The 55,548-nt window shown below is 62.5% G+C and carries 54 protein-coding genes and 1 tRNA gene (2 of these 55 only partly in view); 29 read left to right on the plus strand and 26 right to left on the minus strand.

Annotation, left to right across the window (positions count from 1 at the left end; genetic code table 11):
- From AC0L2V_RS08990 to AC0L2V_RS09000, 3 genes are all read right to left on the minus strand, one after another.
- Positions 1 to 142: the start of a FadR/GntR family transcriptional regulator gene (locus AC0L2V_RS08990; RefSeq protein WP_473509830.1), read on the minus strand. It extends 611 nt beyond the left edge of the window; only the first 142 of its 753 coding nucleotides appear in the window; its start codon is at positions 140 to 142; the stop codon falls past the left edge of the window.
- 196 nt (positions 143 to 338) lie between these two features.
- A complete protein-coding gene (gene trxC, locus AC0L2V_RS08995) occupies positions 339 to 785 on the minus strand; it encodes a thioredoxin TrxC (RefSeq protein WP_473509832.1) in 447 nt (148 codons plus the stop codon).
- A gap of 38 nt (positions 786 to 823) precedes the next feature.
- Entirely contained in the window at positions 824 to 2,386 is a 1,563-nt protein-coding gene (locus AC0L2V_RS09000) for a bifunctional aminoglycoside phosphotransferase/ATP-binding protein (protein ID WP_473509834.1), read from the minus strand.
- 326 nt (positions 2,387 to 2,712) lie between these two features.
- Between AC0L2V_RS09000 and AC0L2V_RS09005 the strand changes: the two genes are divergently transcribed.
- The gene (locus tag AC0L2V_RS09005; protein ID WP_473509835.1) at positions 2,713 to 3,549 is read left to right on the plus strand and encodes a universal stress protein; all 837 of its coding nucleotides are present in this window, start codon (positions 2,713 to 2,715) and stop codon (positions 3,547 to 3,549) included.
- 134 nt (positions 3,550 to 3,683) lie between these two features.
- Positions 3,684 to 3,917 carry a hypothetical protein gene (locus AC0L2V_RS09010; RefSeq protein WP_023801385.1) on the plus strand — a complete coding sequence of 78 codons (234 nt, stop codon included), beginning with the start codon at positions 3,684 to 3,686 and terminating at the stop codon, positions 3,915 to 3,917.
- Positions 3,918 to 4,081: 164 nt separating this feature from the next.
- Here the strand turns inward: AC0L2V_RS09010 and AC0L2V_RS09015 are convergent, their stop codons facing one another.
- Entirely contained in the window at positions 4,082 to 5,218 is a 1,137-nt protein-coding gene (locus AC0L2V_RS09015; RefSeq protein WP_473519948.1) for an aminopeptidase, read from the minus strand.
- A gap of 937 nt (positions 5,219 to 6,155) precedes the next feature.
- Here AC0L2V_RS09015 and AC0L2V_RS09020 point away from each other — a divergent pair.
- The 3 genes from AC0L2V_RS09020 to AC0L2V_RS09030 all read left to right on the plus strand — a co-directional run bounded on the left by AC0L2V_RS09020 (position 6,156) and on the right by AC0L2V_RS09030 (position 9,537).
- Positions 6,156 to 6,602: an SRPBCC family protein gene (locus tag AC0L2V_RS09020; RefSeq protein ID WP_287325734.1), complete on the plus strand. Its 447-nt coding sequence runs from the start codon at positions 6,156 to 6,158 to the stop codon at positions 6,600 to 6,602.
- Between the two features lie 268 nt (positions 6,603 to 6,870).
- Complete coding sequence (locus AC0L2V_RS09025) at positions 6,871 to 7,929, plus strand: adenylate/guanylate cyclase domain-containing protein (protein ID WP_473509839.1); 1,059 nt, start codon at positions 6,871 to 6,873, stop codon at positions 7,927 to 7,929.
- A gap of 519 nt (positions 7,930 to 8,448) precedes the next feature.
- Entirely contained in the window at positions 8,449 to 9,537 is a 1,089-nt protein-coding gene (locus tag AC0L2V_RS09030) for a hypothetical protein (RefSeq protein ID WP_473509840.1), read from the plus strand.
- 447 nt (positions 9,538 to 9,984) lie between these two features.
- Here AC0L2V_RS09030 and AC0L2V_RS09035 read toward each other — a convergent pair.
- Positions 9,985 to 10,061 (minus strand) — tRNA-Pro (locus AC0L2V_RS09035).
- Positions 10,062 to 10,264: 203 nt separating this feature from the next.
- Between AC0L2V_RS09035 and AC0L2V_RS09040 the strand changes: the two genes are divergently transcribed.
- Positions 10,265 to 11,785 (plus strand): phosphomannomutase/phosphoglucomutase, encoded by a 1,521-nt coding sequence (locus AC0L2V_RS09040; protein WP_473519949.1) that lies wholly within the window; start codon positions 10,265 to 10,267, stop codon positions 11,783 to 11,785.
- 41 nt (positions 11,786 to 11,826) lie between these two features.
- On the opposite strand, the gene betB is transcribed toward AC0L2V_RS09040, so the two are convergent.
- From betB to betI, 4 genes are all read right to left on the minus strand, one after another.
- Entirely contained in the window at positions 11,827 to 13,290 is a 1,464-nt protein-coding gene (gene betB, locus AC0L2V_RS09045; protein ID WP_473509846.1) for a betaine-aldehyde dehydrogenase, read from the minus strand.
- A 162-nt stretch (positions 13,291 to 13,452) separates the two neighbouring features.
- Positions 13,453 to 15,114 carry a choline dehydrogenase gene (gene betA, locus AC0L2V_RS09050; RefSeq protein ID WP_473509848.1) on the minus strand — a complete coding sequence of 554 codons (1,662 nt, stop codon included), beginning with the start codon at positions 15,112 to 15,114 and terminating at the stop codon, positions 13,453 to 13,455.
- The gene (gene betC, locus AC0L2V_RS09055; protein WP_091590336.1) at positions 15,114 to 16,643 is read right to left on the minus strand and encodes a choline-sulfatase; all 1,530 of its coding nucleotides are present in this window, start codon (positions 16,641 to 16,643) and stop codon (positions 15,114 to 15,116) included. The genes betA and betC overlap by 1 nt, the downstream gene beginning before the upstream one ends.
- Positions 16,640 to 17,230, minus strand: coding sequence for a choline-binding transcriptional repressor BetI (gene betI, locus AC0L2V_RS09060; protein ID WP_091590338.1), 591 nt, complete (start codon positions 17,228 to 17,230; stop codon positions 16,640 to 16,642). The genes betC and betI overlap by 4 nt, the downstream gene beginning before the upstream one ends.
- 225 nt (positions 17,231 to 17,455) lie before the next feature.
- On the opposite strand from betI, the gene AC0L2V_RS09065 reads away from it, so the two are divergent.
- The 3 genes from AC0L2V_RS09065 (at position 17,456) to AC0L2V_RS09075 (ending at position 20,398) form a co-directional block, all read left to right on the plus strand.
- Positions 17,456 to 18,622, plus strand: coding sequence for an acetyl-CoA acetyltransferase (locus AC0L2V_RS09065; protein ID WP_091590838.1), 1,167 nt, complete (start codon positions 17,456 to 17,458; stop codon positions 18,620 to 18,622).
- A 129-nt stretch (positions 18,623 to 18,751) separates the two neighbouring features.
- Positions 18,752 to 19,756 (plus strand): asparaginase, encoded by a 1,005-nt coding sequence (locus AC0L2V_RS09070; RefSeq protein ID WP_473519950.1) that lies wholly within the window; start codon positions 18,752 to 18,754, stop codon positions 19,754 to 19,756.
- Positions 19,757 to 19,924: 168 nt separating this feature from the next.
- Positions 19,925 to 20,398, plus strand: a complete 474-nt coding sequence (locus AC0L2V_RS09075) for a GreA/GreB family elongation factor (RefSeq protein ID WP_473509856.1) — start codon at positions 19,925 to 19,927, stop codon at positions 20,396 to 20,398.
- A 122-nt stretch (positions 20,399 to 20,520) separates the two neighbouring features.
- Here AC0L2V_RS09075 and AC0L2V_RS09080 read toward each other — a convergent pair whose 3' ends face one another.
- From AC0L2V_RS09080 to AC0L2V_RS09095, 4 genes are all read right to left on the minus strand, one after another.
- Entirely contained in the window at positions 20,521 to 20,910 is a 390-nt protein-coding gene (locus AC0L2V_RS09080) for a type II toxin-antitoxin system death-on-curing family toxin (RefSeq protein ID WP_473519951.1), read from the minus strand.
- Positions 20,907 to 21,128: an AbrB/MazE/SpoVT family DNA-binding domain-containing protein gene (locus AC0L2V_RS09085; protein ID WP_023800850.1), complete on the minus strand. Its 222-nt coding sequence runs from the start codon at positions 21,126 to 21,128 to the stop codon at positions 20,907 to 20,909. Before AC0L2V_RS09085 ends, AC0L2V_RS09080 begins: the two co-directional genes overlap by 4 nt.
- A 71-nt stretch (positions 21,129 to 21,199) precedes the next feature.
- Complete coding sequence (gene scpA, locus AC0L2V_RS09090) at positions 21,200 to 23,323, minus strand: methylmalonyl-CoA mutase (protein WP_473509860.1); 2,124 nt, start codon at positions 23,321 to 23,323, stop codon at positions 21,200 to 21,202.
- On the minus strand, positions 23,320 to 24,759 hold the full coding sequence (locus tag AC0L2V_RS09095; protein WP_473519952.1) for a methylmalonyl-CoA mutase subunit beta: 1,440 nt from the start codon (positions 24,757 to 24,759) through the stop codon (positions 23,320 to 23,322). The genes scpA and AC0L2V_RS09095 overlap by 4 nt, the downstream gene beginning before the upstream one ends.
- Positions 24,760 to 25,016: 257 nt before the next feature.
- Between AC0L2V_RS09095 and AC0L2V_RS09100 the strand changes: the two genes are divergently transcribed.
- A complete protein-coding gene (locus AC0L2V_RS09100; RefSeq protein WP_473519953.1) occupies positions 25,017 to 26,564 on the plus strand; it encodes a helicase HerA-like C-terminal domain-containing protein in 1,548 nt (515 codons plus the stop codon).
- Positions 26,565 to 26,683: 119 nt separating this feature from the next.
- Here the strand turns inward: AC0L2V_RS09100 and AC0L2V_RS09105 are convergent, their stop codons facing one another.
- Positions 26,684 to 27,508: a L,D-transpeptidase gene (locus AC0L2V_RS09105; RefSeq protein ID WP_473509866.1), complete on the minus strand. Its 825-nt coding sequence runs from the start codon at positions 27,506 to 27,508 to the stop codon at positions 26,684 to 26,686.
- Between the two features lie 263 nt (positions 27,509 to 27,771).
- Positions 27,772 to 28,434, minus strand: a complete 663-nt coding sequence (locus AC0L2V_RS09110; RefSeq protein WP_023800845.1) for a haloacid dehalogenase type II — start codon at positions 28,432 to 28,434, stop codon at positions 27,772 to 27,774.
- 157 nt (positions 28,435 to 28,591) lie between these two features.
- Between AC0L2V_RS09110 and AC0L2V_RS09115 the strand changes: the two genes are divergently transcribed.
- The 4 genes from AC0L2V_RS09115 (at position 28,592) to AC0L2V_RS09130 (ending at position 31,773) form a co-directional block, all read left to right on the plus strand.
- The gene (locus AC0L2V_RS09115; protein ID WP_091590841.1) at positions 28,592 to 29,470 is read left to right on the plus strand and encodes a branched-chain amino acid aminotransferase; all 879 of its coding nucleotides are present in this window, start codon (positions 28,592 to 28,594) and stop codon (positions 29,468 to 29,470) included.
- Between the two features lie 107 nt (positions 29,471 to 29,577).
- On the plus strand, positions 29,578 to 30,174 hold the full coding sequence (locus AC0L2V_RS09120; RefSeq protein WP_292545469.1) for a superoxide dismutase: 597 nt from the start codon (positions 29,578 to 29,580) through the stop codon (positions 30,172 to 30,174).
- 198 nt (positions 30,175 to 30,372) lie between these two features.
- Positions 30,373 to 30,816, plus strand: a complete 444-nt coding sequence (locus AC0L2V_RS09125; RefSeq protein ID WP_091590353.1) for a c-type cytochrome — start codon at positions 30,373 to 30,375, stop codon at positions 30,814 to 30,816.
- A gap of 9 nt (positions 30,817 to 30,825) precedes the next feature.
- On the plus strand, positions 30,826 to 31,773 hold the full coding sequence (locus AC0L2V_RS09130) for a cytochrome c (RefSeq protein ID WP_473509870.1): 948 nt from the start codon (positions 30,826 to 30,828) through the stop codon (positions 31,771 to 31,773).
- Positions 31,774 to 31,783: 10 nt separating this feature from the next.
- Here the strand turns inward: AC0L2V_RS09130 and AC0L2V_RS09135 are convergent, their stop codons facing one another.
- The 3 genes from AC0L2V_RS09135 to AC0L2V_RS09145 all read right to left on the minus strand — a co-directional run bounded on the left by AC0L2V_RS09135 (position 31,784) and on the right by AC0L2V_RS09145 (position 35,513).
- A complete protein-coding gene (locus AC0L2V_RS09135; protein ID WP_473509871.1) occupies positions 31,784 to 32,632 on the minus strand; it encodes an LON peptidase substrate-binding domain-containing protein in 849 nt (282 codons plus the stop codon).
- A 204-nt stretch (positions 32,633 to 32,836) separates the two neighbouring features.
- The gene (locus AC0L2V_RS09140; RefSeq protein ID WP_091590843.1) at positions 32,837 to 33,226 is read right to left on the minus strand and encodes an SET domain-containing protein; all 390 of its coding nucleotides are present in this window, start codon (positions 33,224 to 33,226) and stop codon (positions 32,837 to 32,839) included.
- A gap of 136 nt (positions 33,227 to 33,362) precedes the next feature.
- Positions 33,363 to 35,513: a S9 family peptidase gene (locus AC0L2V_RS09145; RefSeq protein ID WP_473519954.1), complete on the minus strand. Its 2,151-nt coding sequence runs from the start codon at positions 35,511 to 35,513 to the stop codon at positions 33,363 to 33,365.
- Between the two features lie 118 nt (positions 35,514 to 35,631).
- Between AC0L2V_RS09145 and AC0L2V_RS09150 the strand changes: the two genes are divergently transcribed.
- Both AC0L2V_RS09150 and AC0L2V_RS09155 read left to right on the plus strand, forming a co-directional pair.
- Positions 35,632 to 36,000, plus strand: a complete 369-nt coding sequence (locus AC0L2V_RS09150; protein ID WP_473494121.1) for an SH3 domain-containing protein — start codon at positions 35,632 to 35,634, stop codon at positions 35,998 to 36,000.
- Between the two features lie 425 nt (positions 36,001 to 36,425).
- Positions 36,426 to 36,851: a Ros/MucR family transcriptional regulator gene (locus AC0L2V_RS09155; RefSeq protein ID WP_023800837.1), complete on the plus strand. Its 426-nt coding sequence runs from the start codon at positions 36,426 to 36,428 to the stop codon at positions 36,849 to 36,851.
- Between the two features lie 144 nt (positions 36,852 to 36,995).
- Here the strand turns inward: AC0L2V_RS09155 and AC0L2V_RS09160 are convergent, their stop codons facing one another.
- Together AC0L2V_RS09160 and AC0L2V_RS09165 are read right to left on the minus strand one after the other, a co-directional pair.
- The gene (locus AC0L2V_RS09160) at positions 36,996 to 37,424 is read right to left on the minus strand and encodes a SufE family protein (RefSeq protein ID WP_473509878.1); all 429 of its coding nucleotides are present in this window, start codon (positions 37,422 to 37,424) and stop codon (positions 36,996 to 36,998) included.
- Between the two features lie 99 nt (positions 37,425 to 37,523).
- Positions 37,524 to 37,874 (minus strand): DUF5330 domain-containing protein, encoded by a 351-nt coding sequence (locus AC0L2V_RS09165; RefSeq protein WP_473509879.1) that lies wholly within the window; start codon positions 37,872 to 37,874, stop codon positions 37,524 to 37,526.
- A 532-nt stretch (positions 37,875 to 38,406) separates the two neighbouring features.
- Here AC0L2V_RS09165 and AC0L2V_RS09170 point away from each other — a divergent pair.
- The 3 genes from AC0L2V_RS09170 to AC0L2V_RS09180 all read left to right on the plus strand — a co-directional run bounded on the left by AC0L2V_RS09170 (position 38,407) and on the right by AC0L2V_RS09180 (position 41,312).
- A complete protein-coding gene (locus tag AC0L2V_RS09170; RefSeq protein WP_473509880.1) occupies positions 38,407 to 40,146 on the plus strand; it encodes a PAS domain-containing sensor histidine kinase in 1,740 nt (579 codons plus the stop codon).
- The gene (locus AC0L2V_RS09175; RefSeq protein ID WP_473509882.1) at positions 40,121 to 40,885 is read left to right on the plus strand and encodes a peptidoglycan-binding domain-containing protein; all 765 of its coding nucleotides are present in this window, start codon (positions 40,121 to 40,123) and stop codon (positions 40,883 to 40,885) included. Before AC0L2V_RS09170 ends, AC0L2V_RS09175 begins: the two co-directional genes overlap by 26 nt.
- 79 nt (positions 40,886 to 40,964) lie before the next feature.
- Positions 40,965 to 41,312 (plus strand): DUF1491 family protein, encoded by a 348-nt coding sequence (locus tag AC0L2V_RS09180; protein ID WP_473519955.1) that lies wholly within the window; start codon positions 40,965 to 40,967, stop codon positions 41,310 to 41,312.
- Positions 41,313 to 41,372: 60 nt separating this feature from the next.
- On the opposite strand, the gene AC0L2V_RS09185 is transcribed toward AC0L2V_RS09180, so the two are convergent.
- The 5 genes from AC0L2V_RS09185 to AC0L2V_RS09205 all read right to left on the minus strand — a co-directional run bounded on the left by AC0L2V_RS09185 (position 41,373) and on the right by AC0L2V_RS09205 (position 47,110).
- On the minus strand, positions 41,373 to 42,380 hold the full coding sequence (locus AC0L2V_RS09185; RefSeq protein ID WP_473519956.1) for a hypothetical protein: 1,008 nt from the start codon (positions 42,378 to 42,380) through the stop codon (positions 41,373 to 41,375).
- Between the two features lie 533 nt (positions 42,381 to 42,913).
- The gene (locus AC0L2V_RS09190; RefSeq protein ID WP_473519957.1) at positions 42,914 to 43,462 is read right to left on the minus strand and encodes a DUF1254 domain-containing protein; all 549 of its coding nucleotides are present in this window, start codon (positions 43,460 to 43,462) and stop codon (positions 42,914 to 42,916) included.
- Positions 43,455 to 44,039: a DUF1214 domain-containing protein gene (locus tag AC0L2V_RS09195; protein WP_128172665.1), complete on the minus strand. Its 585-nt coding sequence runs from the start codon at positions 44,037 to 44,039 to the stop codon at positions 43,455 to 43,457. The genes AC0L2V_RS09190 and AC0L2V_RS09195 overlap by 8 nt, the downstream gene beginning before the upstream one ends.
- 115 nt (positions 44,040 to 44,154) lie before the next feature.
- Positions 44,155 to 46,314 (minus strand): transglycosylase domain-containing protein, encoded by a 2,160-nt coding sequence (locus AC0L2V_RS09200; RefSeq protein ID WP_473519958.1) that lies wholly within the window; start codon positions 46,312 to 46,314, stop codon positions 44,155 to 44,157.
- Between the two features lie 157 nt (positions 46,315 to 46,471).
- A complete protein-coding gene (locus tag AC0L2V_RS09205; RefSeq protein WP_473519959.1) occupies positions 46,472 to 47,110 on the minus strand; it encodes a TetR/AcrR family transcriptional regulator in 639 nt (212 codons plus the stop codon).
- 171 nt (positions 47,111 to 47,281) lie between these two features.
- Between AC0L2V_RS09205 and AC0L2V_RS09210 the strand changes: the two genes are divergently transcribed.
- Positions 47,282 to 48,835, plus strand: coding sequence for a trimethylamine methyltransferase family protein (locus AC0L2V_RS09210; RefSeq protein ID WP_473519960.1), 1,554 nt, complete (start codon positions 47,282 to 47,284; stop codon positions 48,833 to 48,835).
- 131 nt (positions 48,836 to 48,966) lie between these two features.
- Here AC0L2V_RS09210 and AC0L2V_RS09215 read toward each other — a convergent pair whose 3' ends face one another.
- Positions 48,967 to 49,545: a cupin domain-containing protein gene (locus tag AC0L2V_RS09215; protein WP_473519961.1), complete on the minus strand. Its 579-nt coding sequence runs from the start codon at positions 49,543 to 49,545 to the stop codon at positions 48,967 to 48,969.
- A 19-nt stretch (positions 49,546 to 49,564) separates the two neighbouring features.
- Here AC0L2V_RS09215 and AC0L2V_RS09220 point away from each other — a divergent pair, with 19 nt between their 5' ends.
- The 9 genes from AC0L2V_RS09220 to ccmI form a co-directional block, all read left to right on the plus strand.
- Positions 49,565 to 50,275 carry a TetR/AcrR family transcriptional regulator gene (locus AC0L2V_RS09220; RefSeq protein WP_473519962.1) on the plus strand — a complete coding sequence of 237 codons (711 nt, stop codon included), beginning with the start codon at positions 49,565 to 49,567 and terminating at the stop codon, positions 50,273 to 50,275.
- 234 nt (positions 50,276 to 50,509) lie between these two features.
- Positions 50,510 to 50,758: a hypothetical protein gene (locus tag AC0L2V_RS09225; RefSeq protein WP_023800824.1), complete on the plus strand. Its 249-nt coding sequence runs from the start codon at positions 50,510 to 50,512 to the stop codon at positions 50,756 to 50,758.
- Positions 50,759 to 50,770: 12 nt separating this feature from the next.
- On the plus strand, positions 50,771 to 51,037 hold the full coding sequence (locus AC0L2V_RS09230; RefSeq protein WP_023800823.1) for a DUF1488 family protein: 267 nt from the start codon (positions 50,771 to 50,773) through the stop codon (positions 51,035 to 51,037).
- A 131-nt stretch (positions 51,038 to 51,168) separates the two neighbouring features.
- A complete protein-coding gene (locus AC0L2V_RS09235) occupies positions 51,169 to 51,579 on the plus strand; it encodes a DUF3168 domain-containing protein (RefSeq protein WP_027152773.1) in 411 nt (136 codons plus the stop codon).
- A gap of 168 nt (positions 51,580 to 51,747) precedes the next feature.
- Entirely contained in the window at positions 51,748 to 52,020 is a 273-nt protein-coding gene (locus AC0L2V_RS09240) for a hypothetical protein (RefSeq protein WP_473519963.1), read from the plus strand.
- A 105-nt stretch (positions 52,021 to 52,125) separates the two neighbouring features.
- Positions 52,126 to 52,791 carry a response regulator transcription factor gene (locus AC0L2V_RS09245; RefSeq protein WP_023800820.1) on the plus strand — a complete coding sequence of 222 codons (666 nt, stop codon included), beginning with the start codon at positions 52,126 to 52,128 and terminating at the stop codon, positions 52,789 to 52,791.
- On the plus strand, positions 52,775 to 54,226 hold the full coding sequence (locus tag AC0L2V_RS09250; RefSeq protein WP_473519964.1) for an ATP-binding protein: 1,452 nt from the start codon (positions 52,775 to 52,777) through the stop codon (positions 54,224 to 54,226). The genes AC0L2V_RS09245 and AC0L2V_RS09250 overlap by 17 nt, the downstream gene beginning before the upstream one ends.
- Before the next feature lie 177 nt (positions 54,227 to 54,403).
- Entirely contained in the window at positions 54,404 to 54,844 is a 441-nt protein-coding gene (locus AC0L2V_RS09255) for a hypothetical protein (protein WP_473519965.1), read from the plus strand.
- Positions 54,845 to 55,143: 299 nt separating this feature from the next.
- Positions 55,144 to 55,548: the beginning of a c-type cytochrome biogenesis protein CcmI gene (ccmI, locus tag AC0L2V_RS09260; protein ID WP_473519966.1), read on the plus strand. The gene runs 729 nt beyond the window's last position; only the first 405 of its 1,134 coding nucleotides appear in the window; the start codon lies at positions 55,144 to 55,146; its stop codon lies beyond the right edge, outside the window.

The following is a 55,548-nucleotide window of genomic DNA, read 5'->3' on the forward strand; positions in this document are numbered from 1 at the left end:
ACCCGAACCGGTCGATCAGCGCGGGTTCTGTCGGCAATTTATCGCCAGGCGCATAAAAGCCGGCTTCGATCTGGCCGCGCAGGGCGTCGGCAACCTGAGAGACGAACGACCGCCGGGACGTTCGATGTTCGGCCTGCTGCATGGGTCCTCCCAACTTTGCCGGATCTGAGGATCCATACTCCCAGTGCGGGCCAAAAGCGAGGTCATCATATGAAAATTCGCCGTTCGATGTCTCGAACTTCTTAATGTCATCATATGGCTTCTGTGCTCAGTGTCGGCCATCAGTTCGCCCGTCGTGCTGGGCACGGCGATCAGCGAAATCCACGCAGTAGCAGCTTTCAGGCTGCGGCCGGCAGGTGATCGCGGACCCACCTGACGATCTGTCCCGCCGTCATTGCGCCGGATGCGCGCGCAACCTCCCGTCCGCCGTGGAAGATGATCATGGTCGGGATGCCGCGGATGCCGAGCCTGGCTGCAACGGCCTGCTCATTGTCGGAATTGAGCTTGATCAGTCGAACATGCGGCTCCAGTTCGTTGGCTGCCGCTTCATAGGCCGGCGCCATCATCTTGCACGGACCGCACCATGGTGCCCAGATGTCGACGACGACGGGGAGGCTGCTTCGCGTGACCTGGCGATCGAAACTCTGTGCATCGACGTCTGCCGGGTGACCCGAGAACAGCCTGGAGCCGCACTTTCCGCATTTCGCGTCCCCGGCATCGCGTGCCGGCGGCAGGCGATTGACCCCGCCGCATTTGCCGCAAACCACCAGTTTCTCCTGCGTCATTCCCATTTACTCGTCTTTATGCGCGCCGCTCGTCGCCGTCACGATGCGGTCTTGAGTGGAGGATTCTGCGCAAAAGCGACTGCGTCCGAAACCTTGGCCAATTCTGCGGCGATATCGGCGAGCTTTCGATCGGCGTCGACCTTGCGCCAGTTGGACGGGGTAGCCTTTCGCTGCAATTGCCGCGACAAGATATCGACTGTGGCGTCAGAAGGACCGCCACTGCGCTCGCTCACCCGCTGCCAAAGAACGAGCGGATCCGCCTCCAGCCAAAATCCGGCGAAAGCAATGTCTCTGCCGTTTGCAGCTTTCTCGATGCGGTCGCGATCGGCCGGCCGGTCAAAGACGGCATCGGCGACCACCGAACCGCCTTCGGCAAGGATCAAGTCGGCGCGCCATGCCATTTCGCGGTAGACGCGGTCCGACACATCAGGTCGATAAGCCCTGTCCGGCAGCTTCGTCTCGGCTGGCACCCCATGCAGGGCTTTGCGGATGCGGTCGCTTTCGACAATGCGTGCGCCGGGCGGCGCGCCAACATGTGCGGCGAGTGCCTCGGCAACGGCCGTCTTGCCGGAACCGCTCAAGCCGCCGATGGCGATCAGCCGAGGCGGCTTTTCCTCGAGAAGTGTTCGGGCAAGCTCGAAATAGGATCTGGCCTCGGCAAGCAGCCCGCTGGAATCGTCACCGCTTTCCTCGATCTGGGTTGCGGTGACATGCGCGCGCACCGCGGCCCGCACTGCCATGAAAAACGGCAGGAGGATGAAGCCGTCCTCGTCGTCTGCTTCGTCGAGATAGCGGTTCGTCACCAGGTTGGCGAGTTCCGGAAAGCCGCGATGCCAGAGGTCCATCAGCAGGAAAGCCAGGTCGTAAAGCACATCGATGCTGGCGATCTGGTCGTTGAATTCGATGCAATCGAAGAGGCGGGGCTCGCCGTCGAAGAGACAGATGTTGCGCAGATGCAGGTCGCCGTGGCATCGTTGGATCTTGCCTGCCGTCTCCCGCCGGTCGAGCAACTCGCAATGACGGGCGAGGGCGGTGCGAAAAATCCCGGTGAATGCCTTTATCTCGGCTTGCTCGAAAACATGGCTGGTGGCAAAGGCGGCTTCGTTGATGGCGAGCACGCCTGCCAGGTTCGAGGATCCGCTGCCCTTGTGGACCTCCGGCGCGCCACGATGATAGCGCACGATCACGCGCGCGACATCCGTCATCAGCGCAGGCGTCAGTTCGCCACCGACTGCCATTCGGTCGAGCAGCTTCGACTGGTCGAAGCGGACCATCTCGATCGCCGCATCGACCAGTTTGCCGCTTCCGTCGAAGGCCAGCTCGCCGCCGGCCTCGCGGGTGACGCGCCGCACCCCCAGATAGAGGCCGGGGGCAGTCCTGGAGTTGAGATCGACCTCCTTCTCGCAGGCGGCGAGCCGCAGCGCCGGGGTCGAGAAGTCGACATAGGGCAGCTTGACCGCTCGCTTGATCTTGTAGGCGCGCTGGCCAACCAGGAAGATACGCGAGATATGGGTCTCGATCGTCTCGACCGGTCCGCTCTCGCCATATGCGGCAGGGTCCGTCAACATCGCGGCCACGGATTGCTGATCCTCGACGATCATCGGATGCCTCTTTGTTTTGTATCCAACCTGTGGAAGCACGAGCGTGGTCGCTGAAATTCCGCGCCATCGGGCCCTTGCTGCCACAGCGCCTGGATATAACCAGCCAGGTCACGAATGCGTTCCGTGATGCTGCTGCTCCGGTGTTCGGCGCGTATTCTTGGCGTCCTCCAGCGGCCTGAAACCTATTGGCGTCGGCACGTGGGCATGTTGATACGGATCAAATGATGACCGGCGGCGTTCTTGACTCAGCGCTAGCAGCGCGCCGAGCCGTCTCGCTGTTGTTGCAACGACGATTGGGCTTTGGGGCAAAATCGGGAGCAGCCGCCATGGCTTTCAGGACGATACTTGCCGTTACGGGACCGCACGAGGGAGACGGTGATCTCAAGCCTGCCGCCGACCTGTGCAACGAGATCGGCGCCCATCTTGCTGTTCTGGTCGTTGCCGTAGCTGCGCCGCCACCAGTCGGGGAGTATGCCGCGGTCGTTTCAGAAGCCTGGCTCGACGAGCGTCGGGCCGTCGAGGATCTGTTGAAGAAGCGGACTGCTGACCTGTCGGCTTTTCTCGCCGGCAGCGTGCTTTCGGCCGATGTCTCCAGCGAATATCCGGAAGCCGGCTGGGCCGACGACACCATCGGCCGCCGTGCCCGCTATGCCGACATTACGGTCATTGGACCGGAGCTGCTCGCCAACAAAACGCTGAAAAGCAAAGCGATCGAAGGCGCATTGTTTTCTTCGGGAAAGCCCTTGCTGCTCATCCCCGCGGGGGCGCAGTCGACCCTGAAGCCGAAACGCGTGCTGATTGCATGGGACGCCCGTCTGGAGGCATCGCGTGCCGTCCGCGAATCCCTCGGCCTGCTGCCAGGCGCCGATGAGGTGCACCTCGTCATGGTCGATCCGGTGGAGGACGAGTACCGCCACGGGGCCGAACCCGGAGCCGACGCCGCCGCCTATCTCGCGCGGCATGGCGTGAATGTCACGGTCGACCGGCTGCCCAGCCTGGACCATTCAGTCGTCGACGTGCTTCGCCGGCACGCGCTCGACATCGCCGCCGACCTGATGGTGATGGGCGCTTACGGTCATTCCCGGCTGCGCGAGCGCATCTTCGGTGGCGTCACCGTCTCGATGCTTGAAGACCCGTCGATGCCGATCCTTATGGCGCGTTAGCCGCCGGCGCCCGTCATTGGCATCCCTTTTAAGTCCCAAGGGACACTGTTGCCGCCCATCTAGCGTCTCATCGGTATCGGCGGAGCCGCGAATCTGTGGTAAGTCGCCGCTCAACCAACCAAAGGACGACACCTGTGAGCGAACCGACCGTGGCCGAGGCGACCGAAAGTATCTATGCATCGCTGCGGGCGGACAATGCCGACATCGACGCGCATATCGCGACGCTTAAGGCGGCGATGACACGAGAAGGGATAAAACAGGCGGTGTTCGATCCGACCAGGCTGGCGCAGAACAACCGTTCGGGCCGCAAGCTGATGCAGGCTTATTTTCGGCAGCGCGGCGTGAGCGTGAGGTTTTCGGCCTCGTAGGGCGCACGCTGAGGCGCCACGGCCCGCCGGCAACCATTGTGGTCCAGGATCCGCCGGGGGGCTCAGGCAAGTCCGCTTTTGGCTTCTGTAGGCCGCGACATGCGGCTTCCGGCCCCGCCGACGTGAAAGTTCCTAGGAAATCGGCCGACAAATGGTCAATTCAATCACCTGCGCCGGCTGCCGAGCACATCGGCGACCGACTCGCCGCTTCTGGCCTTCGGATTTGACCGGCTATCGCATGAATCTGCTGCTTTGAGCGCTTCGGCGCGGTAAGCCTTGTCTAACGCTCCGATCCGTCGAACCGACGCGAAGAACCGTGGATAGTCGCCCGAACACAAATCGAACAAGCGGAGAAACGTCGCCACCTGATCGTCGTAGACGGAAGTCGCGGCGAGCTTCGCGTTGTTAATCGGAGAATCGAACCAGACATCGTATCCCTGGTATCCACGCCAGCGACTGTCGCGCATCTCTCGGTAGCGCATCCGCAGCCGTTCGATCGCGGCCATCTTCGCGGCCCGCTTCTGCTCAGAGGTAGCGCTGCCGTCATAGACATGGCTTAGCTCGTCCCGGGTCTGCGACACCAGCGCAAGAAATTGAGCTCTGCGCCTCCGGTCGGCGTTGTAACGGCGCAACTCGCCGGTATCACCAGCCGCGCGCAGCCATTTTCTCACGCCGGTTGTTTCGACGGCGACAGCGAATGCCTCGTTGAATGCGGAATCGTCCTTCACATAGACGCGTTGGTGGGCCAGCTCATGGAAAACCAGCCCCGCAAGATACGTTTCATCTTGGCTGAGCATCGTGCTTAGCAGCGGGTCACTTGACCAGCCAAGCGTGGAATATGCAGTGATGCCCGTCACATAGACGTCCAGGCCCTGTCTCTGAAGTTCGACAGCGGTTTCAATCGCAGACCTTTTGGAGAAGTATCCTCGGTACGGAACGCATCCGAACACCGGAAAGCACCATGTTCGTGGCGTCAGCGAGAATTCCGGCGCGGCGAAGATGGCCCATGTCACCGCGTCCCGACCAACGTTAACATAGCTGCGGTAGCTATTGTTGTCCGGCAGCGCTAGTTCATCTATCGCAAACTGTCGGATGGCGCTCGCCGATTCCATTCGAGCGCGTAGTGTCCCAGGGATCGAAGGATCGTCGATCAGCTCTTCGACATCCTGGCGCGCCGCCATGATCTCCACGTGACCCTTCAAGGATTGTGCGTAGTAAGAAATGCTGGTGCAACCGGCCACGCCGGACATCACGATCGTCGCAGCAACCGAACGAAAAAATGCACGCATCACGTTGCCCACGGCATTTGCTCACACGTCCGGATAGGGCAAACGTCGCAACTACGCCCGGTCCCAAACAGTGGCTCCAATTCGGTTGATATCCTGGGATGAGGGTTTAGGTTAGACGTTCGTCTTCGGCAAGATTGTCACAATGTGATCATTCGCTGCCAAATTGCCGAACGTCCGCTATAAGCCGGACACGGCGGCATGCGAACTATCCGCCTAGCAGGTCTTTTTCTCCCGGAGCTTCCGGTCGCATCCGGCCCACCGCTGTTGGTCCGCAATGCGCCGATGTCAGCCGTAGAGATGAACTTGTCTCTGCCTGGAAGCAGACATCGCCGGCGACGGCACCGGAGGTCACGGTTGAGCCAGCAGCGGACATATGCTCTGGACGCAGCGAAAGTCGCAATCCGGACCCCTTGCGGACCTACGGGAAGCTGCTCCGAGAGCGAGGCGTCCCAGACCATAAACAAGGCTTTCGGACCGCCTCGAGCGCTTCTGAAGCCAGCAGATCCGCTACCGCCGAATGTATGGGCGCGGGAAGATCGACCTGCTTCAGGCCCGACTGATAGGTGCCTTCTGATGGCAAACTGCACCACAATTGCGTCAGATCCAACATTGCAGGCGATCTCACACCTCCAGATGCGCCTGCCCGAAGGGACCTCGTGGCGCAGGAGGCCAGCGTCAAACCCACAATGCCGATTGAAGCGCTTAAACGTGGGAGATGCGTCGGAGTGATCTCCAATGCGACTGACTTAGGCGACAATCAGGTCGTGTCGATCAGGAATCGCTCAAGCCGGGTGCGGATTTCTTCTCGCCAAGCTGCTTGGGCGGTACCTTGTTGAGGGCGATCTTCCGCCTACATGCTGTCAGAAAAGACCTCCCACACTAGGACAGAAGGCGCCCGTCCATCCTCCGCCTCAGGCGGAGCAGGTCATCGCAACCGTAGGAGAGACCGATGCAAGAGTCCCTCGTCGTCCGCCGCGAGACGCACATCCCGGCGCCGCCCGCCGCGGTGTTCGCCCTCCTGACCGATCCGGAGAAGATCCTGCGCTGGATGGGAACGGAGGCTGAGGTCGAGCCGCAGCCTGGCGGGCTCTATCTCGTCAATGTCACTGGGGCTCGCTGCGCTCGCGGCTCCTTCCGCGAGGTGGTGCCGGTGCACCGCCTGGCCTACAGCTTTGGCTGGGAAGGCAGCGAGGTGGTGCCGCCGGGGTCGAGCCTGATCGAGGTCGACCTGATCGAGCAGCCGGACGGAACGCTGCTGCGCCTGACCCACACCGGCCTGCCTAACGCCGAGCAATGCGCCGGCCATGCGGAAGGCTGGGCCCATTACCTCGGCCGGCTGGCCGAGGTTGCGGCCGGGCGTGAACCGGGGCCGGACCCCTGGCATGGCAGGGACTGACTCTTTCCGCTCGTCGCTCGCAGGGGTGTCGAAGGCTGCCTCATCGAGGATTGGACCGTGAGTCTGGAGGATGGCGTCTATGTAAAGGAGTAGTTGTGCCGGCGGCAGCCCATGGCCTCGCCCTGAATGTCACCTCTCCCTTAAGTACGCCCTTAACGACGTCCCGTCCGGTCCCGTTGAGGGCGTCCTCACGTGACAACATGACAGGCAGAAGCGTCATCCCGCGGCGCGGATGACAGGCTAGTGGCCGCGGTGCCATAATCGCGGCATGGATCTGCCCGCGCCCCTCGCCTGGTTGTTGGACGAGGCCGGCTCTTCGCCCGGCTCTGACTGGTTCCTGGCCGAGCTCGGCGGCCGGCTGCTGGCCGACGGCCTGCCGTTGGCCGGGGGCGCTCTGACGGTCGCGGTGCCGCATCCGATCATCGCCCGCCGCACCTGGCTGTGGCAGGCGGAGACCGGGGCGGTGATCGAGGCGCTGGGCTTCGCCGGCGGCCCGCTCAACCAAGCCGGGCGCGACTGGCTGGCCGAGCTTGGCCCTGTGCAGGAGGACACGATCGGCCCGGAGCCGGACAGTCCGGTGCTGGGCTGGGCAGGGACCCGGCCATTCGGCCCCGCCGAGGCCGGCCGGCTGCGCCAGGCCGCGCGCTTCGCCGCAGCGCCCTTAGCCGCCCTGACCGCGCGGGCGGCGCTGGCAGCGCTGCTCGAGGCCTATCTTGGCAGGCGCAGTGCCGCCCGGGTGCAGGCCGGCGCGCTGCGCCGCGGCACCGGGGAGACCATCCGCGCCGCGCTGCTCTGTGCCGATCTGCGTGACTTCACCGCCCTGTCCGAGGCGACGGAGCCCGCAGCGATGATCACCGCCCTCGACGCTTGGTTCGACCGCGTCGCCGGGGCGGTGCATGCTTTCGGGGGCGAGGTGCTGAAGTTCATCGGCGACGGTGTGCTGGCGATTTTCCCGGTCACGGGCGCCCCGGCCGAGGCCTGCGAGGCGGCGCTGCGGGCTGTTGTCGCCGCCCGCGCCGGCATGGCCCATCTCGATGCGGTGCGGCAGACGGAGGGGCTGTCGCCGCTGCCCTTCGGCGCGGCACTGCATCTCGGTGAGATGCTGTGGGGCAATATCGGCGCGGCCGACCGGCTGGACTTCACTGCCATCGGCCCTGCGGTCAACCTGGTCAGCCGGCTCGAAGGGCTATGCAGGCCCCTTGGTCGCAGCGTGCTCATCTCGGGCGCGGTCGCGGCGGAGACGACAACGGCTTTGATCCCTTTGGGCGAGCACTTATTGCGCGGTATCGCTGATCCCTGCGCGGTCTTCACCCTGCCGGAGGATTGAGCCCCGCGGGCCGGGGTCCGGGCAAGGGTACCAGATGCGTGACTATTACAAGCGGGAGCCGGTACGTCTGTGCAGGCAATCGGCTTTGCAGCCACGAGCGGCGACGGACTGAGCTGATCATGTCGCCTCATGTGCTCCGGCCAATAGCAGCACGTAGGTTGCCTTTTCAAGCTTCCTTACCGCTCGCTCAGAGTTGTCTATCTGACAACAAACGTCAGCTGTCATACATTCCGGACGTTCGCTGCGATGCCACGAACGTCCGCAGGGGTCACGTCACGGCGTTACTCGCACCGACGTGAAGGTAGCTATTGAAGATCCGAGGGCCAAAGCTGCCAGTCCGCTTGCGGCCCCAAAATGACCATGAACGCCGAAGTTTGGTGGAAAACGGAACGTCCGCTGTCGGCCACCCTTCAGCAAATTTCCACCACATCCCAGAACTAACGATCGCTTCATCGGGATTGGCTGATAGCTTCGGCACGTCTTGGCATGACATGACTGCGGGAGGATGCCCCCTTGAGAATGAGATATCTGCTAGCAGCCTCACTCGTTGTGGCGATCGTCCTGACGCTCAGATGGGAATGGCTGGAGCCCCATCACTTCGAAGATGAGGTCATGCGAGCCGCGCTGGCGGAGGAAGTTCGCCGGGACGACACCCGCTGCCCGCTCAGCAGTAAAGCTGTGGAGCAGGCTCGGCCATGGGTTCTTGCAGCCTGCGCGGCAGGCGGGCTCGGCTGGCATGAGGCAGCGGCGAAATATGGCGACGATGCAGCCAGAGTGTTCCTCGTCTATGGCGAGGATGCGGATTTCGTGGAGGTTTTCGACCGTCTCGGCCATCCGGTCGTGCCGGTGATTGCTTACTTCGTGAAGAATGGATCGTCGCAGTACTTGTTGCAGGAAACCATCGGTCAGGGCCTCTCGAGCCTGTGGGACGACCGGCAGGTGGGATTCGGCCTCGCCGAGATTTCGCCGGAGCAGTATGGGCTTATTGCCATTCGCGAGCTCAAGGATCGCGGGCATGAGATGCTGTCGGAGTTCGAGATCGTTGACGGAACAGCAGTCCGCAGACAGTTCACCCGCACGCTGCTTGGTGCGAAGAACATAGTCCTGGGCGGCGTTTCCGACCTGGAAGGGGTGATCACCCGCGGCGAGCGGCTTCCGACCTGGGACGAGATGGGTTGGGCGGCCTTCGATGCGGCAATAGTCGTCGGGGGCATGGGCGCCGCAGCCAAGGCATTGCAGGTTGCGAGGGCACCGGTGGCCGCAGCTGGTCGCGGAACTGTGCGGATAGTACATCTGAGGGCTGCAGGCAAAGGTGCGTTCCAATCGCTTTCCGCCGTCGGTACCGCAGCCGGTGTCGCCGCCGTCGTCGCACTTCCTTATGTGGCGATCACGCGACCTCACCTTCTGACAAACGCAGCCGGTTGGATAGCCGAACAAGCAGGTCTCCCGGCTTGGCTCGGCGCCTTTGCAGCCTACTTCATACTCTGTCTTGTCCTGGCTTCTCTGCTGAGGATGGTTCTGGCGCCGCTGGCCTGGACGCTGCGAACGCTGAGCAAGATCGTTGGACGACTCGCCGGTGCCGGCGGTGTCCGATCCGCGGCAGCCTAAATCCCGCGCACAGCGCCAATGGCAGGTTACAAATGGTGGAATGTTAACGCTTCAGTCATTGAAGTCGCGATGTTGAATGCCTTCAGGTTTTAGGGGAGATTAAGCCGATGATAAAAGCGGATACTCCATTCGCCCTTATGCTGGAGATGCACGCCGTGGTCTTAGGCGTTCCAGGGCTTATTCTGCTGGCATCAGCCGCAATCGTTGCATTGATACGCCCTTGGCGCTTTCGCCCCGAGTGAAGTCATTCGACAACTATCGCCGATTGAACACGTTTGGCGCGAAGCAGACATAGTTTAGATGGCGCGGCCTCAGATTCTGCAAAATCGCGAGTGGTTTGGTATGCGTCTGCCAGTTCCATCGAGCGGCCTAGAAGCTTTTCCATCTTTTCAGTGGGGATATCTGTGGGGCAGGCAGAATTCGGGATGCCTAACCCATTGTTTTTTCTGGTCGGAGTGGCAGGATTTGAACCTGCGACCCCATCGTCCCGAACGATGTGCGCTACCAGGCTGCGCTACACTCCGTGACCAGACCGCGGGCTTATAGCCGCCGTACTTCGTTCCTGCAAGCACCAATGGCAGCGCTTCTGTCGCATTTCTTGCCGTTTCGCTCTAACGTCATACAGGTTTCAGTTCCCTGCGGGATAAACACCGCTTAACGGCTCGTGTTATAGGCATGGCCACCTGCGTTGAAACCACTCTGAATCCAGCCGCTTGGAGTTGCTGTCTTGTCCCTGAAGATCGTTAGTGAAGCCCTTCCCAACACCTTCGAGTTTGAAACCTCGGCGCTGATCAAGGCGTCCGGCTTTCGTGAGTATGATGCGCGCTGGTGGTTCGGCCATCCGGGCTCTGCCGAGCCGCCGGAGCTCAACCTGATCGGTGTCCAGGCGCTTGGCATGGGGCTCGGCACGCTGATCCGGCGCCTGGGCGCCGGACCGGATATCGTGACTGGGCATGATTTCCGTTCCTATTCGCTGGCGATCAAGCTGGCGCTGGTTTCCGGGCTGATGGCCGCCGGCGCGCGGGTTAGGGATATCGGGTTGGCGCTATCGCCGATGGCTTATTTCGCCCAGTTCGCGCTCGACACGCCGTCTGTCGCCATGGTCACCGCCTCGCATAACGAGAATGGCTGGAGCGGCGTCAAGATGGGGGCGGCGCGGCCCTTGACCTTCGGTCCGGAGGAAATGAGCGCATTGAAGACGATCGTGCTTGCCGGCGACTTCGACCTGGTCGGCGGCGGCGCCTATGACTTCGTTGCGGATTTCCGCAAGATCTATCTCGACGACCTGACCCGCGACAAGCGCATAGCGAGAAAGCTCAAGGTGGTCGCCGCCTGCGGCAACGGCACTGCCGGCGCTTTTGCACCTGAAGCGCTGGAACGGATCGGCTGCGAGGTGATCCCGCTCGATGTCGAGCTCGATCATAGGTTTCCGAATTACAACCCCAATCCCGAAGACATGAAGATGCTGCACGCTATCCGCGACAAGGTGCTGGAGACAGGAGCAGATGTCGGGCTTGGCTTCGACGGCGATGGCGACCGCTGCGGCGTGGTCGACAATGAAGGCAACGAGATCTTCGCCGACAAGGTCGGCGTCATGCTCGCGCGCGACATTGCGCGCCTGCATCCAGGCTCGACCTTCGTCGTCGACGTCAAGTCGACCGGATTGTTCAATACCGACGCCGCGCTGCGCGCCGATGGCGCCGTCACCGATTATTGGAAGACCGGCCACTCCTACATAAAGCGGCGCGTCGCCGAGCTTGGCGCTATCGCCGGTTTCGAGAAATCCGGTCATTTCTTCTTCAACCCGCCGATCGGGCGCGGCTATGACGATGGTCTGATCACAGCCATCGCCATCTGCGAGATGCTGGATCGCAGCCCGACAAGCAGCATGGCCGATCTCTATCGCGACATGCCGCTGACCTTCGGCACGCCGACCATGTCGCCGCACTGCGCCGACGAGCTTAAATATGGCGTGGTCGAGCGGGTCGTTTCCGACTTTCAGGCCATGAAGCACGACGGCGCCATCTTCGCTGGCCAGAAGATCGCCGAGCTGATCACCGTCAATGGCGTTCGCGTCGTTGCCGAGGATGGCACCTGGGGCCTGGTGCGGGCGTCGTCGAACAAGCCGGAGCTTGTCGTCGTGGTGGAGAGCCCGGTGTCGTCGGAGCGGCGCCGGCAGATGTTCGAAGCCGTCGATGCGGTGCTGCGCCGCAGCCCCGAAGTCGGCGCCTACAACCAGACGTTCTAAGTTCTCTGGCTAAGGTCTCTGGTCGGCGGCGCCGGTGAGCCTCAATAGGGGCTCGCGACGTCGCCGGTCTCGACATAGACCGACTTCAACTGCGAATAGAGTGCCAACGCGGCAAGTGAGTTTTCTCGCCCGATTCCCGACTGCTTGAAGCCGCCGAAGGGAATTTCGACGGGCGTCAGGTTGTAGGCGTTGATCCAGCAGGTGCCGGCCTGCAGCTCGGCGATGACGCGGTGGGCGCGCGGCAGGTCGCGCGTGAACACGCCGGCGGCAAGGCCAAATTCGGTATCATTGGCGCGGTCGATCACCTCGTCCTCACCGTCGAATTTCAGCACGCTCATGACAGGCCCGAAAATCTCCTCGCGCGCGATGCGCATGGTGTCGGTGACGCCGGTGAAGACCGTCGGCTCGACGAAGAAGCCACCCTGGAAACCTTGCAGCGAAGGTACATTGCCGCCGCAGGCGAGCACAGCGCCATCCTGCTTGCCGGCCTCGATATAGCCGATGACCTTTTCATGCTGCGCCTTGGAGACCAGCGGTCCCATCTGCGTTTCCTGGTCGAGCGGATCGCCGATACGGATTTTCTTGGTCCGTTCGACCAGTCGTTCGACGAAACGGTCGTGGATGCCCTTCTGCACGAAGACCCGCGTGCCGTTGGAGCAGATCTGGCCGGTCGAATAGAAATTGCCGAGCATGGCGCCGCCGATGGCATTTTCGAGATCGGCATCGTCGAAGATGATCAGCGGCGACTTGCCGCCAAGCTCCATGGTGGCATGCTTCATCTTCGAGCCGGCGAGCGACAGCACCTTGCGACCGGTCGGCACCGAGCCGGTCACCGAGACCTTGGCGACGACATCGTGCCCGACGAGGCCGGCGCCGACATCGCCATAGCCCTGCACGACGTTGAACAGCCCGTCGGGCAGGCCGGCCTCGGTGTAGATTTCGGCGAGCGCCAGCGCCGACAGCGGCGTGTTCTCCGACGGCTTGAACACCATGGCGTTGCCCATGGCGAGTGCCGGCGCCGATTTCCAGCCGGCGATCTGGATCGGGTAGTTCCAGGCGCCGATGCCGACGCAGACGCCCAGCGCCTCGCGCCTTGTGTAGGCAAAGGCGCCGCCGAGATCGACGGACTCGCCATTATAGGCAGCGACCGCGCCGCCGAAATATTCGAGGCAGTCGGCTGCCGATGGCGCGTCCGCCACCAGCGTCTCCTGGATCGCCTTGCCGGTATCCAGCGTCTCGATGCGTGCCAGGTCGGCGTTGCGCACGCGCAATATGTCGGCGGCGCGGCGCAGGATGCGCCCGCGCTCGACCGGCTTCAGCCGCGCCCAGGCCGGTTGTGCTGCACGCGCTGCTTCGATCGCCAGTTCAAGCACGTTCGGCGTCGCCGAACGCAGCATCGCGATGGTCTCGCCGGTTGCTGGATAGATGACCGGCAGCGGCGCACCTTGCTCATCGTCGATGTAGCGTCCGTTGACATAGTGCGATGCCTTTGGCTGGGCGCGCATGGGACCTTCTCCAAACTGTCTTTCGATGGGACCGGCGGGCGGGCACCGCCGGATCATGGCTTATCGCATCGGCTCGAAAATCGGAATCGATTTTCGGAAAGCACGATGCGAGGACTAAAAAAGCGATAGAGTGCTTGTGCGTCCGAATGGACGCACGTCGCTCTATCGATCCGACACCTGCCAGCGCGGATTGATCCATGGTTCCTGGTTGGACGGCGCCAGCGGCGTGCGGCCGAGAATGTGGTCGGCGGCCTTTTCGCCGGTCATGATCGACGGCGCGTTCAGATTGCCGTTGGTGACGCGCGGGAAGATCGAAGAATCGGCGATCCGCAGCCCTTCGACGCCGATGACATGGCATTCCGGATCGACGACGCTCATCCGATCATCCTTGCGGCCCATCTTGCAAGTGCCGCAGGGGTGGTAGGCGCTTTCGGCGTGATCGCGGATGAAGGCATCGAGATCGTCGTCCGACTGCACGTGCGAGCCCGGCGAGATCTCCTTGCCGCGATAGGGGTCGAAGGCCGACTGGCCGAAGATCTCGCGCGTCAGCCGGATGCAATGGCGGAACTCGATCCAGTCGTCCGGATGCGACATGTAGTTGAAGCGGATCACCGGCTTCGATCCGGGATCGGGCGAGCGCAGCGTGACCGAACCGCGCGACTTCGATCGCATCGGCCCGACATGCGCCTGGAAACCGTGCGCTTTCGCGGCCGCCTTGCCGTCATAGCGGACCGCCGCCGGGATGAAATGATACTGGATGTCGGGATAGTCGACGCCGGCGCGCGAGCGCACGAAGGCGGCCGCCTCGAAATGGTTGGTTGCGCCGAGGCCCGATTTGAAGAACAGCCATTGCGCGCCGATCAGCGCCTTGGAGAACGGGTTCAGCACCGAATTCAGCGTGATCGGCTGCGTCGATTCCTGCTGGATGTAGAGTTCCATATGGTCCTGCAGGTTGCGGCCGACGCCGGGCCGGTCGGCGATCACCGGAATGCCGTATTCCCTCAGATGTTGGGCCGGGCCGATGCCGGACAGCATCAGGATCTTGGGCGAATTGATCGAGGAGGCGGCAACGATCACTTCTCGTCGCGCCTTGATCACCTGAATCCGTCTGCGCACTTCGATCTCAACACCGGTGGCGCGTTGATTCTCGATGATCACCCGTCGGGCGAAGCCCTTGACCAGGCTTACATTTTTCCGCCTCAGCGCCGGCCTGAGATAGGCACTCGCCGCCGACCAGCGGCGGCCGCCGCGAATGGTCTGCTCCATCGGACCAAAGCCTTCCTGCTTCGCGCCGTTGTAGTCGTCGGTCAGCTCGAAGCCGGCCTGACGGCCTGCCTCGACGAAGGCGCCGTAGAGTGGATTCGTCCTTGAGCCGCGCTGCACGGTCAGCGGGCCGCCGTGGCCGCGCCAGCCATTCTCGCCGCCGTTTGCGTCCTCCATGCGCTTGAAGTAGGGGAGCACGTCGGCAAACCCCCAGCCAGCCGCGCCCTGTTCTGCCCAATGGTCGAAATCGCGGGCGTGACCGCGTACATAGACCATGCCGTTGATCGAGGACGAGCCGCCGATGACCTTGCCGCGCGGCGTCGCCAGCACACGGCCGCCGAGATGCGGCTCCGGCTCGCTGGCAAAACCCCAGTCGTAGAGGCTCATATTGAGCGGGATCGACAGCGCCGACGGCATCTGGATCAGCGGCCCGATGTCGCTGCCGCCAAATTCGATGACGATCACCGAATATTTGCCATCCTCCGACAGCCGGTAGGCCATGGCCGAGCCGGCCGAGCCGGCGCCGATGATGACGAAATCCGCCTCAAGACCGTCTGTCATCATTCGCCTCGTGGAAAGCGCTTCTGCTCTTCGAGCAGGTCGAGGTTCATGTGGTTGCGCATGTAACGTTCCGAGGCCTTCTGCAGCGGCTGGAATTCCCAGGGGTAATGTGTGCCGTTGCGCAGCGCCGGATAGACCACCCAGCGGCGCGCCTGGCTGGCGCGCACGGCGGCATCGAAGGCAGCCATGTCCCAGCGCGCCTGGACCTTGCCGGTGAAAGAAGCCACCAAAGCCGCGTGCGCCGGGTCAGCGGCGAGGTTGGTCAATTCCCGCGGATCCGATTCAAGATCAAACAGTTGCGGCGGATCGATCTCGCAATGGATGAATTTGTAGCGGCCCTCGCGGATCGCCACCATCGGCGCGTTGGAGCCTTCGGCCGCATATTCCATCAGCACAGGTTCAGCGCGCGTCTTGCCGTCGAGCAGCGGCAGCAGCGACTGGCCGTCGGTCCATGGCGCAATCGCGCTCATGTCGATGCCGGCGAGGTCGCAAAGCGTCGGCACGACGTCGAGATTGGAAACCGGCGCGTCGATCAGGATGGCCGAAATATCTTTTCCGGCGATCATCAGCGGCACCCGCGCCGAGCCCTCGAAGAAGCACATCTTGAACCACAGGCCGCGCTCGCCGAGCATGTCGCCGTGATCGGAGCAGAACAGGATGATCGTGTCGTCGAGCATTCGCGTGCGCTCGAGCACCGACAGCAGTTCGCCGACCTTGTCGTCGAGATAGGAGATGCTGGCGAAATAGCCGCGCCGCGCGCGGCGGATCTGCTCGCCGGTGATGTCGAAACTGTCATAGTCGCTGGCGCGGTAAAGCCGCTGCGAATGCGGATCCTGTTCGTCATAGGGGATGAAGCCGACTTCCGGCTCGAGCGCCGGGCAATCCTCGTAGAGATCCCAGTAGCGCCGGCGCGCGACATAGGGGTCGTGCGGATGGGTGAAGGAGACGGTCAGGCACCACGGCCGGCGCGCGGCATCGTCCGAGACGCGGGCGAAATCATAAAGCTTCTGCACCGCGTGAAAAGCGACTTCGTCGTCATATTCCATCTGGTTGGTGATCTCGGCGACACCGGCGCCGGCCACCGAACCGAGATTGTGATACCACCAGTCGATCCGCTCGCCGGGCTTGCGATAATCCGGCGTCCAACCGAAATCGGCCGGATAAATGTCAGTGGTCAGCCGCTCCTCGAAGCCATGCAACTGATCCGGCCCGACGAAATGCATCTTCCCGGACAGGCAGGTGTGGTAGCCGGCGGTACGCAGATGATGCGCATAGGTCGGGATCGACGAGGCGAATTCGGCGGCATTGTCATAGACCTCGGTGCGCGACGGCAACTGGCCGCTCATGAACGCCGCACGGCCCGGCGCGCAGAGCGGCGAGGCGGTGTAATTGTTCTTGAAGCGCGCCGAACGAGCCGCCAGCGCCTTCAGATGCGGCGCATGCAGGAAGTCCGCCGGCCCATCCGGGAACAATGTGCCGTTGAGTTGATCGACCATGACGATCAGAAAATTGGGTCGCTTCGACGTCACTGCGCGCTCCGCTGGCCGAGTTTCGTTTCGAGATAGTCCTCGATCAGCGCGATCGCGGTCGCGGCATTGGGCACGCCGTCCTTCAGCGCGCGCCTGATGTAGAGCCCGTCGATCAGCGCCGCTGTCGCCTCGGCGACACGGTCGGCTTCGCTTCTCGGCAGGATGCCAGTCAGCCCGCTCAACAGATTGGAATGCAGGCGTCGCGCATAGACCTTGAGCAGCCGGCGCAGCGCTGGCGATTTCTGCGCCTCGACATAGAAGGCGAGCCAGGCGGCTATCGTTTCCGGCTGGAACTGGGCGTCGGAGAAATTGACCGCGACCACCGCCGAAACGCGCTGGCGTGGCGTGCTGGCCGATCGAAGCGCGCGCCGCATGTCGGCGGTCAACTCGGCCAGGATGTGCCGCATCGTCGCCAGCAAAAGTTCGTCCTTGGCGCCGAAATAGTGATGGGCGAGCGCCGAGGACACCCCGGCGCGCCCGGCGATTTCCGACATCGTCACATCAAGCGAACCGCGCTCGCCGATCGCCGAGATCGTCGCGTCGATCAGCGCCCTGCGGCGCAGCGGCTCCATTCCGATTTTCGGCATCTTTGCTCCGGTCCGTTGCGGCAAGATTATTTTTTATTGACGGATCAATCAACAAAAATCCGACGCGATTGTGTGGCAAATGTCAGCTGCCGTGACCAGATATCAAGATCAAGTCGTTGTGTGGTTCTGGCCCCTTTACGAAGTCGCTGGGACGGTTCATTCTTGAACAATGTTGATAGCGCGCCGCGACATCGCGTAGCCCGGCCCGCAGGGATGGAGATAACCATGACAGCATGCATCGTCGGCTGGGCGCATTCGCGCTTCGGCAAGCTCGAAGGCGAGACGCTGGAGGGCCTGATCACCAAGGTGGCTAGCGGGGCGCTCGATCATGCCGGCATCGGTCCGGACGAGGTCGACGAGATCGTGCTCGGCCACTTCAATGCCGGCTTTTCCGCACAGGATTTCACCGCAAGCCTGGTCCTGCAGGCCGACGACCGGCTGCGCTTCAAGCCGGCGACGCGCGTCGAGAACGCCTGCGCCACCGGCTCGGCGGCGGTCAGGCAAGGCATCCGCGCCATCGACGCCAATGCGGCGCGTATCGTGCTGGTGGTCGGCGCCGAGCAGATGACGACGACATCAGGTCCAGAAATCGGCAAGAATCTTCTCAAGGCCTCGTATCTGCCCGAGGAGGGCGACACGCCGGCAGGCTTCGCCGGCGTTTTCGGCCAGATCGCGCAAGCCTATTTCCAACGCTATGGCGACCAGTCGGACGCGCTGGCGATGATTGCCGCCAAGAACCACAGGAACGGCGTCGACAATCCCTACGCGCAGATGCGCAAGGATTTCGGCTATGAGTTCTGCCGGCACGAGAGCGAGAAGAACCCCTTCGTCGCCGGTCCCCTGAAGCGTACCGACTGCTCGCTGGTGTCGGACGGCGCCGCCGCGCTGGTGCTTGCCGACACGGCGACGGCATTGAAGATGCGCCGCGCCGTCGCTTTCCGCGCCAATGAGCACGTGCAGGATTTTCTGCCGATGTCGAAGCGTGACATCCTGGCATTCGAGGGTTGCGAGCAGGCCTGGAATCAGGCGCTGAACAAGGCTGGCGTGACGCTCGACGACCTGTCCTTCGTCGAGACGCATGACTGCTTCACCATCGCCGAGCTGATCGAATATGAGGCGATGGGCCTGGCCAAACCGGGCGAGGGCGCAAAACTGGCGCTGGACGGCGAGACGGCGAAGGACGGCCGGCTGCCGGTCAATCCGTCAGGCGGGCTGAAGGCCAAGGGCCATCCGATCGGCGCCACCGGCGTGTCGATGCATGTGCTGAGCGCCATGCAGCTCGTCGGCGAGGCCGGCGGCATCCAGGTGCCGGGAGCAAAGCTCGGCGGCATCTTCAATATGGGCGGTGCCGCGGTCGCCAACTATGTTTCCATTCTCGATCGGATCAGATAAAAACCGCTCGCATTACAGCGCCGCGCGCCCTTCCGGGCGCGCAAAGGACGCTGTAACACTTTGATTTTACGCAGGATCCTTTTCGAAAATCGAATCCGATTTTCGAGGTCGTGCGTTAGCGGGGAATTCATGACAAATCCGGTTCTGGTCGAAGTTTTGCGCGGCACCGTGGTCGAGAGCGCGCATCGTGGCGCCATTGCGGTCTTCGATGCCGATGGCAAGCCGGTCTGGGAAATCGGCGATACGGCTCGCCCGGTGTTCCCGCGCTCGGCGGTCAAGGCGATCCAGGCGCTGCCGCTGGTCGAAAGCGGCGCCGCCGATGCGTACGGTTTCGGCGACCGCGAACTGGCGCTGGCCTGCGCTTCGCATTCCGGCGAGCCGGCGCATGTCGAACTGGCGCGGGCGATGCTGGCCAAGGCCGGGCTGGACGTGGCGGCACTGGAATGCGGCGCGCATTGGCCGTCCAGCCATCACGCGACCGTTGCGCTGGCCAGCAACGGCAATTTGCCAAACGCGCTGCACAACAATTGTTCCGGCAAGCATGCGGGCTTCCTCTGCACCTGCGTCCACGCCGGCGTCGCCCATCGCGGCTACGTCAAATCCGGCCATGCCTCGCAGGAGATGGTGCGCGATGCGATGCAAGCGGTGACCGGTGCCGCCCATGATGTCGATCATTGCGGCACCGACGGCTGCTCGATCCCGACCTATGCCGTGCCGCTGCGCAGCTTCGCCCTCGGCTTTGCCCGCATGGCGACCGGTGCCGGCTTTGAACCCGTGCGCGCCAAGGCCGCAAAGCGGCTGCTTTCCGCCTGCATGGCCGAGCCATTTCTGGTCGCCGGCACGGGCAGGGCTGATGTTGCGCTGATGCAGGCCGCGTCAGGCCGGATTTTTGTGAAGGGAGGGGCCGAAGGCGTCTATTGCGCGGCACTTCCCGAGCTTGGCCTTGGCATTGCGCTGAAATGCGACGATGGCGCCGGCCGCGCCGCTGAAGTCGCGGTCGCGGCCGTGCTGGCCAGGTTTTTGCACGCCGACAAGGCGCTGGCGGCGATACTGACCGAAGAGGCACATCCGCCCATAGAAAGCCGGATCGGCGCCAAGGTCGGCTCACTCCGCCCTACTGCTGCGCTGGACTGAGAACGGGCATTCAGCTCGCATGATTGCGTCCGACGGTCAGTTGCGCAAAGCCACACAAATTCCCAGCGTCCTGCCGTCGCGCCGCAGGAATCGTGTCACGCCGGATCGGCAGATCCGGTTTTCCGGCAATAGCTTGTGGAGTCGCCACGCGAGGCATAAGCTCGACTGATGAGCAGAGCCTTCACGCGCGAAGAAGATAGCGAAAATGCCATCGCTGGCATCGGCGAGCGGCCGATCAGCCACCTTCGCAATCTGGTGACGCAACGCGGCCTGGCGCTGATCGACGCCGAACTGGCTGCCCTGCGCGACGATCTGGGCAGAGCGGAAAAGAGGGCCGACCGCGAGCGCATCGCGCTCATCTCGCGCGACCTGCGCTACTGGACCGCGCGGCGTGAAAGCGCCGAGCTTTCCGTGCCGGAACCGGGCAGCGACCTGGTTCGCTTCGGCATGGGCGTCACGCTGGAAGGCGATGACGGCAGGAAGGTGCACTGGAGGATTGTCGGCGAGGATGAGGCCGATCCGGCCAAGGGGACGATTTCCCATGTTTCACCGATGGCCTTGGCCTTGTTCGGCAAGAAGGTCGGCGAAATTGCCGTGGTGAACGGCAGGGAGTGGGAGATTGTGAAGCTCTCCGACAGCTAATGCATGTCGCCCCAAAAGCATGCGGGCCTGACCCGAGGGTGCGCAGCGGTTTTGCGATAGCGACTGCATAAAAACGAGAACTTAAAGCGCGTCGCGGGAATCCATCCCGAACGCGACGCACATTAGCCCTCGACCTTGACGACATGGTCGCGGAAGAACGCCGCAGCACCCGCCTCGTCGATTTCGCCGGCGGCAACGCCCATGACGAACTCATAGATCGTGCCGTTGTCGGCCATCAGCACATAGCCGTTGACAATCAGGAACGCGCCGGCGGCGACGATGGCCGTGCGCTTGTTGCCGTCGACAAAGGCGTGATTTCTGGCGATGCCGAAGATATAGGCCGCGGCCAGATCCTCGATCGATGGATCACCATAGTTGGCCTTGTTCTCGGCTCGGGCGAGCGCCGGTTCGAGGGCATTCTCATCTCTCAAACCGTGCGCGCCGCCGTGCCGACGCAACTGCTCGGCGTGCATGGCTTCGACCGCACGCCGGCTCAGGAACTCCCAGCTCATTCGGCGAGCTTCTGAAGCGCGACTTTGTATTTGTCCATGACTTGGCGAGCGGCTTCCATCTGCCGCTCGAAGCTGTCGTCCACTGGCCGAAGGGCGATGCCCTTGCTCGTTTCGACGATCTCAAGCTGATCGCCGGCCTTCAGATTCAGGTGATCGAGAATTTCCTTGGGCAGGATCACGCCTTCGGAATTGCCGATTTTGCGAATGGTCGTGTTCATGGATTCAACCCTTGTTGCAACGCCAATTATAACTCAAATTGTCGGTCGTTGCAACATGGATTATAACAAGTTCAGCCGGCCTGCAGCAGCCTATCCATCAGCCGCTCCGCCGCTTCCGGGATGACGGTGCCTGGCGGGAAGATTTCCACAGCACCCGCCTGCCGTACCGCCTCATGATCTTGCGGCGGGATGACGCCGCCGGCGACGATCAGCATATCGTCGCGGCCAAGCTTCTTCAGCGCGTCCCTGAGTTCGGGAATGAGCGTCAAATGACCCGCGGCCAGCGACGAGGCGCCAATGATATGCACGTCGTGCTCGACGCCAAGCCTGGCGATCTCGTCCGGCGTCTGGAACATCGGCCCGACGGTGACGTCGAAGCCTAGGTCGGCAAAGGCGGTGGCGATCACTTTCTGGCCGCGATCGTGGCCATCCTGTCCCATCTTGGCGACGAGAATGCGTGGCTTGCCGCCGGACTTCTCCTCGAACGCGACGATCTTATCCTGCAGCCGATCGACCGCCGGATTGTCGCCGAGCGCCTTGCGATAGACGCCGGAGATCGTCTGGACGGAGGCGACATGGCGGCCAAAAACCTTTTCCAGCGCCAGTGAAATCTCGCCGACCGTGGCGTTGGCGCGTGCGGCGCGAATGGCGAACTCCAGCAGATTTTCGCCGCTCTCCGCAGCCCGGCTCAGCGCACTCAGTGCGCTCTCGACGGCGCCGACGTCGCGCGTGCCTTTCAGCCGCTGCAGTTTCGACAATTGCCGGGCCCTGACTTCGGCGTTGTCGATCTTCAGCACGTCGACTTTGATATCCGTCTCGGGACGATGGGCGTTGACGCCGACCAGGATCTGCTCGCCGGAATCGATCCGCGCCTGCGTGCGCGCGGCGGCCTCTTCGATGCGCAGCTTCGGTATGTTTTTTTCGGTTGCGGCGGCCATGCCGCCCAGGCTCTCGACCTCTTCGATATGGGCAAGCGCGCGCGCCGCCAGGTCATGCGTCAGCCGTTCGAGATAGGCAGAGCCGCCCCACGGGTCGATGATGCGGGTGGAGCCGGATTCCTTTTGCAGGATGAGCTGCGTGTTGCGGGCGATGCGGGCCGAATGGTCGGTCGGCAGCGCCATCGCCTCGTCGAAGGCGTTGGTGTGCAGCGATTGTGTATGACCCTGCGTCGCCGCCATCGCCTCGATCATGGTGCGAATGATGTTGTTGTAAGAGTCCTGCGCCGTTAGCGACCAGCCCGAAGTCTGGCAATGGGTGCGCAGCGACAGCGAGCGCTCGTCCTTCGGCGAGAAGTTCTTCAGCATCAGGGTCGACCACAAAAGGCGGGCTGCCCTCAGCTTGGCGACCTCCATGAAGAAGTTCATGCCGATCGCCCAGAAGAAGGACAGGCGCGGCGCAAAACGGTCGATATCGAGACCCGCCGCGACACCGGCGCGGGCATATTCGATTCCATCGGCGATGGTGTAGGCGAGCTCGAGGTCGGCGGTCGCCCCTGCCTCCTGCATGTGATAGCCGGAGATCGAAATCGAATTGAACTTCGGCATGTGCTGCGACGTATAGGAGAAGATGTCCGACACGATCCGCATCGAAGGTTTTGGCGGATAGATGTAGGTGTTGCGCACCATGAACTCTTTCAGAATGTCGTTCTGAATGGTCCCGGCGAGGTCCTTTTGCGCAACGCCCTGTTCTTCCGCGGCGACGATGTAGAGCGCCATGATCGGCAGCACCGCGCCGTTCATGGTCATCGACACCGTCATCTCGTCAAGCGGGATGCCGTCGAAGAGCTGGCGCATGTCGAGGATGGAATCGATGGCGACGCCTGCCATGCCGACATCACCGGCAACGCGCGGATGATCGCTGTCGTAGCCGCGATGCGTGGCAAGGTCGAAAGCGACCGACAGTCCCTTTTGGCCGGCCGCGAGGTTGCGCCGGTAAAAGGCGTTCGACTCTTCCGCCGTCGAGAAGCCGGCATATTGCCTGATCGTCCACGGCTGCTGGACATACATGGTCGGGTAGGGGCCGCGCACAAATGGCGGCAGGCCCGGATAGGTGTCGAGATGCGGCAACCCCTTGAGGTCGCCCTGGTTGTATAGATGCTTGATGGCCAGTCCTTCCGGGGTCATCCGCTGGCCCTTGACCTCGATCGGCGCCCGGCGCGGCGCCGACCAGCCGATCTGGCTGAAATCGGGGATCATGATGCTGCTCCGATCGATTGATCGATACGGATCGGAAACAGCGGCTCGCACACCGCGACGCCCTCGGTGACCGCGGGCCGCCGCTCCGCCGCCAGGGTTTCGACCGGACGTTCGGTCTTCGACGGGTGAAGCGTCGTGCCGATGATGGCCCGCTCGCCCGCCTGATAGGCAGCTTTGCGGCGGGCGGCGGCCGCCAGAACCCGTTTCTGGATGTGTCCTTGCTGCAGGCTGGACAGCACGCCGCCTTCCGCCTCGATCCGCTGGAATTCTTCCCACGCAGCTTCACCGAGTTCGCCAGTCAGCGCTTCAACGGCGCCCGAACCGCAAGCAGGGTCGGCGACATGATCGATATGGCTTTCGTTGGCCATGATCAGTTGCGTATTGCGGGCAACACGGCGGGCAAAGCCCGCCGGCAGGCCATGCGCGATCGTATGCGGCAGGATGGAGACCGAGTCCGCCCCGCCGGCTGCCGCGGCAAAAGCGGCGATCGTGGTGCGCAGGATGTTCGTCTCCGGGTCCGCCGAAGTCATCATGCGGAACGATGTCTCGGCATGGATGTTGGCGGTGGCGGCGGAGATCGAGCATGCCTCCTGGACCCGCGCCCACAGCCTGCGCAGGGCCCTGACCTTGGCCATCGATACGAACTGGTCCTGGTCGACGCTCAGCGCAAAGCCGATATGGGGCGCCGCATAGACAAGCGGCTGGCGCGCCTCCTCAAACATCCGGAGATAGGAGACCGCCGAAGCCATCATGGTGCCCAGCTCCTGCGCTTCGGTGGCGCCGGCATTGTGGAAGACGCGTCCGTCTGCCTCCAGCAGGACCCCGGGCACGCCCATCGAGAAAAAGTGCGCCAGGGACTGCGGCATCGACGCCTGCAAGGCCTCGATCGACATCCGCAACCGGCCGGTTCCGGCAAAGATCGCCGCCGGGTCGATGCCGAAGGACAGGTTGAGCTTTGCCGGGTCTGACCGGCGCTTGCTCAAGAACGCAACCAGCCAGTCGGCCACGGCGCGGCTCCAGGGATGCGCGTCGATGCGGACCTGGATGCGGTTGAGCGGCACGCCGTCCAGCACGGTCTCCAGTGCCTCGGCAGTCCTCGGCAGGCCGTAGCCGAACGCATTCGGCGCGCCTTCGAAGACAAGCGACAATCCGGTGGCGCCCTGTGCGACGTCCTCCAGGGCCTGGGCTTTGGCGCGGCCGACATCCGGATCGTCGATACGCTGGCTGACGATCCACGGCGATCCGGGGTTTGCCCGTGGGAGAGGCTCTGCGGTGACCGAACGATCATAAAGCGGTTCGATGCGGATGCCATCGTCCGTATGGGATACGAGTGTTTCCTCGAAGGATCCGCCGGCCAGGGCTTTTTCCGCAAGGGCCAGCCACCGCTGCCGGTCAGGGTTCGGAAGTTCGGCATCGTGGTTCAAGGCACCGGCCATCCGCTCTCCTCGTCTTCTCGGCCGATAGGCCTGGAACGTCAGTCTACGGTTCCCCGTCGCATATCACAATGCAACACGCGCCCTGCGAGGGTGAACCGTCAACCGATTGCCAAACATGCGCAAAATCCGCAAGCTCCAAAACCCAATTTCGACCATGGCCATTGTCGCTGCGCAATGGCGTCATTATACCTGCGGCGAGCCCCGCTACTTTCAATAGATCAGGGCATTCAACACTTCAGGTTGCGGAGACCCGACACATGGCTGACGACACCAGTATTTTCATCGGAGCCAGCCGAAAGCCTGATGACAGCTACCAGCGCGCCGAAAACCTGCTGCTTCAGTATGGCAATCGTCATGGCCTGGTCACCGGCGCGACCGGCACCGGCAAGACCGTGAGCTTGCAGATTTTGGCGGAAGGTTTCTCCAATGCCGGCGTGCCGGTCTTCTGCGCCGACATCAAGGGCGACCTGTCCGGTATCGCCATGATGGGCGCGGCACAGGATTTTCTGGTCAAGCGCGCCGAGCAGGTCAAGCTCGATCCCTATGATTTCCAGGAATTTCCGGTCATATTCTGGGATCTTTTCGGCGAGCAGGGCCATCCGATCCGCGCCACCGTCTCGGAAATGGGGCCGCTGCTGCTGTCGCGGCTTATGAACCTGTCCGAGGCGCAGGAAGGCATCGTGAACATCGCCTTCCGCATCGCCGACGAGGAAGGCTTGTTGCTGCTGGACCTGAAGGACCTGCAAGCGCTTCTTGCCAACATCGCCGAACGCGCCGAAGAAATCGGCGCTCGCTACGGCAATGTGACGAAACCTTCGGTTGGCGCAATCCAGCGCACGCTGCTGGTTCTGGAGCAGCAGGGCGCGACGAATTTCTTCGGCGAGCCGGCATTGCGGATCGCCGACATCATGCGCACCACCCGCGACGGGCGCGGCGCGATCAGCGTGCTGGCCGCCGACAAGCTGATGATGAATCCCCGGCTCTATGCGACATTCCTGTTGTGGCTGATGTCGGAACTGTTCGAGGAACTGCCCGAAGTCGGCGATCCCGACAAGCCAAAGCTGGTCTTTTTCTTCGACGAGGCGCACCTTCTGTTCGATGACGCGCCGAAAGTGCTGATCGACCGCGTCGAGCAGGTGGTCCGCCTGATCCGTTCGAAGGGCGTCGGCGTCTACTTCGTCACCCAGAATCCGCTGGATATCCCCGAAACCGTTCTGGCCCAGCTCGGCAACCGGGTGCAGCACGCCCTGCGCGCCTACACGCCACGGGAGCAGAAGGCCGTGAGGACCGCCGCCGAGACGTTCAGGCCCAATCCCGACTTCGACTGTGCTACCGTGATCACGCAGCTCGGCACCGGCGAGGCGCTGATCTCGACGCTGGAAGCCAAAGGTGTTCCGTCCATGGTCCAGCGGACGCTGGTTCGCCCGCCGTCGTCGCGACTTGGCCCGATCACGCCTGACGAGCGCCGCACGCTGATCACCGAGAGCCCGGTTGCGGGGCAGTACGATCAGACCGTCGATCGCGAATCGGCTTTCGAGATGCTGCAGAAAAAAGCCAAGGATGCGTTGGACGCGGAGGCACAGCAGCAGGAGAGCGGCGGCTCGCGCTGGACCATTCCAGGCTTCGGCAATGATGATCCCGCCCCCCAGCCCACCGGCGGCAGGCGAGCACCGGCGCCGCGAGCGTCCAATCGCCAGACGGTGGCGGAGGCGGCGATCAAATCGGTGGTTCGCTCGGTCGGCACGTCGGTTGGACGGGCGATCGTGCGCGGCATCCTCGGCAGCCTGGCCAGGGGGCGGCGCTGAAAGCACCGCATCGGACCCAAAACGGGCACCGGTTTTGCGAGAATCCGATGCTCGTCGAAAAGCATCGGACCGGAAATTCGCGGCGCCGAAAGTCCGCCGCTCCAGCGCCTTCGACCAGCTCAGAAGATCGGTTCCGAGATCGCCCTTGCCGGGCCGAGCAGGATCGATCCTTCCGGGACGCCCGCATCGATTGGAATGGCTTTGCGGTCTGCCGTGGCAACCAGTTCCTGACCGACACCGGAGGTAACGATCACCGGCGTCTTGTTGGGCACACGGTCATAAAGATCGATAATGTCCTGATTTATCAAGCGAACGCAGCCAGATGACACTGATTTGCCTATGGAAAACCACTCCGGCGAGCCGTGCAGGCGGTACAGCGTGTCCTCGTTGCCCTCGAAAAGATACAGCGCCCGCGCTCCGAGCGGATTGGTGAGCCCGCCGGGCATGCCGCCATTCTCGGCGCTGTATTTTGCGTACTCGGGCTGGCGGGCGATCATTTCGGCCGGCGGCGTCCATTTCGGCCACTTCTGCTTCCACTGGACGACGGCATCGCCAGACCATTCGAAACCTGCGCGACCCAGCCCGACCCCATAACGAATGGCTTGTCCGCCCGGACGCACGAGATAGAGGTGGTGGCCGGCCGTATCGACGACGATGGTGCCGGGCGCTTGGCCGGTCGGATCGGGAACGATTTGACGCAGAAATTGCTCGTCGATTTTCTCGTAGGGTATGCCCGGCAGCTCGAACCCATTGTCGCTGACCGGACCGTACATTGTTGCATAGTCCATGAGCGGCGGCTCGACATTGGCTGGCGGCGGCGGCTCGACAGGCCGGCCTGCCGTCGTGGTGCAGGCGGAAACCGCAATCGAGGCGGCGCCGAGCGCAGCGGCGTTGAGAAAGCCGCGACGGCTCAGGCGATAGGAGTCGATTTCGGTTGTGAACATCGTTGCCTTTTTTTAAGTCTCATATCGAAACAGAACATGAATACGCCAATCAGTACGGCGCGCCAGCCCTACCAATGCCTGGCGCGATAGGCGGTTCCGATTCTGGCCTGAGGGTGAACAAACAAAGGCAAAGCTGTGACGGTTCAGCCCCTGTTGCGCCGAGGCAACAGGCCCGCAGCGCCGCGCGTCAGCAAAGGACGCTGTCGCAGTTTTATTTTGCCTATGATCCTTTCCAAAAATCGATTCCGATTTGGGCTCATGTGTCATCCTGCGGCGAGCAGGCCTTCGAGCGAGGGCAGGATCAAGGCCGGCGGAAAGTCCCGGTATTCCTCGGGCTGGTCGGAGCGGTTGATCCAGACTGTCCGGAACCCGAATTTGGTGGCGCCGGCGACGTCCCAGCGGTTGGATGACTGAAACGACACCGCACCCGGATAGAGACGCCAGCCTGTCGTGACCATGTCGTAGACCGACGGATCGGCCTTGAAGCGCTTGACGGCCTCGACGGAATAGATGTCGTCCAGAACCTGGTCGAGCGCGGCCGATTTGACCGCCGCTTCCAGCATTTCAGGCGAGCCGTTGGATAGGATCGCCAGCTTGGCGCCAGATGCTTTGAGCGCCTTGAGCACGGCCGGCACCTCCGGATAGCAGTCCAGCCGCCAATAGGCGTCGAGCAGCTTGGCCCTCAGTCCCTTGTCCGCGGAGGGAACCTTTCGCAAGGCGAAATCCAGCGCCTGTTCGGTGAGTTGCCAGAAATCGGCGTAGGCGCCCATCAGCGTCCTCACCCAGGAATATTCCAGTTGTTTGGCGCGCCAGATCTCCGACAGGAGCTGGCCGTCCGGTCCGATCTGGTCGGCATGACGGCGGACGGCTGCGTGCACGTCGAACAGCGTTCCGTAAGCGTCGAAAACGTAAGCCGCATGTTGCATGGTAACAGTTTTGCGGCGAGGCAAGGCCGGGCGCAAGCACGGATTGCAATTTCGCATGCCGCTGGCCTTAACAAATCTCAGCCAAATCAGTTGACGGCAGACGCCAAAGCATCTTCCAATGGCGAGACAGGACAGCTCTGAAACGCGGAATCAAGCGATGACACTGGCGGCTGCGGCGCAATCCGCGACATGGACCTTCGTGGATGGCGACTGGTATGAAGGCAACGTCGCCATTCTGGGGCCGCGCAGCCATGCCATGTGGCTCGGCACCAGCGTGTTCGATGGCGCCCGCTGGTTCGAGGGCGTCGCCCCCGACCTCGACCGCCACGCCGCGAGGGTGAACGCCTCGGCGATCGCGCTTGGTCTCAAACCATCCATGAGCGCCGAAAAGATCGTCGGGCTGACCTGGGACGGGCTGAAGAAGTTCGACGGCAAGACGGCGGTCTACATAAGGCCGATGTACTGGGCCGAGCATGGTGGCTATATGGGCGTGCCGGCCGATCCGGCCTCGACCCGGTTCTGCCTTTGCCTCTACGAATCGCCGATGATCCCGCCGTCGGGCTTTTCGGTCACCGTCTCGCCGTTCCGGCGCCCGACCATCGAGACCATGCCGACCAACGCCAAGGCCGGCTGCCTTTATCCCAACAACGGTCGTGCCATCCTCGAAGCCAAGATGCGCGGCTTCGACAACGCGCTGGTGCTCGACATGCTGGGCAATGTCGCCGAGACCGGAACCTCGAACATTTTCCTGGTCAAGGATGGCCATGTCCTGACGCCGGCGCCGAATGGCACGTTCCTGTCCGGCATCACCCGCTCGCGGACGATGACGCTGCTTGACGAGTATGGCTTCAAGACCATCGAAAAGGCGCTGTCGGTGCGCGAATTCCTCGAAGCCGACGAGATATTCTCGACCGGAAACCACTCGAAAGTCGTGCCGGTCACCCGCATCGAGGATCGCAGTCTCCAGCCCGGGCCCGTAGCGAAAAAGGCGCGCGAACTCTATTGGGAGTGGGCGCATTCGACTTCGGCCGGCTGACTGGCTAAAAAGCGAACCGGCGCTTCGTTCCGGAGTTGCTCCACACCAATCCAGACCTATGTTAGTCCGGTATCGACACCGGATTTTTTCCACGAGGAGTACGACCGATGGCTTTTGAATTGCCCGCCTTGCCCTATGACTACGAGGCATTGCAGCCTTACATGTCGAAGGAGACGCTGGAGTATCACCACGACAAGCACCACAAGGCTTATGTCGACAACGGCAACAAGCTGGCTGCCGAAGCCGGGCTCGGCGATTTGTCGGTCGAAGAGGTTGTGAAACAATCCTTCGGCAAGAACCCCGGGCTCTTCAACAATGCCGGCCAGCACTACAATCACATCCACTTCTGGCAGTGGATGAAGAAGGGCGGCGGCGGCAACAAATTGCCGGGCGCGCTGCAAAAGGCGTTTGACAGCGATCTTGGCGGTTACGACAAGTTCAAGGCCGATTTCATCGCCGCCGGCACCACCCAGTTCGGTTCGGGCTGGGCCTGGGTTTCGGTCAAGGACGGCAAGCTGGCGATCTCGAAGACCCCGAACGGCGAGAACCCGCTGGTCCATGGCGCGACCCCGATCCTGGGTGTCGATGTCTGGGAGCACTCCTATTACATCGACTATCGCAACGCCCGGCCGAAATATCTCGAAGCCTTCGTCGACAATCTCATCAACTGGGACCATGTCCTCGAGCTCTACGAAAAGGCGTAGGCCTGACTGAGTTGCAGAAGAGCCCCGGCAAAACCGGGGCTTTTCTCTATGTGCCAAATGATCGGCCGCCCTTTTCCAACGACCGTCGCGAAAAATTTACACAAGCGTGAGGCGAATTTCCGGAATTTTCAAGCCAGTTTTGCCGTTATGGATCAGTCGGACCTTCACCCGAAACATCTTCACCATGGAGCCAGTTGAATGAGAAAGCTTATCCTCGCCATCTCGATGCTCGCCTTCGCCGGTTCGGCGGCGTTTGCCGATCCGATCCAGGAGCGGCAGGCCATTATGAAGGAACGTGGAAAGATCGCCGGCCAATTGTCGAAAGTCGTCAAGGGCGAGACCCCTTATGACGCAGCGGCCGTGCTGGCGGCGTTGAAGGCGCTGGAGGCAAACGCCGAGAAGTTCCATGCAAACGTCGACACTCTTTTCCCGGCTGGCAGCGACACCGGCGACACCACAGCTGCCCCAAAAATCTGGGACGATATGGCCGGCTTCAAGGCGGTGGAAGAAAAATATCTCGCCGACGTCAAGGCTGCGGCGGCCGCCGCTCCTGCCGACGTCGATGCCTTCAAGGCGGGGTTCAACACCATAGGCGGCGATTGCGGCACCTGCCACAAGACATACAGGATTAAGAAGGGCTGATAGCGGGCGATGCGCCTGCTGAAAAAACTCGTCGGCGCCGCCCTCGTTCTGGGCGTCGCCGGCGCGGTTGCCGGCTGGTTCCTGTCGGCGCCGGTCAGGCTCGACAGCGAGGCCCTGGCGCAGCTCGGCCCCGGCGATGCCGCCAGGGGCAAGCGCATTTTTTATGCCGGCGGCTGCACGTCCTGTCATGCGAAGCCAGGCTCGCAAGGCGACGCCCGCCTTCAACTGGCCGGCGGTCTCGAACTCAAGACGCCGTTCGGCATCTTCGTGCCACCGAACATCTCGCAGGATACCTCGGACGGTATCGGCGGCTGGTCGGTCGAAGACCTCGCCAACGCCATGCTGAAGGGCGTGTCGCCGAGCGGCGAGCACTTCTATCCGGCGTTTCCCTATGCATCCTACGCACGCATGAAGCCGGCCGACATAGCCGATCTCCATGCCTTCCTGAAAACGCTTCCGGCGGTGGCGGGCAAGGCGCCGCCCAATTCACTGGGGTTCCCGTTCAACATCCGTCGCGGCATCGGGCTGTGGAAACGTCTCTATTTGAGAGACCAGCCGGTGGTCTCCTTCCCCGATGGCACGCCGGATCCGGTGATGGCCGGCCGTTACCTGGTCGAAGGGCCCGGCCATTGCGGCGAATGCCACACGCCGCGCGATTTTGCTGGCGGCACCAGGAAGAGCGAGTGGCTGGCGGGGGCCGCGGCTGCCGAAGGCAGCGGCATCGTGCCGAACATCACTTCGGGCGAAGGCGGGCTCGGTGACTGGTCGGAGGCCGACATAGCCTACTTTCTGGAAACCGGCTTCACCCCGGATTTCGATTCCGTCAGTGGCGCCATGGTCGACGTGCAGAGAAACATGGCCGAGCTGACGCCCGAGGACCGGGCGGCGATCGCGGCCTATCTGAAGGCCGTCCCGCCGCACCCCAACGGCTATCCCCCACGCAAGCCGGCGAATTAGTTAGCATCCGTCAGCCGGCTGGTTCTGGCCCATTCTCAGGCCGGCCAGCCTTCATCAGGTCGAGGATCTTTTCAAGCCGGGCGACGACATCGCTGGTTTCCAGAAGCTGCTGCTTCTGTTCGATACTGATCGACAGCAGCGGCGCGAGCGTATCGGCTAGGACACCGGGATCGCCGATGGAGGGCAGGCCGAGTCGCGCCTTGGGCCTTCGTGGAAGCGAGGAAAAATCGATGTTGGCATAGCTCTGATATGTATCGAGAACCGCGCTCGAACGTGCTACCGCCTCCGCCGATTGGCGACGCTGCTCTTCGACCGGCGCGACCTCCGCCGCCAGAAAGTCGGCGTTGACCAGGTGAAGGATCGCGGCTCGCTGGAGGCCGGAGACCGAGACCTTAAGTACCCCATCCACCTGCGTCTGGCAGTTTATCACGCTAGCCGTGACACCCACCGGATAGAGAGAAGCAAGGTTGCCGGGATCCTCGTCGGTCGCGTGCCTCTGTGCGACCACAAGAACGCGGCGGTCGCCTGCCATCGCGTGCTCCACAGCGCGCCGCGTTTTGTCGCGGCCCACGAAGACCGGAACAGTCATTTGCGGAAAGAGCACGAAATCCCGCATTGGAAAAATCGGCAGATCCGCGCCGGAGGACGGGGGCGGGCTGGCCTCGGGCGCCAGGTTTCTGGGCCCAGCTCCGACTGGTTGGCTCGCCTGAATCCTTGCAGCCAATACGTTCCAGTCGCGCAAGCCGAGGACCCTAGCAATGAGCTCGAGGCTTTCGCTGTGGGACAGCGAAACGGATTTGGCGCTCAGCGCTTCGGACAGCGTTTGCGCCATGGCTTTTGCATCGCGGAAATCGCGCATGGAATCATTCTTTGCTTCGAAGAACGGAAGACGTCAGAGCTTGCGTTACTGACCCGTTCGTTCGGGCAAAGGGAGCCTGAAGTGGCTCGATACATTCACCTTACCCGGGAGGGCGCAAGCAGCAGGTTGTATCCACCTGTTTGGAAGGTGCGCTGAAGGTCCGTTGTTGTCAATCCTGCCCGCGCTGCATTCCACGCTCCCGATTTACAGGTGGCGGTCGCCGAGGAAATCGAAGCCGGTTTCAAAGAAATGATTGTAGTTGCAGGTCATTTCCTCGCCGGGCGCGATGTCGCGCAGTGCATAAGTCTCGTCGGGCGAGGCGACGTCGCAATTCGGGTCATCGGCATGGTTCATGAAGCGGGCGTCGTCGGCTTCGAAGACGACGAAGTTCGGGTCGCGCCGATCGGGATAGGAATAGCGATCGAGATAGGCTCTGACCGGCCCGGTTTCGCGCTCATAGACCTCGACAGGGATGCGCCGGTCGTAATTGGGATGGAGCTTCCAGACCAGTGTGCCGCGGGGAATGTGGTTCTTGGCAAAGACACCGATGCCCTGGATGGGCGATTTGTCGAGATAGACGTCGACGAGCAACATTGCGGACCCTTGCCGTGACTGAATGATTTTTGGGTGGCGCGGCTGCGAGAAGCCGCGCATTTGGCTAGCGCGCAGCTATGGCAATTGCGAGCGGAAAATCGACATGGCCTGACCCGTGGTGCGCAAGATCAAGCTCCTACAGCGCCGTCTGTGCGTCCAACAGAGTCGGCGGCGCTGTGGTGGCAAGGTCGGCCTTGCCCGCCACCTTCAGCGCAAACGCATAGGTGAAGGCGATTTCCTCGAGCCTGGAAAACCGGCCGGATGCGCCGGCATGACCGGAGTCCATATTGATCTTGAACAGCACCGGATTGTCGCCGGTCTTGCGGTCGCGCAGCCGCGCCACCCACTTGGCCGGCTCCCAATAGGTGACACGCGGGTCGGTGAGGCCGGCAAGCGCCAGGATCGGCGGATAGTCGAGCGCGGCGACATTGTCATAGGGCGAGTAGGCGGCAATCGTTCGGTAGTCCTCCTCCGAGGCGATCGGGTTGCCCCATTCGGGCCATTCCGGCGGCGTCAGCGGCAAGGTCGCGTCGAGCATGGTGGTGAGCACGTCGACGAACGGAACCTCGGCGACAATACCGCCGAAGCATTCCGGCGCCATATTCGCGACGGCGCCCATCAGCAGGCCGCCGGCCGAGCCACCCTGTGCGACAATGCGATCATGGGCGGTGTAGCGCTCTGCGACGAGGTGGTGGGCGACCGCGATGAAATCGGTGAACGTGTTCATCTTGTGCGCCCGCTTGCCGTCGTCGTACCAGCCATAGCCCTTGTCCTTGCCGCCGCGGACATGGGCAATCGCGTAGACGAAGCCGCGGTCGACCAGCGATAACAAATTGGTGTTAAAGGCGGCCGGGACCGTGATGCCGTAGGAGCCGTAGCCGTAAAGCAGGCAAGGCGCTGATCCGTCGAGCGGCGTGTCGCGATGGTGGATGAGCGAGACCGGCACCAGTTCGCCGTCGGCTGCGGGCGCCATCAGCCGCCGCGTCACGTAGTCGTCCGGGTCGTGGCCGGACGGAACTTCCTGGGTCTTCAGCAGCACGCGCTCGCGGGTCCGCATGTTGTAGTCGAAGACCTGCGCCGGCGTTGTCATGGACGAGTAGGAAAAGCGCATGATCTCGGTATCGTATTCATAGGATCCCGACAGGCCGAGCGAGAAGGCTTCCTCGTCGAAGGAGATGAGGTGTTCCTCGCCGCTGTTGCGGTCATGCACGACGATGCGCGGCAGGCCTTCCTTGCGTTCAAGCCTGACCATGTGGTCCTTGAAACCGATTACCGAAAGGATCAGCCGGCCCGCTTCGTGCGGCACCAGCTCCTGCCAGTTGGCGCGCACCGGGTCGCTTGCCGGCGCAGTCATGATCTTGAAATCCTTGGCGCCGTCGGCATTGGTGAGAATGAAGAAGACATCGCCGCCTTCTTCGAGGTCGTATTGCAGGCCGGTTTCGCGCGGCGCAACCAGCTTCGGTTCGGCGAACGGCTCGCTGGCGCTCATGATGCGATATTCCGAGGTCTCGTGGTCGTTGATGCCAACCATGATCCATTCGTTGGAGCGTGTGCCGCCGACATTCATGAAGAAGCCCGGATCGGTTTCTTCGTAGATCAGCCGGTCGTTCTCAGGACTGTCGCCAAGGGCATGGAACAGCACCTTGGAAGGACGGTGGTTGGCATCGAGGCGGGTGTAGAAAAATCCATCATTTCCCGCATCCCACACGCCGCCGCCACCGGTATCTGGAATCCTGTCGGCCAGATCGTTGCCGTCGGCGAGATCGCGGACGCGAAGCGTGTAGAATTCGGAACCCTTGTCGTCGAAGGCCCACAGAAGCTTGGCGTGATCGGTCGAATGGTCGACGCCGCCGAGGCGGAAATAGGCCTTGCCTTCGGCCTCGAGATCGCCGTCGAGCAGGATCTCTTGGTCGCCGCCCTCGCGCGGCGTGCGGAAATAACGCGGCTGCTCGCCGCCAAGCTTGAAAGATGACCCATAGGCGTACGGCCCATCCTTCATCGGCACGGACGAATCGTCCTCCTTGATGCGGCCCTTCATCTCCTTGAAAAGCTGCTTCCGCACCTGGGCGGTCTCGGCCATGAGCGCTGCCTGATAGGCGTTCTCGGCTTCGAGATGGGCGCGGATCTGCGCGTCGAGCAGCGACGGATCCCTGAACATCTCTTGCCAGTTGTCGGCTCTCAGCCAGGCATAGTCGTCCGTCCGCGTCACTCCATGGTGCACATCGAAGACCGGCCGCTTCTCTGGTTGCGGCGGGCTGGCAGTTGGAAATGCTGGGGTTCGGGTCATTGCGTCTCGCTGTGGAAGTTACTTGTATGGAGAATGAACACGCCGATCAGCGCAGGTTCAAGAGCCGGAGTATATGTTTGCGCCGGGCTCCAGAAGATGAGCCGGAGGAGAGGGAAAAATGAAGTTCCGTTTTCACGCTGCTGCGGCTTTCGCCGTCGCTTCGACAGTCTTGGCCTTTATCGGCCAATCTCATGCAACCGTGTTCGCAGCTTGGCAAGTGACCAACCTTCCGTTTGGCGACACGCTCAACGTGCGCAAGTATCCGGCGGGATCGTCCCAGAAGCAGGCGGCCTATCCCAACGGCGCCGTTTTGCAGATGACCGGGAGATGCACCGGCGGCATAAACCTGCTCGACATCGCCAAGCAGCCGGTTTGGAAGCAGGAACAGAAGATCCGCTATCGCTGGTGCGAAGTCTGGCACGATCCGGCACACAACGGCAATTTCGTCACCGGCTGGGTCTACGGAAAATACATAACCCCACATTGATGGACGGTGCCGGTCCGCAGGCTGATTTCTCGCTTGCTTGCAACAGCAAATCGCAACCTATGGTTTTGCGGACTCTAAAAACAACCAGATAGCCTGCACCACAACCAAGCATAGCCAAGCATTGAGATTTTTTTACTGGCTCTCATGGATGTAACGGCAGCTTGACTGGGCATCCGCCGCTGCTGGTCTGCCCAGAAAATATCGCAAAGTTACAGAGTGCACGAAAGGTTGAAGCTGATCGTCGAATATTTTATTGCCATCGATGAATACAGCGCAAGAAGCGAATTGACTTACTTGGTTTAGTGGCTCATTAGGATGCTGCGACGCGAATCGCAGAGGCTCTTTCCTGCAAAAATTTCGCGCGATGCCCGACCTATCAAAAATAGGGCGCAGGTAGAAACAACTCACGTTGGGGCCAGGAAGCCATGGATATTATCGAAACACCTTCCAGAAATAGTGATGCGCTGATCGAATTGACGGCCGACGTCGTGGCCGCCTATGTCAGCAACAATCCGGTGCCGGTCGGCGAGCTGCCTAGCCTCATCGCCGATGTCCATGCCGCCCTCGGGCGCGTGGGCGGGGCCAGTGAACAGCCTCCTGCCGACAAGCAGAAGCCGGCAGTAAACCCGAAACGCTCCGTCCATGACGACTACATCGTCTGTCTTGAAGACGGCAAGAAGTTCAAGTCGCTGAAGCGTCACTTGATGACCCACTACGGTCTGACGCCCGACGAGTATCGTGAAAAATGGGGCCTGGACGCCAGCTACCCGATGGTTGCTCCCAACTATGCTGCCGCCCGCTCACAGCTCGCCAAGAAGATGGGTCTCGGCCGCAAGCGCAAGGGGCGCTGATACGGCTCCCTTCCCAACCTGGGTTAGATGATCAACGGCGCCTCCGGGCGCCGTTTTGATCTTGGGGCGATGCTCGAGCAATCGATATGCGTCGCGACATGTGCGGCTCCGATCATGTCGGGCCATCGCGCGCTGTTCGTCTGATCAGGCGGTCTGCTTCAAGGCCGCCTCAGCGTCGCGCTTGATGCGCTTGACCATTGAACGAAGACCATTGGCGCGTTGCGGCGACAGGTGCTCGTCGAGGCCAAGTGCCTTCAGCGTGGCTTCCGCGTCGGTTTTCTGGATCTCGCTGGCGGGTCGTCTGGAAAACAGCGCCAGCATGATAGCGACGAGGCCGCGCACGATATGGGCGTCCGAATCACCGGTGAAGGTGACGACTGGGTCGGGCCCCGGACCATACTCGGTGGTCAGCCAGACCTGGCTGACGCAGCCGGGCACCTTGTTGGCAGGGTTGCGTTCCTCGTCGGGAAACGGCGGCAGGGCCTCGCCCAGTTCGATCACATAGCGATAGCGGTCTTCCCACTCGTCAAGCAGGGAGAAGTCGTCGCGGATCGTCTGGATCGTCGTAGTCATAGGCCGGATATAATCATCCGGCGACGCCGCGTCACGGAAAAAGAGGAAAACACCATAGGCGTCAGAGCGCGGACGGTGACAGATGCGCTGAAAAATATCTCAGTTTTTCGCCGGCAAATCGACTTTCGCCGGCAAGACGATGTCTTCGGGCACGCTGCCGGTCGTTGTCGCCGTGTCGGGTTCGGCGGCCTTGTCGTCCAACATGGCGGCCGCGATCTTGGCTGTCTCCCTGGCTCGGGCGGTGATCGTGTGCATTGCGGACTTGCCGGTCTCGCAGACGTCAGGCTTGCGCTCGCATATGCCGGCAATGTCGCCGACGGCTTCGCGTGCCGCAAACAACGCCTGGATCGGCCCGACGCTTTGGTGGCCGGTCTCGTCGGAGCCGACATTCAGCGGCAGCGCCAGAAGCACCAGCGAAAACCAGAAAGCCGTTCTGATCAGAAAGCCCATCTGTATGCCCTCATTCGTGACCGGATCATGCGTTCAAGCGGCATGACCTCTTTATGGATACGATAGTGGCATGGACGCGCAAAGGACGGCTTGCCCGGTCAGCGAAAATTTTCCTCAAATTTTAGGCAAATTCGAAACGAAGCATTTTGCAATGGATTTGTCTCAAATTCAGCCGATTTTTTCACTTAAGGTTAACCATCTATCCAGCTGTTTTCCTTATGTATTTCCCAGAAGTTCGGCTTACTGTGGGCGACTGTCAAAGGCGGGAGAGCGGTTCGCCCGGATAACTCTCCATTTACTATGGCCGCAATTGCCAAGGCTTGCCCCGTGCCGGCCTCCCAATATCTGCCTCGGACCGGGCATTGATCGGTCCTGCCTTATCCTTTCCTTAAACGCTGGATGCGAGTTTCAGATCGACAAAAGCATCTGCGAAGCAGGGCTGTTCACGACCAGGTGCGAGTGCGTTGAGTTGAGTTCGATAAGGGCCAGATACGTTGAGTTGCCCGGCGCGATGGCAGCCGGTTGCGAACGTATGGTTCATCCGTCGATCCTCGGACAGAACGACCGCCGGTGCCAGAGGCGGTTTATCGGTGTCATGCTGACCGCTCCGTTCTTTGCCGCAGGCGCAGCAGTCACGCTGGTCACCTCGGGCATGGGCGTGGCCGTGACCATGGCTGCGATCTTTGCGACGTTCGGCCTCTGCTGGTTTGCTGCCTTGCTGGTGGCAGCATCGGGCAAGATGGCGTTCGCCGGCCAGGTCGCCCTGGTGATGGGCAGTCTTGCACTTGCCGGTATCATTGCCGCGGCGGGCGGGATGGCCTCGCCGGTCGCCATGCTTGTCGTGGCGCTGCCGTTCGAAGCCTGGTGGATCGGCGCGTCTCGTCGCGCTGCATTCTGGGGTGCCGTATCCGCATGTGTCGCTGTCCTGCTGCAGGCTTTTGCCGGTTCTGTCTTTCCGTTCGGCCCGACCGAAATCGCCGCCTGGCATTGGCTGCTGCCGCTGGCCTGGGCGCTCACCCTCTTTCCCCGCGTCGCAGCGCTTGGCAGCCCGGCCGGCGCGCAGCTTGATCCGGCGACCGACGACCGGCTCGAGAACATCATCGACGCCGTTGTCCTGCGGGCCGGCAGGCATGGCGAGGTTCTGGATGCGTCGGCAAAGGCGCGCACGATCCTGAAGCTGCAGCCGGAGCTGCTGTTCGGTACCGGCCTGTTCGACCGCATCCATCTTTCCGATCGCGTCGCATACCTCAGCGCGCTGGCCGACATGCGCGATGGCGCGCCGGCGCGCCGGCTGGATCTTCGCGTCCGGCTGCCGCAAAACGGCAATGGCCCGACGGCGGACAATTACCGGCCGTTTTCGCTTGAATTGGCGCGCGGGGAAGAGCAGCAGGACGTCCTCACGTTCGTCCTGCGCGAAAACGACGAACTCGCCGGCTTGCGCGAAGAGCTAGCCGCTGCGAAGGAGGCGGCCGCGTCTGCCGAAGTGGCAAAGGGACGGTTTCTGGCGGTCGTCAGCCACGAGCTGCGCACGCCGTTGAACGCCATCATCGGTTTTTCCGACATGCTGCTGCATGAGATGTTCGGCACCTTCAAGGATCCGCGCCAGAAGGAATATGTCGGCCTGGTCAAGGAGTCCGGCCAGCATCTGCTTGCCGTCGTCACCTCGATACTCGACGTATCGAGGATCGAAGCCGGCGCCTACGCAACCGAGCCGGAACCATTCCGTTTCGTGGAAGCGGTCGAAATGTGTCAGTCGATGATGCGCTTGCAGGCCGAGGCAAAGAACATCGATCTACAGACCCAGATCGCACCGGATGCAGGCGAGATAAACGCCGACCGTCGTGCCGTGCAGCAGATACTCATCAACCTCGTCTCCAACGCCATCAAGTTCACGCCCGATGGCGGCGATGTCGTCGTCGGCGCGAAGCGGATCGGCTCGCGACTGCATTTCTGGGTCAGGGACACCGGCATCGGCATCGCCGAGGAAGACTTTGCCAATCTCGGCAAGCCGTTCATGCAGATCCAGAACGACTATACGCGCCGCTTCGAGGGCACCGGGCTCGGCCTGTCGCTGGTGAAGGGTCTGGTGGCGCTGCACGAGGGCACGATGTCGATCGAAAGCATGCCGGGGGAGGGCACCACGGTCACGATCAGCTTGCCGGTGAACGGACCGAAAGGACGTTCGAACGACAAGCCCGGCGTACTGCCGATGCCTGCAGCCAAGGCGGAGACGAAAGGGGACAGGCATGGCTCGCTCCGCAAAACAGCCTAGGGCGGTCAAGCGCCGCGGCAATGCCTTCCAACGCAGCGCGGTCGCCCTCGGCAGCCAGATTTCACGCAATCCGGTTCTGGTTGGCGGTTCGACCGCCTTCCTGGTGACGCTGTTCTACGTCTCGGCGAACGCTTTGTGGTATCAGCCTTTTCCTCATGCCGGCGCGTTTTTTGCGACCAGGAGCATGGAGGGCTTTCCTCGAGCCGGCGCCGACGAGCCTGAAACCACCATCAACATCGTGCGGCCGGAGCCGGCCCCGATCAAGAGCGATCCGATCGTCGAGCAGGTCCAGGGCATATTGAAGGATCTCGATTTCTATTCCGGCACCGTCGACGGTATTTCCGGCCCCAACACGCGTAAGGCCATCCAAGCCTATCAGCAGAAGGTCGGGCTCAACGCTTCCGGCGAGATCGACAGCATTCTGCTCGATCAACTGGGCGCCATGCCAACCGCCTCGACGGTCGTGCCGCATCCGGCACCGCGTCCGGACGACATGGCCGCGATTCCCGTCTCGGCTTCGCCGGCAGATGCGCCGGCGCAGGCACCCGACGCCCGCATTATCAAGATCCAGGCCGGGTTGAAGGCATTCGGCAATGACGACATGAAGCTCGATGGCGTGGTCGGGGCCCGCACCAAGGCAGCGATCAGGGAGTTCCAGTCGCTGTTCGGGCTGCCCGAGACCGGCGAGCCCGACGAGGTCGTCTACGTCAAAATGCGCGAGATCGGCCTGACCAACTGATGGGCGCAGGCGCGCGGTTTTGGTTTCACCCAAACGCAAAGCGCTCTAAGTACCGTCCGATGTCGTCCGGAATCCTGCCATGCGCGTAACCACCGATCTGTGGGTGTCGGCCCTGCTGCGCCGGGTTTTCGGCGCCGGCGGCTTTGCCGCCGTGGTCAAGCGCGGCGCAACCGAGGCCGGCGCCGTCTTCGTGCTGGCGCGTGGCCGCATGGGCGAGATTGCCTTGTTTGGCCCGGCGCCGCAGACGAGCTACGATTCAGCCAAACCCGACGACCGTTACTTCAGTCTGCTCGGCGCCGGCGACGATGCCGCCGTCTTTGACGGGCGACTGGAAAGGGAGAAGAAATTCGATCCCGACATCTGGGTGGTCGAGATCGAGGTCGGCTCGGTTCCCGTCGAGGAGCTTCTTTCCGTCAAGTCGCAATAGCGACATGCAGACAAAGGCTTAGAGCGTTCGCTTGAATCTCTTTTCAGGCGCGACGGCGGGTCAAACGCGACGCGCTTTAGGGCTGGCGGCAGCATTGTCGCTGTGCGCTTTGCGGACGTCGGCGTTTGCCGCGATCGGTCCGGCATTGCGAATGGCCTTCGACAGTGTCTCGGCTTTCCAGCCGCGTAGCCTGTCCAGCGCTGCGTCGCGATGCAGCAGCCGGTAGCGGTCGAGGAAGATGCGGATGGCCTGCGGATGCGAGAACTCTGTGGGATAGACGGCGGCGGTGATCAGGAACGCCCTCTCTTCGCCGAGATCGAGCGCGCGCAGGGCGGCCAGCAGCGACGTGTAGCTCCGGTGCGCGATGAGCGACCGCGCCGTTGAAAAATCGATCTCGAGCGCGTCGGCCAGTGCTGTCTGGAAGAATGCGGCATTGCCGGTCAGCGCCGTCTCGCGCAGTTTGACATAGGTGTTAGCGCCGGCGAACGGATTGATCGTCGCGCCGCCGCTTTCGGCATCACGCATCATCGACCGCAGCCGGCGCCGTGCAGTCTCGGCGGCGGCGCCGGGCACCTGCTGGCTGTCGGCGACGACTTCGGCGCTTTCGGGCACCGCCTTGGCGTTCGCCTCAGGCTGCCGCACGCTCACCAGCGTCGGCTTTTCAAGCGCCCTGATCAGGTGGGCGATGGTCGGGTTCAGATCCTTGCGGCGCGCAATGGCGCGCGCATGCGGCAGGCCATGGCGGCCGATCAGCGCGATGAGGTCGATATCGCTGAGCGCGCGCGAGCGGATGAGCAGCGGCGCGGCAACGTCGACCGGCTCCTCGCAAAGCCGCCGGACCAGCGCAGCGGGCGCATATTCGCATTCGGAAAGGGCGGCGGCGACGTAGCGGCGCGATTCGACCGACACATCGGCGAAAAGCGGCAGCGTCAGATCCTCAAGTTGCGCGATCTCCCGACGCGAAGGGCGGGTCAGCGAACAGAACGCCGACACCGTGGCGCGGAACAGCCTTTCGGCCTTTCCCGGTTCAGCCCGTATAGCGATTTGCCTGAAATCCGCAGATGACACGAAGGATACGCCTGACACTCGACACAATCTGGACCATGCTCGACCGGGACTGTGTCGGTTTCGCATTTGCCACGGGTCAGGACTTCCTGACCTCAGAACAAAGATCAAATTAGCGGCGATCCGTTAGCGTTCCGTTAACCTACTGGCTCCTTAATCAGATTGGAGGCGTTGCGTTGTGCTCCGGGGCAACCGAGAGGAATGCACGAACCATGGGCATGGTACTGTCTTTCGTGCCGCGACCGGCGGCAACCAATCGAGCAGACCGAAACACCGGAGCGCCGGCGGCGGTGATCATTTTCCCCGGCGTCCGCTACGAGCAACCGCCACTGACGGGCGAGACGCGGCCAGGCGCCGGTCCGGACAGGCCGGGTTCGTCAAGGACGATGCCGGGGACGTCGGGGACGTTGCCTGTTCCGCATCACTAAAGCGCGTCGCGGCTGGCTGGGCGCGCAAAGGATGCTCTATCCCCTTGAACGAGCGCCGCGGCGGCACGCAAGGCACGGGCCTCAACCGGCGGCATGTTTCGGTTGACGTCAGTAGTCCTGCAGCTCGCAGGAACTCTGCTCGAGAAACCGCGACACGGTCGGCTTCCAGCTGTCGTCGGGCACGAAGGAGCGGATGACGAACATGCCTTCGTCGATCGGCGCTTCGACGAAAATTGCCCCTTGCAATTCCTCCGGGAGATCCCTGCGGATCTCGATCATCTGCGCCGGCGTCAGTACGATACTGTCCAGCACCCTTCCGGTCGCACTGTGGTCGTTGAAGGAGTAGATGTTATGGCCGCTGCGGTCATAGACCGATACGGACCAGAACGGGACGTTTCCCGGTGCCTTCACCCGAACCATCCCATCGGACAGATCGAAGCGGCAAGCCGCAGCATAAAACAGCGGATCGACCGATTTCACCACAGGCGTACCGCCGGCCTCAGCGTCCAGCCTGGTCATCCGATAAAGGTTGGAGGCCATGGCCAGCCGCGACCAGGCATTGCGTTCGGAAAATTCCGGGGCGAGCAGCAGCACGATGATGTGTACGATGCCGGCGCCAAGCAGGCCGAGCAGGATCGCGTGCAGCAGCCTACGCATTGCAGCCGACCTTCACGATCTGCGGCAGCGTGACATCCGAAAGGCCCGTGCTGCTGGCGATCGGCGTGTCGTAGAATGTCAGCACGAGATACATCCGGCCGAAGCCGTCGGAAAGCAGCCAGTTGCCGGGCGCGGGGCGGTTGCTGACGGAAATAAGCACGGAATTGTCGGGCTGGCGCAGCACCTGGTAGGACTGAAGTGCCGCAAGCCTTGGCTTGCCGGTCTCGACCACGCCGAGCGACCGATCGGCGGCATAGAGGGTCCAGAACCGGGCTGTGGGAAATCCGCCTTCGATTTCATAGGCGCATTGGCGTTTCAATAGTTCGCCATCGGAATCGCGTTCGGCGATAAACGACAGGCCTTCTGCCTGCCCGAGTGCAAGGACACCCTCGCGCGCCACGCGGGCTTTCGAATAAGGATCCGCCGTCTGCGTGCCGATATCGGGAAACGCCGTCCATTGGCCGATCCTGATCGCGCCAATGCCATCCTGCGTCTTGAGAGCGTACCAGACGCTGCCGCCGCCGCCGCCGATGGCTATGGCAAGCGCGAGGAGCGTCAGGAATGCGTTCTTGAGCATGAAGAGCCGCGGGCAAGAGGAGTGCCGCTCGGGGATATCGCGGGGCAGGGGGCCATGGCAAGCGGACCTCTGTGGAATTGCGGCGCGAGGGATGGCCTGGCCCGTCGTGCCGGCATCAAAGCGCCGACAGCGTCTCCGGTGTCGCAGGCGCCTGGAGGACGGGCGCCGACTGGAACAGCCTGGTGATGTCCCTGAGCGCCCGCGTCGTCTGGCTGGACAGCACCGGCGGCCGCTCGGCAGCGGTGTCGGCCGCTGTCTGCTCGGCATTCTTCTTTTCCGCTTCCTCGGCCTTGGCGGCGATCTCTTCGTCGACGAAGGGATGATCGAGGCCGGGGATCGGCTTGAGGTCGATATTCTGGTGCGCATAGACCATCAGCCGCTGCCAAACCATCGCCGGCAGCGAGCCGCCGGTCATGTTGTTGGTCGGGGTGAAGTCGTCATTGCCGAGCCACACGGCAGCCGTGTAGTTGCCGGTAAAGCCGACATACCAGGCGTCGCGGTAAGACTGCGTTGTGCCGGTCTTGCCGGCCGAAACGATATTGGGAAGCGCAGCGCGCCGCGCCGTGCCCATCACCGGCACCGCCGCCAGCATGGTGTTCATGGATTTCAGCGCCTGCTCCGAGAGCACACGGCGCGGCGGCGGCGCATCCTTGGCGAAATCGTAAACCACCTCGCCGGTACGGGTGACGAGTTGGGTGACGCCATGCCGGGAGCCGACAAAGCCGTTCTGGGCGAACACGCTAAAGCCTGTCGCCTGGTCCATCACGGTCATGCCCGATGTGCCGAGCACCATCGTCTTGTGCGATTCGAGCGGCGATTCGACGCCCATGGCTTCCGCCATCGCCTTGATCGGCTTGATGCCGAGATGATTCTTGGCAAGCCGCACCGGCACGGTGTTGACCGATTTGGCCATCGCCGTGATCAGCGTGACCTTGCCGGCCCGTCCGTCATTGTAATTGTGCGGCGACCAGGCACCCCAGGAGATCGGCGCGCCGGAAACGACGGAGTCCGGCGTGAAGCCGTGCTCCATCGCCGTTGCGTATACGTAGGGTTTAAACGATGAGCCGCTCTGGCGCAGCGCCTTGGTGGCGCGGTTGAACTGGCTGGCACCGTAGTCGCGGCCGCCGACGATCGCCCTGACTGCGCCATTGGTTTCGATGACGACCATGGCGCCTTCGGTGACGTTGTATTCCTTGCCGAACTGGCGGAGATGGAACTCCATTGATTCTTCCGCCGCCTTCTGGATGTTGGCATCGAAAGTGGTGTGGGCGACCAGCGAATGCTGGCCGGACTTCGCGGCGATCTTCTTGACCTCTTCGAATGCCCAGTCGAGGTAGTAATCCGGGCTCTTCTGCTCGCCGCGGTCGACGATTTCAGCCGGATGCAGCCGCGCTTGCAGCACCTGACCCTCGCTCATGAAGCCGCCTTCGACGAGATTCGACAGCACCACATTGGCCCGCGCCCTGGCAGCAGGCAGGTTGATGTGCGGCGCGTATTTGGTCGGTGCCTTGAACAGGCCGGCCAGCATCGCCGCTTCGGCGAGGTTCACATCCTTGACGCTTTTGCCGAAATAGAAATCGGCGGCCGCTTCGATGCCGAACGTGCCGCCGCCCATATAGACGCGGTCGAGATAGAGCTGCAGGATCTCCTTCTTCGACAGATTGGCCTCGAGCCACAGCGCCAGGAAGGCTTCCTTGACCTTGCGCTCCAACGTCCGTTCATTGGTCAGGAACAGGTTCTTGGCCAACTGCTGAGTGATGCTCGAGCCGCCCTGCACCACGGAATTCGCCCGCACGTTCGCGAAGATTGCGCGCGACAGGCCGAGCGCGTCGATGCCGTAGTGATCGAAGAAACGCCGATCCTCGGTGGCCAGCACCGCCTTGATGACCTGGTCGGGCATCTCGTCGACCGGCACCGAATCGCGCTGGATGATGCCGCGCTGGCCGATCTCATTGCCGTAGCGGTCGAGGAAGGTGATGGCGAAATCGCCCTGGGCGCGCCAGTCGCCGGCGGTTTCCTGGAAGGCCGGCAAGGCGAGCGCCAGCATGACGACGATGCCGCCGGCGCCGAGCGTGAAACCTTCGCTCAACAGTTCGATGATGCCGCGGCGCCAGCCGGAGACGCGGAAGCGCCGGAAAAAAATGGTGGCCGCTTCCCAGAACCGGCGCACCTTGAAGCCGGTCTCGTAGAGCGAGGAATCGAACCACGCATCCGCCGCCAGCAGTCTTGCGGCAATCGGACCCCTTCTCCTGCGTGTTTTCAAAGGACTGGCCATTCCAAGATCCGGCTGCGGCTACGCCTCCCACTGAGAAGCGGCACTCCTACCAGACTATTTGTCCATTTTGGCCTCGCTCACAAGGGTGAGGGGGCTTTCGCGGTACAGTTTGTTGATACCAGGGTCGGGCCTGCCACCTCCGCCACCTCGCACTCACTTAACGCGCCGCGATAAAGCGCATGAAATGCGCCACGTCGGCATCGCTTGGCTCCTGGCCGGTGAAACTGCGCAGATAGGCGGCGAGATGACTGACCCTCGCCTCGACCGGTTCCTTGAGGTCGAGCACATAATAGCCGATCTGCATGTAGTAGAGCACACGCGCGCGGATGAAGGCATCCTCTTCGCCGTAGCCATGCCGGCGATACATGTCGCGGATCGCACCCAGTCGGTCATTGTCGGCCTGGTCGATGGCCCGGCGCACGTCCTCGGAGCGACGCGCCCATTCCCGGATGGCGAAGTCGAGCCTGGGATCGAACAGGCGCTCGTCCGCCCAGCATTCGAACACGTTCATGACCCCCATGATGATGCTTTCGGCCGGCCGCTGCGCGCGTTCGATGATCGACTTGGTGTTGGTGTCTCGCCAATGCGCAAGCAACTGGTCGAGCAGGTCCTGACGGCTCTCGAAATACCAGTAGAAGCTTGAGCGCGATACGCCGAGTTTCTGGCCAAGCGGCAGCACGCGCACGCTTGCGATGCCGTCTGAAATCAGTGTCTGGAGCGCAAGATTGATCCAGTCCAGGCGCGTCACCTTGGTGTTGCCGGACGCCGGCTCGTCCTGCGGAGAAATCATGGTCATGACCGCACAATAGGCATGAGGGCGAACTGCATACAACCGTACTAGACACATATGTACAGTGCAAGTATCCTGTCTGCCTCAACGAACTGGGCCGAGCGGCCAACGCGCGTCATCGCGGCTCCTGCCTACGATCCGCAACGCAGGGCAATACGGTAATGAGGAGTATCCGCCATGGTCGATGACGCCGCACGCAACCTCAGGCGCGAACGCAGGCGCGGACGAACCGGCGAGGCCGGCAGCGAGAGCAGCCGCCGGCCGGACTATCGTTCGCTGAAGAACCCGTTCCTGCCGCAGCCGATCTTTTCGGCCGACCAGGTCGCCGCGATCCACGACACGGCGCTGCGCGTGCTCGAGCAACTCGGCGCCAAGGTGCTGCTGCCGGAGGCGCGCGCCATTCTTGCCCGTGCCGGCGCGCTGGTCGACGAGGACAGCCAGATGGTGCGCATCGGCCGCGATATCGTCTCGGCGGCGCTGGGCTCGGCGCCGAAATCGATCCGCGTCCATGCCGGTGACCGTGCCCGCGACCTGACGCTCGAACTCGGCTCGATGACGTTCCTGGCAGGATCCGGGGCGCCGAACGTCACCGATCTGGAGCACGGCCGGCGGCCGGGAACGCTTGCCGCTTTCGAGGATCTCATCCGCCTGGTGCAGCATTTCGATGTGCTGCACATGCTGGGACCTTGCATCGAGCCGCAGGACATCGACAACCGCTTCCGCCATTATGCCGTCAACCGCGCGCAGTTGACGCTGTCGGACAAGCTGCCGTTCGTCTTCGCGCGCGGCACGCCGCAGGTCGAGGACGGCTTCGAGATGCTGCGGCTGGCGCGCGGCCTGTCCGAGGACGAATTCCGTTCGGGCGCTCATTGCTACACCGTCATCAACACCAACTCGCCGCGTCAACTCGACATTCCGATGGCGCAAGGCATCATCGACTTTGCCAAGGCGGGGCAGGTGCTGATCATCACGCCCTTCTGCCTGGCCGGCGCCATGGCGCCGATCACCGTAGCCGGCGCGCTGACGCTGCAGCACGCCGAAGCGCTGGCCGGGCTGACGCTGGCCCAGATCGTGCGGCCGGGCGCGCCGGTGGTCTATGGCTCCTTCTCCTCCAATGTCGACATGAAGTCCGGGGCGCCGGCCTTCGGCACGCCGGAGCACGTCAAGGCGACGCTCGGCGCCGGTCAGCTTGCACGCTTCACCGGCCTTCCCTGGCGGTCCGGCGGCGGCAGTGCCGCCAACATTTCGGACGCGCAGGCAGCCCACGAAACGCAGTTCGCGCTATGGGGTTCGGTGCTCGCCGGCGCGACGGTCTGCATCCATGCTGCGGGCTGGCTCGAAGGCGGGTTGAGCGTCTCGTTCGAGAAGCTGATCACCGATATCGAGGCGCTGCAGACCATCGCGGAACTCTGCGCCGCGACGCCCGGCGACGAGGCCGCGATCGGCTTCGAGGCCATCGCCGAAGTGCAGCCGGGCGGGCATTTCTTCTCGGCCGGGCACACATTGGCGCGCTACCGCACCGCATTCTACGAACCGCTGGTCGCCGACTGGTCGAATTTCGGCAACTGGACGCAGGCCGGGTCAAGAACCGCCACCGAGCGCGCCACCGGCATCTGGAAACGGCTGCTGGCCGATTTTCGGCCGCCGGCTTGCGCCGCTGCCACATCAGGTGTTCTCGACGAATTCATTGCGCGGCGCATGGAAGAGGGTGGCGCAGCGCCGGTGTCATGAGATCAGTGCAGTCCCTGCACGAACAGGTGGCGGCCGTGAGCCCTAACCGTGCATGCCTGCGCCTTGCCCTTTCGGCGGTCGCCCGTTTCGTTCGTCTATCGCTGCGAAATCGGGGCGGAGGCGCTGCGCCGTCATCCGCTATCCTCGGCGCGGATCGTTGCGGCGGGGCGGGCGGACGTCAGTCCAAAACGGGCGCAGAGGTCTGGAACACTCTCGAAGTCCATATCCAGTTGGTACTTTTGTAATAGTTCACCCGACTTTGTCCTGTCTGGCCAGATCGCTGCCAACTCGCGGAAATAGTTCTCAAATCCCGCCGGCGAAATTACTTCGATAATTTCGCACGGTGTGTCGCCAGCATTCCAGAACGTATGCCACTGGCCCCGCGGCTTGAACACCCATGTGCCCGGCTCGGCAGTAATGACGTCGTCGCCAAGCAACGCGCCCAGATTGCCGCTCACCACATACGAATATTCGTCTTCGCGGTGATGCCTGTGCAACGGCGCCGCCAGTGCACGGGGCGCCAGCGGATGGTGCACGATGGAGAAGCGCTCGCCGGTGTGGAACCCGTCGATCTTCCAGCGGATGCCGAAACCGCCCAGATCGAAGCGGTCGCCGGCCCCGGGCTGAATCGTGATAGGCCCCGATGCCTGGTTGGCAGTCGGATGAGCTGTCGTGTGTTGGAGGGCCGAGTCAGGCAATGCGCGTTCCATATCATCCTCCTGAAAATGGGTGTACGCTGCCGATCACTCATTTCTAGGCGTCATTCAAACCCATGTCAATATCGGTGACCACGTGAGTTCACTGAAAGAAGGCCAGCAGCGCTCATATCGATTGCAGCGGCGCGCGGTCAAACAGGCCGAGACCCATCTTGCGCTCGCTCGCGCGGCATTCGAGCTGCACAGCTCGGTGGGTCCGTCGCGAACAACCGTGAGCGCCATCGCCGAGAAAGCGGGGGTGCAGCGGCTGACCGTCTACCGCCATTTTCCCGATGAGGAAGCGGTCTTCAATGCCTGCTCGGCATATTCCTTCGGTCAGGACCCTCCTCCAAGTCCCGAGGCCTGGCGATCGATCGTCGAACCGGAAGCCCGGCTCCGGACGGCGCTCCTTCAATCCTACAGCTATTACAGGCGAAAGCGGCAACTCCTCGCAAATCTGTCTCGCGATGCCGAAATGCCGGTTGTTGCCGCGGCATTGGCCCGCCGGCAACAGGTTCTCGCAAACGGCGTCGCGATCCTTGAAGAAGGCTGGCTCGACCTAGATAGCGGAACTGCAAGGTTGCTCGTTGCCGCGATAGGGCATGCGCTCGACTTCACGACGTGGAGATCGCTTGTTGAGAACCAGGGCCTGTCGGACGAGGAGGCGGTGGAGGCCATGCTCGTCCTCGTCCGCAGCGTGAGCTCGAGTTTGCCGGACTGCCGAGGCAAAAAACCGTCAGCCTGAAGCCAGCAGGGCCGGCGAGGGCGGTTCCCGATCCAGCGCTGATCGGAGCGGGGTATATGAGCAGTCGGTACGGCATTTGGGGTCGATGCGAATGCAATTTCTAGTATTATTTCATGATGTCTTTCAGGCATTTGATCGTTCAAAAACATTCTGAAAATTGGTTTTTCCGTTCCGAGTTCCTATTTTAGGAGAGAAACTAATTTTCATCACCTCAGCGAAAAGGAGATTTTATCGATGGCGGAACCCAATCAGAATATCATGGAAAAAGCTGAAGCGCGCTTCATGGAGAAGCAGAAGAAAACCGCCGAGCGAAACCAGGCTACGGCCGAATATATTTCCGAGGCCAAGGCCAGGACCATCAAGACCGAAAAGTTGCGGGCGCTGCGGCTGGCCAAGGAAGAGGCCGACCGTGCGGCGGAAGCCCTTAATCCCGTCGCTCCCAAGAAAAAGCGGGCGGCAGGCAAGAAAGCGGGGGCCGCTTGACGGCATCAAGTCATGAGCCTGACATTTCCAAACCTAAGCCGAAGCTACGACGAGGCGAGCCGGCGGATCCGCTTCGTCGGCTATGATGGCATGTGCCAGATCTCTTTCTTTGTCCATGCAGACGCCATCTCGACGGCGCCGCCGGGGACGGCGACAGCTGAAGCCACATATCTCGCCGCCTTCGATTCGGCCGTCGGTCCCATACATGACGTCGCAAGGAACGCTTATACCCGTACCGGCAAGAGCATGTATGTGCTGACCGCAGCCGATTTTCGATAAATCCCGGCTGTCCGCGCGATCGCGGCCTTGGAAATCCCGGGATCTGGCGGCAGAATTTCAACGCGGCTACGCTGCAGGCGGAATCTGTCGGGTGAAGGCCTGTTCGGCCGCGACGGGCGAGGGAGAAAACAATGACCGCGCCGGCTGCCGCGTTGCAGAAGGCCTTGTTCCAGGCGCTGGACGCTGACGGTTCCCTGTCAGCGGCGCTGGGCGGCGCAAAACTATTCGACCATGTCCCGGAAAACATCCCGTTTCCCTATGTGACGTTCGGCCGGACCAGCGTCTATGATTGGGTAACAGGCAGGGAGAAAGACGCCGAGCAGCTTTTCACTCTGCATTTCTGGTCGAAATCCGAGGCCAGGAAAGAAATGCTCGACGTGATGGACATGGTCAGCGCCCGCCTCCAGGATGCGGCGCTCGCGCTCGACGAGCATCACCGCGTCAATCTCAGGCTCGAATTCACCGAGGTCCGTTACGACCAGGATCTTTCAGCCTGTCACGGGCTGCTGCGCTTTCTTGCCGTGACGGAAGAAAACGCCTGACGCGCTTTCAATAAGGCTGCAACACAGTCTAGACTGGCGCCTGGATTTGCCGGGTTGGGGCGGCCAAATCACCGGGGTTGGTTGTGTCGCATTTCAGGGGGTGAGACAGGCATGTGTTGCAGGCAATGTTCATATCACGTTCAGCACCGATGCGTTAGGACGCTGATCATGAAAACGCTTCGCTCCCACTTCCCAACCGCGACACTTGCTCTCTGCGCTGCCGGTCTGTTTGCGTCGCAGGCGACGGCGCTGCCGGTCGTCCTGGCCGCCTCCGACTGCTACGCGATCGGTCAGCAGGTCGCCGAGCAGAATGGCGGCACGCTGGCCAAGGCGTCGCAGTCGACGCGCGGTGGCCAGCCGGTCTGCGTCATCGTCGTGCTGGTTCCGGGCAAGGATGGGCAGCGTCCGCGCCGCACGGAGATCGTCGTTCCGCTGAACTGATGCCTGCCGTATCCCAGGCGCTGGAATCGGCCTATATCTGACGTCCAGCTCCTCAACAGGCCGATTTTTCAACAGGCCGATTCTTCAACTGGGTATGATTCCCGCATGCGCGTACTCGTCGTCGAAGATGACAAGGATCTGAACCGGCAGATATCAGACGCGCTGGTCGATGCCGGCTATGTTGTCGACCGGGCTTTCGACGGTGAGGAAGGGCATTTCCTCGGCGACACCGAGCCCTATGACGCCGTGGTGCTCGACATCGGCTTGCCGCAGATGGACGGCATCAGCGTGGTCGAACGCTGGCGGCGCGGCGGCCGCAAGATGCCGGTCCTGATTTTGACGGCGCGCGATCGCTGGAGCGACAAGGTCTCCGGCATCGACGCCGGCGCCGACGATTATGTCACCAAGCCGTTCCACATCGAAGAGGTGCTGGCCAGGGTCCGAGCGCTCATCCGGCGCGCGGCCGGCCATGCGTCGTCCGAACTGACCTGCGGACCGCTGCGGCTCGACACCAAAGCCTCCAAGGCCGATGTCGACGGCGTGCCGTTGAAGCTGACGTCGCACGAATTTCGCCTGCTTGCCTATCTGATGCACCATATGGGCGAGGTCGTGTCCCGAACCGAGTTGGTCGAGCACCTTTACGATCAGGATTTCGACCGCGATTCCAACACAATCGAGGTCTTTGTCGGGCGGCTTCGCAAGAAGATGGGCATCGACATGATAGAAACCGTTCGCGGCATGGGCTATCGGATGCGTGAGCCGGAGGCGTAAGGCGGAACCGCTCAGACAGACTGCAAGGACGCCGCTTTCCCTGCGGTTCGGGCCGCGTTCGCTGGCGTTCCGGGTGATCGCCTTTTCCACGGTCTGGGCGATACTCACCCTGGTTGTCATCTTCACGCTGATCACCACCCTTTATCGCCAGGCGAGCGAGCGCGGTTTCGACAGCCTGCTGTCGGCGCATCTGTTCAATCTGATCGGCTCGGTCGGCGTGTCCGAAGGCGGTTCGCTGACCGGCGCTCCCGACCTGGGCGACCTTCGGTTCTCGGAGCCGAATTCCGGCTGGTACTGGTCGGTGGAGCCTGCGTCGGAAGGCGTGAGTGGTGAGTTGCACTCCTCCTCGATGACCAAGGCGATCCTGTCGCCAAGCGTCGCCGAGGTTCCTTTCAATGCCAGCTTCCAGCGCAGCTATACGACAGAAGGCATCGATGGCGAGGAACTGGAAGTGTTCGAGAGCGAGTTCGTTCTCGACGCGAAAAATCGCGCCGCGCGCTTCCGCGTCATGGGCAACCGGACCGAGCTCGAGCAGGAGATAAGCGCCTTTCAGCGTCGCCTGCTGACCTATCTTTCGCTGTTCGGCGTCGGCATGATCGCCATCAACGCCATCGCCATCCTGCTGGGCCTGCAGCCATTGCGCCGGGTCAGGGACGCTCTCGCCATGGTGCGCGAAGGAACCGCGCAAAAGCTCGACGGTCGCTTCCCTGCCGAGATCGAGCCGCTCGCCAACGAGACCAACGCGTTGATCGAAAACAACAAGCGTATCGTCGAGCGCTCGCGGACGCAGGTCGGCAACCTCGCCCATTCGCTGAAGACGCCGCTGGCGGTGCTGATCAACGAGGGACGGGCGCTCGGCGGCGTCAGGGGCCAGCTCATAGCCGAACAGGCCGCCTCGATGCAGAAGCAGATCGACCATTATCTGCAGCGCGCCCGCGTTGCGGCGCAACGTGACAGCGTCGTCTACCGTACGCCGGTGGCGCCGCTGGTCCAGCGCATGGTGCGCGTGCTGCAAAAACTCAATCCGCAGACCGCTCTCTCGCTTTCGCTGCCGGCAGTCGATATCGTCTTTGCCGGCGAACGCGAGGATCTGGAAGAATTGCTTGGCAATTTGCTCGACAACGCCATGAAATGGGCAAAGAGCGCGGTCGCGGTATCGGTGGCGCCAATCCCCGGCAAGAAGACTGGCTCCGGCAAGGAGGGTGCTGTCATCCTGTTCGAGATCAGCATCGAGGATGACGGCCCGGGCATTCCAGAAGACAAGGCACGCGAGGCGCTGAAGCGCGGACGGCGTCTCGACGAGACAAGGCCGGGCACCGGGCTTGGACTTGCCATTGTCGCCGACCTCGTCAACGAATACGGAGGCGTTCTGGCTCTGGAACGGTCCAGCATGGGCGGGTTGAAGGCGGTGGTTCGATTGCGGAGCCTTCACTAGGCCTATGCTTTTGCTGGGCCAGTCGACATTGATCGACGGTGCGTGATATGGCGGCATGTCGACTGGTCCCGGAGCCGTCGGCCGCGGCCAAATTTCCGACAAACATCGACACTATGGCCACGCCGACTTCCCCGATGGCGCGGCCCCCAGCTTTAACTCAAGAGACCGGTTTTTGGCATGAAGATTCGCGTCGCGCTCGTCTCCGCACTGCTGGCCGTGTCCGGCTGCACGACGCTGGGCAGCAACCCTGGCCCCACGGTGGCGCCGCAGCCGGCCGCAACGCCGCCAGGTGAAGGCAAGATCGCGACGACGGTCATTTCCGCCATGGGCGGCGGCCTCGTCAGCGGATCGATCGGTACCGGCTTGAGCGGCCCTGAAAAGCGCAAGGCGCTGGAGGCGGAATACAGGGCGCTCGAGTACACGGCGAGCAGCCAGAAGGTGACGTGGAAGAGCGATCGGTCGGCGCATTTCGGTGAAGTCGTGCCCGCCCAGCCCTATCGCGTCGGCTCGCAGGACTGCCGACAATACACCCATACGGTGTTCACCGGCGCCGCCGGCGCCACCGCGCGCGGAACCGCTTGCCGCAACGCCGATGGCAGCTGGACGCCGCTGACGTAACGACCGGCCGGATAATGCATGTCGCGCAAAAGTGTGCAGCGGTTTTGCGATAACGACATGCATAAAAACAAGAATTCGCGCAAAAGCGTGCCCTCGGGACCTGCCCCGGGGTGTGCGGCGGTTTTGCGATGACGACATGCATGAAAACAACTATCTAAGGCGCGTCGCATGACGCCGGTCGAACGCGACGCGCTTTAGGTCCGGTTGACATCAATCAAGGACATGCGACGCATCTGCCGTCAAAGCGTCGCAGGACGCCTGTGTTGGCAGGGCAGGGCTCTGCCGTTATTGGAAGAAGCATGCTGTTCTGGGTCATAGCCGCCATTCTCACGCTGGGTGCAAGCCTGGCGGTTCTGCTGCCGCTGGCCGGCGGCCCGAAGGGTGGTTCGGCGAGCAGCGATCATGACCTTGAAGTCTATCGCGACCAGTTGTCCGAGCTTGACCGCGACGTGGCGCGTGGCCTGATCCAGCCGGCCGAGGCCGAAGAGGCGCGTGCGGAGATCGCCCGTCGCATCCTTCGCCTGGACAATGCCGCCGACAAGGCAGCGGCGCGGCAGCCGTCGATGGCGACCAGGCTGGTTGCGACGGCTGCGGTCCTGGCGGTCCCGCTGGTCAGCTGGGGCTTGTACAGCCAACTCGGCTCGCCCGATCTGCCGTCGCAGCCGCTCAGCGAGCGACTGGCCAAGAATCCCGCCGACAGTTCG

This window comes from Mesorhizobium sp. WSM4814 (assembly GCF_055811595.1).

Excerpts from the sequence above, each read along its gene's own strand:
- trxC (WP_473509832.1), bottom strand. The coding sequence starts at position 785 with ATGACGCAGGAGAAACTGGTGGTTTGCGGCAAATGCGGCGGGGTCAAT.
- AC0L2V_RS09000 (WP_473509834.1), bottom strand. The coding sequence starts at position 2,386 with ATGATCGTCGAGGATCAGCAATCCGTGGCCGCGATGTTGACGGACCCT.
- AC0L2V_RS09005 (WP_473509835.1), top strand. The coding sequence starts at position 2,713 with ATGGCTTTCAGGACGATACTTGCCGTTACGGGACCGCACGAGGGAGAC.
- AC0L2V_RS09020 (WP_287325734.1), top strand. The coding sequence starts at position 6,156 with ATGCAAGAGTCCCTCGTCGTCCGCCGCGAGACGCACATCCCGGCGCCG.
- AC0L2V_RS09025 (WP_473509839.1), top strand. The coding sequence starts at position 6,871 with ATGGATCTGCCCGCGCCCCTCGCCTGGTTGTTGGACGAGGCCGGCTCT.
- AC0L2V_RS09030 (WP_473509840.1), top strand. The coding sequence starts at position 8,449 with ATGAGATATCTGCTAGCAGCCTCACTCGTTGTGGCGATCGTCCTGACG.
- betB (WP_473509846.1), bottom strand. The coding sequence starts at position 13,290 with ATGCGCGCCCAGCCAAAGGCATCGCACTATGTCAACGGACGCTACATC.
- betA (WP_473509848.1), bottom strand. The coding sequence starts at position 15,114 with ATGACAGACGGTCTTGAGGCGGATTTCGTCATCATCGGCGCCGGCTCG.
- betI (WP_091590338.1), bottom strand. The coding sequence starts at position 17,230 with ATGCCGAAAATCGGAATGGAGCCGCTGCGCCGCAGGGCGCTGATCGAC.
- AC0L2V_RS09065 (WP_091590838.1), top strand. The coding sequence starts at position 17,456 with ATGACAGCATGCATCGTCGGCTGGGCGCATTCGCGCTTCGGCAAGCTC.
- AC0L2V_RS09070 (WP_473519950.1), top strand. The coding sequence starts at position 18,752 with ATGACAAATCCGGTTCTGGTCGAAGTTTTGCGCGGCACCGTGGTCGAG.
- AC0L2V_RS09075 (WP_473509856.1), top strand. The coding sequence starts at position 19,925 with ATGAGCAGAGCCTTCACGCGCGAAGAAGATAGCGAAAATGCCATCGCT.
- AC0L2V_RS09080 (WP_473519951.1), bottom strand. The coding sequence starts at position 20,910 with ATGAGCTGGGAGTTCCTGAGCCGGCGTGCGGTCGAAGCCATGCACGCC.
- AC0L2V_RS09085 (WP_023800850.1), bottom strand. The coding sequence starts at position 21,128 with ATGAACACGACCATTCGCAAAATCGGCAATTCCGAAGGCGTGATCCTG.
- scpA (WP_473509860.1), bottom strand. The coding sequence starts at position 23,323 with ATGATCCCCGATTTCAGCCAGATCGGCTGGTCGGCGCCGCGCCGGGCG.
- AC0L2V_RS09095 (WP_473519952.1), bottom strand. The coding sequence starts at position 24,759 with ATGGCCGGTGCCTTGAACCACGATGCCGAACTTCCGAACCCTGACCGG.
- AC0L2V_RS09100 (WP_473519953.1), top strand. The coding sequence starts at position 25,017 with ATGGCTGACGACACCAGTATTTTCATCGGAGCCAGCCGAAAGCCTGAT.
- AC0L2V_RS09105 (WP_473509866.1), bottom strand. The coding sequence starts at position 27,508 with ATGTTCACAACCGAAATCGACTCCTATCGCCTGAGCCGTCGCGGCTTT.
- AC0L2V_RS09110 (WP_023800845.1), bottom strand. The coding sequence starts at position 28,434 with ATGCAACATGCGGCTTACGTTTTCGACGCTTACGGAACGCTGTTCGAC.
- AC0L2V_RS09115 (WP_091590841.1), top strand. The coding sequence starts at position 28,592 with ATGACACTGGCGGCTGCGGCGCAATCCGCGACATGGACCTTCGTGGAT.
- AC0L2V_RS09120 (WP_292545469.1), top strand. The coding sequence starts at position 29,578 with ATGGCTTTTGAATTGCCCGCCTTGCCCTATGACTACGAGGCATTGCAG.
- AC0L2V_RS09125 (WP_091590353.1), top strand. The coding sequence starts at position 30,373 with ATGAGAAAGCTTATCCTCGCCATCTCGATGCTCGCCTTCGCCGGTTCG.
- AC0L2V_RS09130 (WP_473509870.1), top strand. The coding sequence starts at position 30,826 with ATGCGCCTGCTGAAAAAACTCGTCGGCGCCGCCCTCGTTCTGGGCGTC.
- AC0L2V_RS09135 (WP_473509871.1), bottom strand. The coding sequence starts at position 32,632 with ATGCGCGATTTCCGCGATGCAAAAGCCATGGCGCAAACGCTGTCCGAA.
- AC0L2V_RS09140 (WP_091590843.1), bottom strand. The coding sequence starts at position 33,226 with ATGTTGCTCGTCGACGTCTATCTCGACAAATCGCCCATCCAGGGCATC.
- AC0L2V_RS09145 (WP_473519954.1), bottom strand. The coding sequence starts at position 35,513 with ATGACCCGAACCCCAGCATTTCCAACTGCCAGCCCGCCGCAACCAGAG.
- AC0L2V_RS09150 (WP_473494121.1), top strand. The coding sequence starts at position 35,632 with ATGAAGTTCCGTTTTCACGCTGCTGCGGCTTTCGCCGTCGCTTCGACA.
- AC0L2V_RS09155 (WP_023800837.1), top strand. The coding sequence starts at position 36,426 with ATGGATATTATCGAAACACCTTCCAGAAATAGTGATGCGCTGATCGAA.
- AC0L2V_RS09160 (WP_473509878.1), bottom strand. The coding sequence starts at position 37,424 with ATGACTACGACGATCCAGACGATCCGCGACGACTTCTCCCTGCTTGAC.
- AC0L2V_RS09165 (WP_473509879.1), bottom strand. The coding sequence starts at position 37,874 with ATGGGCTTTCTGATCAGAACGGCTTTCTGGTTTTCGCTGGTGCTTCTG.
- AC0L2V_RS09170 (WP_473509880.1), top strand. The coding sequence starts at position 38,407 with ATGGTTCATCCGTCGATCCTCGGACAGAACGACCGCCGGTGCCAGAGG.
- AC0L2V_RS09175 (WP_473509882.1), top strand. The coding sequence starts at position 40,121 with ATGGCTCGCTCCGCAAAACAGCCTAGGGCGGTCAAGCGCCGCGGCAAT.
- AC0L2V_RS09180 (WP_473519955.1), top strand. The coding sequence starts at position 40,965 with ATGCGCGTAACCACCGATCTGTGGGTGTCGGCCCTGCTGCGCCGGGTT.
- AC0L2V_RS09190 (WP_473519957.1), bottom strand. The coding sequence starts at position 43,462 with ATGCGTAGGCTGCTGCACGCGATCCTGCTCGGCCTGCTTGGCGCCGGC.
- AC0L2V_RS09195 (WP_128172665.1), bottom strand. The coding sequence starts at position 44,039 with ATGCTCAAGAACGCATTCCTGACGCTCCTCGCGCTTGCCATAGCCATC.
- AC0L2V_RS09200 (WP_473519958.1), bottom strand. The coding sequence starts at position 46,314 with ATGGCCAGTCCTTTGAAAACACGCAGGAGAAGGGGTCCGATTGCCGCA.
- AC0L2V_RS09205 (WP_473519959.1), bottom strand. The coding sequence starts at position 47,110 with ATGACCATGATTTCTCCGCAGGACGAGCCGGCGTCCGGCAACACCAAG.
- AC0L2V_RS09210 (WP_473519960.1), top strand. The coding sequence starts at position 47,282 with ATGGTCGATGACGCCGCACGCAACCTCAGGCGCGAACGCAGGCGCGGA.
- AC0L2V_RS09215 (WP_473519961.1), bottom strand. The coding sequence starts at position 49,545 with ATGGAACGCGCATTGCCTGACTCGGCCCTCCAACACACGACAGCTCAT.
- AC0L2V_RS09225 (WP_023800824.1), top strand. The coding sequence starts at position 50,510 with ATGGCGGAACCCAATCAGAATATCATGGAAAAAGCTGAAGCGCGCTTC.
- AC0L2V_RS09230 (WP_023800823.1), top strand. The coding sequence starts at position 50,771 with ATGAGCCTGACATTTCCAAACCTAAGCCGAAGCTACGACGAGGCGAGC.
- AC0L2V_RS09235 (WP_027152773.1), top strand. The coding sequence starts at position 51,169 with ATGACCGCGCCGGCTGCCGCGTTGCAGAAGGCCTTGTTCCAGGCGCTG.
- AC0L2V_RS09240 (WP_473519963.1), top strand. The coding sequence starts at position 51,748 with ATGAAAACGCTTCGCTCCCACTTCCCAACCGCGACACTTGCTCTCTGC.
- AC0L2V_RS09245 (WP_023800820.1), top strand. The coding sequence starts at position 52,126 with ATGCGCGTACTCGTCGTCGAAGATGACAAGGATCTGAACCGGCAGATA.
- AC0L2V_RS09255 (WP_473519965.1), top strand. The coding sequence starts at position 54,404 with ATGAAGATTCGCGTCGCGCTCGTCTCCGCACTGCTGGCCGTGTCCGGC.